58 protein-coding genes and 2 riboswitches (1 of these 60 running past the window's edge) are annotated in these 57193 nt (G+C 31.1%); of the genes, 12 read left to right on the plus strand and 46 right to left on the minus strand.

Annotation, left to right across the window (positions count from 1 at the left end; all coding sequences use genetic code 11):
• Positions 1 to 193 carry the 5' end (the start) of a 4Fe-4S dicluster domain-containing protein gene (locus EXD82_RS04965; RefSeq protein ID WP_142535812.1) on the minus strand. It extends 743 nt beyond the left edge of the window, so only the first 193 of its 936 coding nucleotides appear in the window; it begins with the start codon at positions 191 to 193; its stop codon lies beyond the left edge, outside the window.
• Positions 194 to 418: 225 nt separating this feature from the next.
• On the opposite strand from EXD82_RS04965, the gene EXD82_RS04970 reads away from it, so the two are divergent.
• Positions 419 to 1345 carry a LysR family transcriptional regulator gene (locus tag EXD82_RS04970; RefSeq protein WP_142535813.1) on the plus strand — a complete coding sequence of 309 codons (927 nt, stop codon included), beginning with the start codon at positions 419 to 421 and terminating at the stop codon, positions 1343 to 1345.
• 28 nt (positions 1346 to 1373) lie between these two features.
• Here EXD82_RS04970 and EXD82_RS04975 read toward each other — a convergent pair whose 3' ends face one another.
• From EXD82_RS04975 to accB, 5 genes are all read right to left on the minus strand, one after another.
• Complete coding sequence (locus EXD82_RS04975) at positions 1374 to 2204, minus strand: hypothetical protein (RefSeq protein ID WP_142535814.1); 831 nt, start codon at positions 2202 to 2204, stop codon at positions 1374 to 1376.
• A gap of 109 nt (positions 2205 to 2313) precedes the next feature.
• Positions 2314 to 3255: an acetyl-CoA carboxylase carboxyltransferase subunit alpha gene (locus EXD82_RS04980; RefSeq protein ID WP_142535815.1), complete on the minus strand. Its 942-nt coding sequence runs from the start codon at positions 3253 to 3255 to the stop codon at positions 2314 to 2316.
• A gap of 18 nt (positions 3256 to 3273) precedes the next feature.
• Positions 3274 to 4179 (minus strand): acetyl-CoA carboxylase, carboxyltransferase subunit beta, encoded by a 906-nt coding sequence (gene accD / locus EXD82_RS04985; RefSeq protein WP_142535816.1) that lies wholly within the window; start codon positions 4177 to 4179, stop codon positions 3274 to 3276.
• Positions 4180 to 4190: 11 nt separating this feature from the next.
• Complete coding sequence (accC, locus tag EXD82_RS04990) at positions 4191 to 5549, minus strand: acetyl-CoA carboxylase biotin carboxylase subunit (protein ID WP_142535817.1); 1359 nt, start codon at positions 5547 to 5549, stop codon at positions 4191 to 4193.
• Positions 5550 to 5560: 11 nt separating this feature from the next.
• A complete protein-coding gene (gene accB, locus EXD82_RS04995) occupies positions 5561 to 6037 on the minus strand; it encodes an acetyl-CoA carboxylase biotin carboxyl carrier protein (protein WP_142535818.1) in 477 nt (158 codons plus the stop codon).
• A gap of 196 nt (positions 6038 to 6233) precedes the next feature.
• Between accB and EXD82_RS05000 the strand changes: the two genes are divergently transcribed.
• A complete protein-coding gene (locus tag EXD82_RS05000) occupies positions 6234 to 6515 on the plus strand; it encodes a hypothetical protein (RefSeq protein WP_246082009.1) in 282 nt (93 codons plus the stop codon).
• Positions 6516 to 6583: 68 nt separating this feature from the next.
• On the opposite strand, the gene EXD82_RS05005 is transcribed toward EXD82_RS05000, so the two are convergent.
• The 3 genes from EXD82_RS05005 to EXD82_RS05015 are packed head-to-tail and all read right to left on the minus strand — an operon-like array spanning position 6584 to position 8601.
• Positions 6584 to 7078 carry a cyclophilin-like fold protein gene (locus EXD82_RS05005; protein WP_142535819.1) on the minus strand — a complete coding sequence of 165 codons (495 nt, stop codon included), beginning with the start codon at positions 7076 to 7078 and terminating at the stop codon, positions 6584 to 6586.
• Positions 7075 to 8046: an alpha/beta hydrolase gene (locus tag EXD82_RS05010; protein ID WP_142535820.1), complete on the minus strand. Its 972-nt coding sequence runs from the start codon at positions 8044 to 8046 to the stop codon at positions 7075 to 7077. Before EXD82_RS05010 ends, EXD82_RS05005 begins: the two co-directional genes overlap by 4 nt.
• A gap of 18 nt (positions 8047 to 8064) precedes the next feature.
• The gene (locus EXD82_RS05015; RefSeq protein ID WP_142535821.1) at positions 8065 to 8601 is read right to left on the minus strand and encodes a flavodoxin family protein; all 537 of its coding nucleotides are present in this window, start codon (positions 8599 to 8601) and stop codon (positions 8065 to 8067) included.
• Between the two features lie 113 nt (positions 8602 to 8714).
• On the opposite strand from EXD82_RS05015, the gene EXD82_RS05020 reads away from it, so the two are divergent.
• The gene (locus EXD82_RS05020) at positions 8715 to 9152 is read left to right on the plus strand and encodes a MerR family transcriptional regulator (RefSeq protein WP_142535822.1); all 438 of its coding nucleotides are present in this window, start codon (positions 8715 to 8717) and stop codon (positions 9150 to 9152) included.
• 65 nt (positions 9153 to 9217) lie between these two features.
• On the opposite strand, the gene EXD82_RS05025 is transcribed toward EXD82_RS05020, so the two are convergent.
• Entirely contained in the window at positions 9218 to 10078 is an 861-nt protein-coding gene (locus EXD82_RS05025; protein ID WP_142535823.1) for a YitT family protein, read from the minus strand.
• A gap of 535 nt (positions 10079 to 10613) precedes the next feature.
• Here EXD82_RS05025 and EXD82_RS10495 point away from each other — a divergent pair.
• The 3 genes from EXD82_RS10495 (at position 10614) to trmB (ending at position 11954) form a co-directional block, all read left to right on the plus strand.
• Complete coding sequence (locus tag EXD82_RS10495) at positions 10614 to 10748, plus strand: hypothetical protein (RefSeq protein ID WP_281282225.1); 135 nt, start codon at positions 10614 to 10616, stop codon at positions 10746 to 10748.
• A gap of 145 nt (positions 10749 to 10893) precedes the next feature.
• Entirely contained in the window at positions 10894 to 11217 is a 324-nt protein-coding gene (locus tag EXD82_RS05035; RefSeq protein WP_142535825.1) for an iron-sulfur cluster biosynthesis family protein, read from the plus strand.
• Between the two features lie 92 nt (positions 11218 to 11309).
• Positions 11310 to 11954: a tRNA (guanosine(46)-N7)-methyltransferase TrmB gene (trmB, locus tag EXD82_RS05040; RefSeq protein WP_142535826.1), complete on the plus strand. Its 645-nt coding sequence runs from the start codon at positions 11310 to 11312 to the stop codon at positions 11952 to 11954.
• Between the two features lie 75 nt (positions 11955 to 12029).
• On the opposite strand, the gene EXD82_RS05045 is transcribed toward trmB, so the two are convergent.
• The 5 genes from EXD82_RS05045 to EXD82_RS05065 all read right to left on the minus strand — a co-directional run bounded on the left by EXD82_RS05045 (position 12030) and on the right by EXD82_RS05065 (position 16465).
• Entirely contained in the window at positions 12030 to 12608 is a 579-nt protein-coding gene (locus EXD82_RS05045) for a YdcF family protein (protein ID WP_174919167.1), read from the minus strand.
• Between the two features lie 202 nt (positions 12609 to 12810).
• On the minus strand, positions 12811 to 13107 hold the full coding sequence (locus tag EXD82_RS05050) for a chorismate mutase (RefSeq protein ID WP_142535828.1): 297 nt from the start codon (positions 13105 to 13107) through the stop codon (positions 12811 to 12813).
• Entirely contained in the window at positions 13100 to 14212 is a 1113-nt protein-coding gene (aroC, locus tag EXD82_RS05055) for a chorismate synthase (RefSeq protein ID WP_142535829.1), read from the minus strand. The genes EXD82_RS05050 and aroC overlap by 8 nt, the downstream gene beginning before the upstream one ends.
• Complete coding sequence (gene aroA / locus EXD82_RS05060) at positions 14205 to 15503, minus strand: 3-phosphoshikimate 1-carboxyvinyltransferase (RefSeq protein WP_142535830.1); 1299 nt, start codon at positions 15501 to 15503, stop codon at positions 14205 to 14207. The genes aroC and aroA overlap by 8 nt, the downstream gene beginning before the upstream one ends.
• An 11-nt stretch (positions 15504 to 15514) precedes the next feature.
• A complete protein-coding gene (locus tag EXD82_RS05065) occupies positions 15515 to 16465 on the minus strand; it encodes a magnesium transporter CorA family protein (RefSeq protein ID WP_142535831.1) in 951 nt (316 codons plus the stop codon).
• Positions 16466 to 16611: 146 nt separating this feature from the next.
• Between EXD82_RS05065 and EXD82_RS05070 the strand changes: the two genes are divergently transcribed.
• Positions 16612 to 17391 (plus strand): hypothetical protein, encoded by a 780-nt coding sequence (locus EXD82_RS05070; protein WP_142535832.1) that lies wholly within the window; start codon positions 16612 to 16614, stop codon positions 17389 to 17391.
• Positions 17392 to 17436: 45 nt separating this feature from the next.
• Here EXD82_RS05070 and EXD82_RS05075 read toward each other — a convergent pair whose 3' ends face one another.
• The 8 genes from EXD82_RS05075 to EXD82_RS05110 form a co-directional block, all read right to left on the minus strand.
• Positions 17437 to 18318 (minus strand): fumarylacetoacetate hydrolase family protein, encoded by an 882-nt coding sequence (locus tag EXD82_RS05075; RefSeq protein ID WP_142535833.1) that lies wholly within the window; start codon positions 18316 to 18318, stop codon positions 17437 to 17439.
• Positions 18319 to 18462: 144 nt separating this feature from the next.
• Entirely contained in the window at positions 18463 to 18687 is a 225-nt protein-coding gene (locus tag EXD82_RS05080; RefSeq protein WP_142535834.1) for a YdbC family protein, read from the minus strand.
• 148 nt (positions 18688 to 18835) lie between these two features.
• Positions 18836 to 19660 carry a hypothetical protein gene (locus EXD82_RS05085; protein ID WP_142535835.1) on the minus strand — a complete coding sequence of 275 codons (825 nt, stop codon included), beginning with the start codon at positions 19658 to 19660 and terminating at the stop codon, positions 18836 to 18838.
• A gap of 146 nt (positions 19661 to 19806) precedes the next feature.
• Positions 19807 to 21054 carry a saccharopine dehydrogenase family protein gene (locus EXD82_RS05090; RefSeq protein ID WP_246082010.1) on the minus strand — a complete coding sequence of 416 codons (1248 nt, stop codon included), beginning with the start codon at positions 21052 to 21054 and terminating at the stop codon, positions 19807 to 19809.
• Positions 21055 to 21219: 165 nt separating this feature from the next.
• Positions 21220 to 21322, minus strand: a riboswitch (glycine riboswitch).
• Positions 21323 to 21432: 110 nt separating this feature from the next.
• Positions 21433 to 22659 carry a patatin-like phospholipase family protein gene (locus EXD82_RS05095; protein ID WP_142535836.1) on the minus strand — a complete coding sequence of 409 codons (1227 nt, stop codon included), beginning with the start codon at positions 22657 to 22659 and terminating at the stop codon, positions 21433 to 21435.
• A 97-nt stretch (positions 22660 to 22756) separates the two neighbouring features.
• A complete protein-coding gene (locus EXD82_RS05100; RefSeq protein WP_142535837.1) occupies positions 22757 to 23311 on the minus strand; it encodes a TerD family protein in 555 nt (184 codons plus the stop codon).
• A 52-nt stretch (positions 23312 to 23363) separates the two neighbouring features.
• Positions 23364 to 23996 (minus strand): TVP38/TMEM64 family protein, encoded by a 633-nt coding sequence (locus EXD82_RS05105; RefSeq protein WP_142535838.1) that lies wholly within the window; start codon positions 23994 to 23996, stop codon positions 23364 to 23366.
• A 201-nt stretch (positions 23997 to 24197) separates the two neighbouring features.
• Positions 24198 to 25136: a DMT family transporter gene (locus EXD82_RS05110; RefSeq protein ID WP_142535839.1), complete on the minus strand. Its 939-nt coding sequence runs from the start codon at positions 25134 to 25136 to the stop codon at positions 24198 to 24200.
• Positions 25137 to 25534: 398 nt separating this feature from the next.
• Here EXD82_RS05110 and EXD82_RS05115 point away from each other — a divergent pair, with 398 nt between their 5' ends.
• Positions 25535 to 26119 (plus strand): zinc dependent phospholipase C family protein, encoded by a 585-nt coding sequence (locus tag EXD82_RS05115; protein WP_142535840.1) that lies wholly within the window; start codon positions 25535 to 25537, stop codon positions 26117 to 26119.
• Positions 26120 to 26368: 249 nt separating this feature from the next.
• Positions 26369 to 26878: a helix-turn-helix domain-containing protein gene (locus EXD82_RS05120; RefSeq protein WP_142535841.1), complete on the plus strand. Its 510-nt coding sequence runs from the start codon at positions 26369 to 26371 to the stop codon at positions 26876 to 26878.
• Between the two features lie 91 nt (positions 26879 to 26969).
• Here the strand turns inward: EXD82_RS05120 and ilvB are convergent, their stop codons facing one another.
• The 11 genes from ilvB to EXD82_RS05175 all read right to left on the minus strand — a co-directional run bounded on the left by ilvB (position 26970) and on the right by EXD82_RS05175 (position 38741).
• Positions 26970 to 28655, minus strand: a complete 1686-nt coding sequence (gene ilvB / locus EXD82_RS05125; protein ID WP_142535842.1) for a biosynthetic-type acetolactate synthase large subunit — start codon at positions 28653 to 28655, stop codon at positions 26970 to 26972.
• Between the two features lie 17 nt (positions 28656 to 28672).
• Positions 28673 to 30337, minus strand: a complete 1665-nt coding sequence (ilvD, locus tag EXD82_RS05130) for a dihydroxy-acid dehydratase (protein ID WP_142535843.1) — start codon at positions 30335 to 30337, stop codon at positions 28673 to 28675.
• Positions 30338 to 30346: 9 nt separating this feature from the next.
• Positions 30347 to 31429, minus strand: coding sequence for a 3-isopropylmalate dehydrogenase (gene leuB / locus EXD82_RS05135; protein WP_142535844.1), 1083 nt, complete (start codon positions 31427 to 31429; stop codon positions 30347 to 30349).
• Between the two features lie 6 nt (positions 31430 to 31435).
• Positions 31436 to 31930, minus strand: a complete 495-nt coding sequence (gene leuD, locus EXD82_RS05140; RefSeq protein WP_142535845.1) for a 3-isopropylmalate dehydratase small subunit — start codon at positions 31928 to 31930, stop codon at positions 31436 to 31438.
• 1 nt (position 31931) lies between these two features.
• Positions 31932 to 33203 (minus strand): 3-isopropylmalate dehydratase large subunit, encoded by a 1272-nt coding sequence (gene leuC, locus EXD82_RS05145; RefSeq protein WP_142535846.1) that lies wholly within the window; start codon positions 33201 to 33203, stop codon positions 31932 to 31934.
• A 69-nt stretch (positions 33204 to 33272) separates the two neighbouring features.
• On the minus strand, positions 33273 to 34289 hold the full coding sequence (gene ilvC / locus EXD82_RS05150) for a ketol-acid reductoisomerase (protein WP_142535847.1): 1017 nt from the start codon (positions 34287 to 34289) through the stop codon (positions 33273 to 33275).
• Positions 34290 to 34330: 41 nt separating this feature from the next.
• Entirely contained in the window at positions 34331 to 34816 is a 486-nt protein-coding gene (ilvN, locus tag EXD82_RS05155; protein WP_142535848.1) for an acetolactate synthase small subunit, read from the minus strand.
• 3 nt (positions 34817 to 34819) lie between these two features.
• The gene (leuA, locus tag EXD82_RS05160; RefSeq protein WP_142535849.1) at positions 34820 to 36505 is read right to left on the minus strand and encodes a 2-isopropylmalate synthase; all 1686 of its coding nucleotides are present in this window, start codon (positions 36503 to 36505) and stop codon (positions 34820 to 34822) included.
• Between the two features lie 383 nt (positions 36506 to 36888).
• Entirely contained in the window at positions 36889 to 37659 is a 771-nt protein-coding gene (locus tag EXD82_RS05165; protein ID WP_246082011.1) for an ABC transporter permease, read from the minus strand.
• On the minus strand, positions 37631 to 37921 hold the full coding sequence (locus EXD82_RS05170) for an MTH1187 family thiamine-binding protein (protein WP_142535851.1): 291 nt from the start codon (positions 37919 to 37921) through the stop codon (positions 37631 to 37633). Before EXD82_RS05170 ends, EXD82_RS05165 begins: the two co-directional genes overlap by 29 nt.
• Positions 37922 to 37964: 43 nt before the next feature.
• A complete protein-coding gene (locus EXD82_RS05175; protein WP_142535852.1) occupies positions 37965 to 38741 on the minus strand; it encodes an HAD family hydrolase in 777 nt (258 codons plus the stop codon).
• Between the two features lie 154 nt (positions 38742 to 38895).
• Between EXD82_RS05175 and EXD82_RS05180 the strand changes: the two genes are divergently transcribed.
• Positions 38896 to 39510, plus strand: coding sequence for an NUDIX hydrolase (locus EXD82_RS05180; protein ID WP_142535853.1), 615 nt, complete (start codon positions 38896 to 38898; stop codon positions 39508 to 39510).
• 276 nt (positions 39511 to 39786) lie between these two features.
• On the opposite strand, the gene EXD82_RS05185 is transcribed toward EXD82_RS05180, so the two are convergent.
• The 8 genes from EXD82_RS05185 to EXD82_RS05220 all read right to left on the minus strand — a co-directional run bounded on the left by EXD82_RS05185 (position 39787) and on the right by EXD82_RS05220 (position 49074).
• A complete protein-coding gene (locus tag EXD82_RS05185; RefSeq protein WP_142535854.1) occupies positions 39787 to 40686 on the minus strand; it encodes a DMT family transporter in 900 nt (299 codons plus the stop codon).
• A gap of 147 nt (positions 40687 to 40833) precedes the next feature.
• Positions 40834 to 42450, minus strand: coding sequence for an ABC-F family ATP-binding cassette domain-containing protein (locus tag EXD82_RS05190; protein WP_142535855.1), 1617 nt, complete (start codon positions 42448 to 42450; stop codon positions 40834 to 40836).
• Between the two features lie 103 nt (positions 42451 to 42553).
• On the minus strand, positions 42554 to 43570 hold the full coding sequence (locus EXD82_RS05195) for a molybdopterin-binding protein (RefSeq protein WP_142535856.1): 1017 nt from the start codon (positions 43568 to 43570) through the stop codon (positions 42554 to 42556).
• A gap of 12 nt (positions 43571 to 43582) precedes the next feature.
• Entirely contained in the window at positions 43583 to 44284 is a 702-nt protein-coding gene (locus EXD82_RS05200; RefSeq protein WP_142535857.1) for a hypothetical protein, read from the minus strand.
• A 64-nt stretch (positions 44285 to 44348) separates the two neighbouring features.
• A complete protein-coding gene (locus tag EXD82_RS05205; RefSeq protein ID WP_142535858.1) occupies positions 44349 to 45704 on the minus strand; it encodes a DUF6179 domain-containing protein in 1356 nt (451 codons plus the stop codon).
• Positions 45676 to 46191, minus strand: a complete 516-nt coding sequence (locus EXD82_RS05210; protein ID WP_142535859.1) for a hypothetical protein — start codon at positions 46189 to 46191, stop codon at positions 45676 to 45678. Before EXD82_RS05210 ends, EXD82_RS05205 begins: the two co-directional genes overlap by 29 nt.
• 155 nt (positions 46192 to 46346) lie before the next feature.
• Entirely contained in the window at positions 46347 to 47438 is a 1092-nt protein-coding gene (locus tag EXD82_RS05215) for a lysylphosphatidylglycerol synthase transmembrane domain-containing protein (protein ID WP_142535860.1), read from the minus strand.
• A 259-nt stretch (positions 47439 to 47697) separates the two neighbouring features.
• On the minus strand, positions 47698 to 49074 hold the full coding sequence (locus tag EXD82_RS05220) for an NCS2 family permease (protein ID WP_142535861.1): 1377 nt from the start codon (positions 49072 to 49074) through the stop codon (positions 47698 to 47700).
• A 61-nt stretch (positions 49075 to 49135) separates the two neighbouring features.
• Positions 49136 to 49236, minus strand: a riboswitch (purine riboswitch).
• A 333-nt stretch (positions 49237 to 49569) separates the two neighbouring features.
• Between EXD82_RS05220 and EXD82_RS05225 the strand changes: the two genes are divergently transcribed.
• Positions 49570 to 51360 carry an aminopeptidase P family N-terminal domain-containing protein gene (locus EXD82_RS05225; RefSeq protein ID WP_142535862.1) on the plus strand — a complete coding sequence of 597 codons (1791 nt, stop codon included), beginning with the start codon at positions 49570 to 49572 and terminating at the stop codon, positions 51358 to 51360.
• Positions 51361 to 51459: 99 nt separating this feature from the next.
• On the opposite strand, the gene EXD82_RS05230 is transcribed toward EXD82_RS05225, so the two are convergent.
• Entirely contained in the window at positions 51460 to 52062 is a 603-nt protein-coding gene (locus tag EXD82_RS05230; protein ID WP_142535863.1) for a TIGR04100 family radical SAM protein, read from the minus strand.
• A 194-nt stretch (positions 52063 to 52256) separates the two neighbouring features.
• Here EXD82_RS05230 and EXD82_RS05235 point away from each other — a divergent pair, with 194 nt between their 5' ends.
• Positions 52257 to 53444, plus strand: a complete 1188-nt coding sequence (locus EXD82_RS05235; RefSeq protein ID WP_142535864.1) for a hypothetical protein — start codon at positions 52257 to 52259, stop codon at positions 53442 to 53444.
• Between the two features lie 49 nt (positions 53445 to 53493).
• On the opposite strand, the gene EXD82_RS05240 is transcribed toward EXD82_RS05235, so the two are convergent.
• The 3 genes from EXD82_RS05240 to EXD82_RS05250 all read right to left on the minus strand — a co-directional run bounded on the left by EXD82_RS05240 (position 53494) and on the right by EXD82_RS05250 (position 56569).
• Entirely contained in the window at positions 53494 to 54051 is a 558-nt protein-coding gene (locus tag EXD82_RS05240) for a hypothetical protein (protein WP_142535865.1), read from the minus strand.
• Between the two features lie 15 nt (positions 54052 to 54066).
• Complete coding sequence (gene miaB / locus EXD82_RS05245) at positions 54067 to 55521, minus strand: tRNA (N6-isopentenyl adenosine(37)-C2)-methylthiotransferase MiaB (RefSeq protein WP_142535866.1); 1455 nt, start codon at positions 55519 to 55521, stop codon at positions 54067 to 54069.
• 583 nt (positions 55522 to 56104) lie between these two features.
• Positions 56105 to 56569, minus strand: coding sequence for a hypothetical protein (locus EXD82_RS05250; protein WP_142535867.1), 465 nt, complete (start codon positions 56567 to 56569; stop codon positions 56105 to 56107).
• Positions 56570 to 57193 lie beyond the last annotated feature (624 nt).

Genomic DNA, 57193 nt, shown 5'->3' on the forward strand with positions numbered 1-57193 from the left:
GTCTTGTTGTCATAAGTACATTTCCATTTCCATATCTTTCTGCCGCTTCAGCAACTCTTTTTAGCTGCTCAGAATTAACTTTACCGTTTACAGTTATTACTCTTCCTGAAAATTCATCTGTTCCTTTATTGCTGAAAAAACCAAGGCCTTTTACTCTAGTTTCGTCAGCTTTGCTTATTGTTAATGTCGCCATAGTATTCCTCCAATAAATAGTTTTTAAAATAACACATATGTATAATATACCACTTTAGTGAAATAAATTAAAGTTTATATAGATTATAATAAATATAACTAATACTTATATATTATAGTATATGTCATCTATATTTTAAATATAAAATAGATATATTGAAAGGTTTATGATTATGATTTATCATTAATATATAATATCTATATTCAAATTCAGGAGGAAAATATAATGACTATTAGACACCTTAAAATATTTATAACTGTTGCTGAAACAGGAAAAATGAGTGCTGCAGCTTCAAAATTCTATATTTCACAGCCAGCTGTAAGTCAGGCTATAAAAGAAATGGAAAATTATTATGGACTTCTCCTGTTTGAAAGAGTTTCTAAAAAACTTTATATAACTGAATCCGGCAAAAAGCTATTAAAATATGCCAAAAGAGTTATCTCTGAGTTTGATGCACTTGAGGAAGAAATGATTGCTGAAAAACAGATAAAAAGGATAAAAATCGGTGTTACTATAACTGTAGGAACAAATTTCATATCCGATGTTATTGATAAAATAAATAAATATGATCCAGAAATAGAAACAGTTATATATATGAATAATACAAAAAATATAGAAGAAATGCTTCTATCATCAGAAATAGATATTGCCGTTGTTGAAGGTAATATAAAAAATAAAGATCTTATTGTTATACCTGAGGTCGATGATTTTCTGGTTCTAGCATGTTCACCATCTCATACTTTTGCAAATAAGGATATTATTAAATACAGTGAACTTGAAGATGCCTATTTTGTTATGAGAGAAAAAGGCAGTGGTACAAGAGAACTTTTTGAAAATTTCATGGAAAAAAACAATCTTAAAATTAAAACTTCATGGGAGGTTAACTGCCCAAGTGCAATAAAGAATATTATCCTTAGAAATAATTGTGTTGCTGTTGTTTCTGCCAGAATTCTCGAAAAGGAGATAAAAGAAGGAAGCCTGTATGTAATAAAAAATTCTTCTAATGAATGGAAAAGAGATTTTTCTGTAGTATATCATAAAAATAAACGTCTTAATAAATCAGCAAAAAAACTAATTGAAATCGTAAAATCAAACAGTGAAATGAATATTCTAGATAATATAAAAACCGGAAAACTAATACCAGATAAATAAAAAGAGGCCTAAAAGCCTCTTTTTGTAATTAAAATATTCTTCTTATTGCACTTCCAATATACGAAATAATTATCGAAACAGCAGTAAAAGGAATACATATTACTATACACATTGTCATAATCATAAAAAGATATGTTACTGATTTTGTAAATATCTCTCCAAAGTTAAATCCAAAGTACCCCAGTACTACAGTCAGAATAATTATTATTAAAGCAACTATAAAAGATGCATTTATACTGTTTTCAATATCTTTTTTACTTAAAGAAAGATGTATCGATATAGAATATACTGAAAAAAGAATCAGTATTCCCTGTATACTTTTTAATGATGGTGATTTTAGGATAAGAAACATTGTGTCTATGCCAGCTGTCAAAATATGTAGAATAAATTTTACAATTTCTCTGCTTTCTATCATATTTATACTCTTATCTATGTTGACAATCATATCAAAAATCTCAGCTTCACTTCCAAGATACAGCCTTATAAGGCTATATATTATAATACTTCCTATTATCACAGGAGCTGTCCCTATAAAAAAGTCCCCTATCATTTTATAAATATTGCCTTTTTCTCTAGAGTGTACAACTCTTCCTAATACTCCATCGTTTTTCAATGCAGATGGCCTAAATAATTCGACTGATTCAACTTTATGCAGAAATATTCTGCATGTAATATAGTGGCTTAATTCATGTACTGGAACACCTATAATTCCTGTTATAAGAAGACCCTTTTTCCCGGTACCCTGTTGCAGATAATATATATTTTTATCTTCAATAAGATTAAGTATAAGACCTAAAATAAATATACCGACTATAAAATAAATAGAATTAAACAGTCCTTCAAAAAAAAGATTTACCATATGTACCTCCTTTCTGATAAGCAATTCATTTGACTATATGATTATAACACTTGGATAAGTATTTTTTCAATCTTATGAATCATCAGCTTACAGCACATATGGTAATTTACTAGAAATACATTCCTATCTTTCTGAACTTATTATATCTATGAGCAGCAAGTTCATCTCCACTCATTTTGCTATATATTTCAAGTTTATCCAATATATATTTTTTGATTTTTTCGGCAACTGAATCTACATCCATTTGAGCACCACCAACAGGCTCTTTTATTATCTGATCTATTATACCAAGTGTATATAAATCTCCGGCTGTCATCTTCATAACATCACATGCCTCTTTTGATTTTGATGAATCTTTGAATAATATACTTGAAAGTCCTTCAGGTGATATTACAGAGTAAACTGAGTTTTCAAGCATGCATACATCATTTCCTACACCTATTCCAAGAGCTCCTCCACTGCCACCTTCTCCTGTGACTATACATATAACAGGAACTTTTAATGTACTCATTTCCATAAGGTTCCTTGCGATTGCTTCCCCCTGACCTCTTTCTTCAGCTCCAAGTCCACAATATGCTCCAGAAGTATCTATGAATGTTACTATAGGTCTTTTAAACTTTTCCGCCTGTTTCATCAATCTAAGAGCTTTTCTATATCCTTCAGGATTTGCCATACCAAAATTTCTTTTTATATTTTCCTTTACGTCATTTCCTTTCTGGTGACCGATAAAAGTTACATTGTACTTTCCAATTTGAGCAAGGCCCCCTACAAGGGCAGGATCATCGCCAAACAATCTATCTCCATGAAGTTCCATAAAAAATGATGATATTCTCTTTATATAATCAAGAGTTCCAGGTCTTTTTATATCTCTACTTATACTTACTCTATCGTATGGAGTTATATTTTCAATCCGTTCTTTTTTTACTACTTCAAGCTTTTGTCTAAGTGTATCTATTTTATCCGATAAATCTATATTGTTTGACTCTGATATTTCTATAAGCTTATCAATATCACGTTTTATATCTTCTATTTTTTTATCCAAATCAGACATATACTTCCTCCTTCGCATCTAATTATCTACTTTATGCATAGAAAGTATTCTGTAAAGAACTTCTTTCATATTTTTTCTTTCAACAATCATATCCAAAAATCCATGTTCAAGCATGAATTCTGCAGACTGGAAACCTTCAGGTAATTTCTGTTTTATTGTCTGCTCTATTACTCTCTTTCCTGCAAATCCTATAAGAGTTCCAGGTTCAGATATTATTATATCTCCAAGCATAGCAAAACTTGCTGTAACACCACCTGTTGTAGGATCAGTAAGCACAGCAATATATGGAAGACCTTTTTCCGAAAGTTTTGCTGCAGCCCGCGAAGTTTTTGCCATTTGCATAAGAGAAACAAGCCCTTCCTGCATTCTAGCTCCTCCAGATGCAGTACATATTATAACAGGCATATTATGTTCTGCTGCAAATTCCATAGCAAAAGTAATTTTATCACCAGTCACTGAACCCATACTTCCCATCATAAATTCAGGATTCATAACACAAAGTACTGTTCTTATCCCATTTATTCTTCCGGCTCCTGTTATAACCGATTCATCTTCTTTTGAAGATTCTCTGTATTTTTCTATCTTTTCCTTATATCCAGGGAATTTTAATGGATCCTTAAATTCTGATTTACTATTTATTTCTATAAAACTTCCTTTATCTATTATAAGATCTATTCTTTTTCTTGCTTTTAGTCTATGATGCTTACCACATTCCGGACATACGTAAAGATTTTCTTTGAAATTTTTTCTGAAAATTCTTTTCCCACAACCTTCACATACAATCCAAAATTGATCATCGACACTATTCTGAGCAAAGTTATCATTTATAAAATTATCATGGTCTTCCAAATTCTTTTCAGCCATTTTTTTCACAGTAGTGTATTTATCTTCTTTTGCAGTCGAAGATAGAAATTTTTTCAGCATTACTTACACCTCTATTCTGCACTGAAATACTTTAAAAATTCATTTTCTATATACTTTGTATGGTGTGTATCATTAACAAATCCGTCACTGTTTATAAGTGCACTCTGAAAATCTATATTTGTTTTAATACCTTCTATTATTATTTCGTCCAACGCTCTGTCCATTCTTCTTATACAGTCTTCTCTTGTATCAGCCCAGCAAATAAGTTTTCCTATCATTGAATCATAGATAGGTGGAATTGTATATCCGGAATAAACAAATGTGTCAAATCTCACTCCAAATCCACCAGGCACGTTTATTTCATCAATTGTTCCTGGACAAGGAGCAAAATTAAGCCGTGCATTTTCAGCATTTATTCTGCATTCGATTGCATGTCCTCTGAATATAATATCCTCCTGTTTTATAGGCATTTTTTCGCCGGAAGCAATCTGTATCTGAAGTTTTATCAAATCAAGTCCTGTAACCATTTCTGTGACAGGATGCTCAACCTGTATTCTAGTGTTCATTTCTATAAAATAAAAATTTTTATTTTTATCTACTATAAATTCTACTGTACCTGCTCCTGCATATCCCACGCCTTTTACAGCATTAACCGCTGTTTTATAAAGTTTATCTCTCTCCACTTTGTTTAAATAAGGACTAGGAGATTCCTCTATAACCTTCTGATTTCTTCTCTGCATAGAACAGTCTCTATCTCCTAGATGAATTGCTTCTCCATACTTATCTCCAAACACCTGAACTTCTATATGTCTTGGATTCTCTATGAATTTTTCCATATATAAATCGCCATTTCCAAATGCAGAAAGAGCTTCTGATGATGCCATATCAAATGCGTTATCTATTTCTGATTCAGATGAAACAATTCTCATTCCTTTTCCGCCGCCACCGGCTGAGGCTTTTATAATAACAGGATATCCTATTCTATCAGCTTCATTTCTGGCCTCTTCTTTTGATTTAATTACAGAGTCAGAACCTGGTACTACTGGAACCCCTATTTTTACCATAGTTTCTCTTGCCTTTGCTTTATCTCCCATAAGTAGCATCTGTTCTTTTGTTGGCCCTATAAAAATTATCCCGCTTTCCTCACATTTTTCAGCGAACTCAGGATTTTCTGATAAAAATCCAAATCCGGGATGTATAGCATCACATTTAAGTTTTTGTGCAAGATATATTATATTATCTATGTTGTTATAACTTTTATTTATATTATTTGGACCTATGCAGATAGATTCATCCGCTATAAATCTATGAAAGCAATCCTTATCTATTTCTGAATATATAGCAACAGTTTTTATTCCCATTTCTTTGCAGGTTCTGATTATTCTTACTGCTATATCTCCTCTATTTGCAATTAATATTTTTTTAATCAAAGTTATACCTCCTATTTTGACGTTCTTATTTTAAAAAGTGGCCGATTATATTCAACCAGAGATTCATTTTCTACAAGAATATCAATTATTTCTCCATCTACATCACTTTTAATTTCATTCATAAGCTTCATTGCTTCAAGTATACATAATGAATCACCTGTTTTTACATGATCTCCTATCTTTACAAAAGGCTGTGCATCAGGCCCTGGCGAAGTATAGAATGTTCCCATAAGAGGAGATAATACTGTAAATATATTATCATCATTTTCATATACATCTATTTCTTTTTCAGCACTAGGTATATATTCTGATTCTTTCTCTATATATTCATTATTTTCTACTTTTGATGATTTATTATTATCTGATACAGAAGAAATCATCCCTTCTTTTGATACTTCTATTTTCATTTCATTATTTTCTATTTTTACATATTTCAAGTCTGTAGAATCTATAACTCTAAGCAGATCCTTTATTTCACTAAAATTCATATTTTTCCTCCTTAGTATTATTACCTGGTTATAATATTATATCATATATTCAGGTATGATAAAAGATTTATCTAATTCTGTCAATACTATAAATTAATATTATCTCCATCACATAATCTTATTTATGTAATACTTGTATATTTTTATTTAATCTAGTATACTTTCTAATAACGCAATTATTTTTCAGGAGGTGTCTATGTTGGCAGCTACAATAGAATTTATCATGAGAATAATATTTGTTATTCTTATTTTTATATGGGCAGGTAAAATACTAATTTTCAGGACAGATAAACAGGTTGTTGTAAATCCAGTACTACTTGTTATATCAGCTATTCTTGCTATACTTCCATCTGCTGGTATTGGAGCAACTTTCTTTGGAATATCAGTTATACACTTAAGAATTATTCTTTATTCCATATCTTCAATAATAATCGTTCGGGCACTTTACTCTATGAGAAAAAGAAATGCTATATTTTAGCCTTACAATATAAATAAAAATGCGACATCACTTTTTAATGATGTCGCATTTTTATTTATATGTGGTATTTATTCAAAATAAATTTCTATTATTTTTTCATCATCATCTAATAAATCTGTTAATTCTTTATTAGAAAAGCCTGAAATTTTACCTAATTTTGTATAACTCCATGAATTGTTACCGAAAAAAAGTACCAATTGATTTCCTGAATACAAAACAATATCTCCAGGACTGGCTTTCATATGTTTATCATCACTGTTAAAGGTTTTTGGTAGTTTGCCTACTTGTTCGAAATTATCATACTTTGAAGTTTTTATTTTTATTCTTTTGCTTTTAGCATACATAGCTATCTCTTTAACAGTTTTATTATTTTCCCATAATATATCCACTTTTTTTCCATCAATAAGCATATGAAGGTTATCTATATAATCCATCTCTTTTCCTCCATCTGATATTATTTTTGAATTAGTTTTTTCAATATCTGAATTATCCTCTAAATTTTTACATCCCGAAAATAGAATCATAAATAAAATTAGTATTGAACTTATAATTATACTCTTCATTTTAAATACTCATCAAAGAAAGACTTCATTTTGTCAAATGGTATAATTTCCTTTTGATCATATAAATCTACATGATTAGCTCCAGGTATAATCAATAATTCCTTATTATCACCTTTGAGTTTTTTAAATACATCCTTGCTGAAATAACAAGAATGAGCCTCTTCTCCATGAATAAGTAATACTGCTGAACGTATTTCATCACAGTATTGTAGTATTGGCATATTTATAAATGAAAGAGACGATGTAATGTTCCATCCATTATTTGAGTTAAGAGAACGTATATGATAACCTCGTTCAGTTTTATAATAATCATAATAATCTTTTAAAAATTGTGGCGCATTTTCAGGAAGAGGGTCAACAACTCCACCCGCAAGAGCATAACTTCCTTTTTTATAATCTTCTGTTCTTTGCTCATTCATAAATTTTTTCTTCTGATATCTTTGTTCTTCACTATCTTCACTATCAAAATATCCTTTTGCATTTACACGGGACATATCATACATTGTGGATGCTACAGTGGCTTTTATACGCGTATCAATTGCTGCCGCATTTATTGCCATTCCACCCCATCCACATATTCCTATAATTCCTATACGTTCTGGATCAACATCAGGATATGTAGATAAAAAATCAACCGCAGCACAAAAGTCCTCTGTATTTATATCCGGAGAAGCTACATATCTTGGATTTCCACCACTTTCTCCTGTGAAAGATGGATCAAACGCTATAGTTAAAAAACCTTTTTCTGCCATTGTCTGTGCGTATATCCCTGATGATTGTTCTTTTACAGCACCAAAAGGTCCACTTATTGCTATTGCTGGAAGTTTTTCAGTAATATCTTTTGGTATATACATATCAGCAGTAAGTGTAATTCCATATCTGTTATGAAATTGTACTTTTTTATGATTTACTTTTTCCGATTTTTCAAATGTCTTATCCCAATCTTTTGTTATATTAATATTTTCCATTTTTATACCTCCTCAGTTTTATACTGTTTTTCCTAGCTCATATGCCTGTTTAAGAATTTCATTACCTTTGATGTCGTTTATATCGTTTACACCCCCTGCAAATACAGTTCCTGATATTTTTGCTCTTTCAAAACAATCTACCCATCCCTGAATAGCTTTTTCTACGCCATCAAAGGTTCCTGTTCCATTTTCAGCTGCTGTTGCTAAAATATATATATCATTAAATTTATAATCTGTTCCAAATAAAGGATTTGCTCTATCAAGCATCGTTTTTAACTGTCCTGAAACACTATAATAATAAACTGGTGTTGCAAAAACAATAATATCCGAATCGTGCATTTTTGATGCGATTTCTACTGCATCATCATCTATCACACAATGTTTGATCTTTTGACATGCAAGACATCCTCTACAGAATGAATACTGTTTTTCTCTTAAATATATTGTTTCCACTTGGTTACCTTTTTCTAATGCTCCATTTGCAAATTCTTTTACAAGAAGCTCTGAATTGCCATTTTTTCTTGGTGATGAAGAAATTATTAATATTTTTTTCATTGTCAAATACTTCCCTTCTATTGATTTGTTTTTTCTTTTCTGATATATTAACGATAAGACATAAAGCTGACTTTAGGTCAATACTTTTCAACAAATTTATTAGGAGGTTTTTCATGTATACTATCGGTCAGATTTCAGAAATGTTTAATATTCCAATCTCTACACTTAGATATTATGATAAACAGGGGTTATTTCCACACATGGAGAGAGAATCCGGTATTAGAAAATTTACAGAAAATGAAATAGAAGCTATCAGAGTAATAAATTGTCTTAAAAAATCGGGGCTGGAGATAAAAGATATAAAAAAATTTATGGATTTATGTCTTGAGGGTCCAAAGAGTTATTCGAAACGTCTTGAATTATTTAAAAATCAAAAGGAAATAGTTGAAGAAGAAATAAAACATATGAATAAAGTTTTGGATATGATTAAATTTAAATGCTGGTATTACGAACAAGCTATTCGTTTTGGAAACGAAGAAGATGTTGTTGATATGATACCCGAAAAACTTCCTTCTGAAATTAAGGATTCATACAAGAATTCTCATGAATAAATACTGATTATTTAATATTACAAACAAAGGCATAGTTAATAACTATGCCTTTTGTCTAAAAATATTTATTGGATTTCTTTGAATCCATTTCCAAGAACTTCGTGAACATCTGTGACTATTAAAAATGCGGTAGAATCTACCTGTTTCACTAATCTTTTAAGTGCTGTTTCCTGTCTTTTCTGATTTAATACAACAAGAAAAACGTCTTTGTCATTATTTGTATATCCGCCTCTTGCATTAAATATAGTAAGACCTCTATTAAGATCAGCTGTTATACGAGCTCTAAGCTCTTCAGGTTTTTCGCTGATTATAAAATATGCTTTAGAACTTTCAAATCCTTCCATGACAATATCAGCAATTTTTACAATAACAAGAAGAGCAACTCCAGAATAAAGAGCTGTTTCTATACTATGATTTACTATCCCAGAAGATATAACTACTAAACCATCCAAACAACTCATAAACTGTGTCGGTTTTAAGTTAGGAAATTTCTTACTAAGAACAAGTGCTATAAGATCTGTTCCTCCAGTAGAAGCATCCGCCTTGAACATTATTCCAAGAGCAAGCCCAACAAGCACCCCACCTGCAAGAGCTGAAAGTAATACATCATTTGCAAGATTCATTCTTGAAAGTCCATCTGTAAGCTGTAGTATAATTGAGAAAACAACTGTACCGAACAATGTTTTCATTGAGGTTTTCATTCCCATTATTTTTATTGTACAAAGTATAAGTGGAACACATATTACAAGCATAATTACAGAAACATTTACACCTGTTACCTTATTAAGAACTACTGATAGTCCACTAAGTCCACCTGGAGCTATTGTATGAGGCTTTAGAAATGCATTTATTCCAACACTCATTGAAATACATCCAAGTATAAGACCTAAAGTCTCAAATATAACTGTTTTCTTATTTTCAAACATGTATAATCCTCCTATATTCTATTATCATTATAATCTAATACTATTATATCATAAAAGATAGCAGGTGTATTCCTTTGTTACAAAAGTTTTATATATATTTTTTTGTATTTATTAATAATAAATCAAGATATAATTAATTTTTAAAATATTTAAAAATCAGAAAAGTCTGCTTATACCGTAAATATTAATAGTTTTTTTCTTATTATCTCAATTTGTTTATTATTTTTTTCTATACTGTGATATAATAAGTTAGTACATGATGTTTAGAGTTATCCATCGTGGGTATCTATACATTATAACAATCATATAGATATTTAATATAATAAATCGAAAGGAGATAACATAGATGAAAGTAACAGTACCAGAAACAGCAGTGGAAACACTAAAATCTATACTAGAAGAAAATCAGGATAAACCAAATAACATAAGAGTATTTTTCCAGGGAATGGGTTGAGCCGGTCCATCTTTTGGTCTAGCTTTAGATCAGTTAGAAGAATCAGACCTAACTCACGAGGTTGATGGACTTAACTTCATAATGAGTCAGGAAGAATTTGATGCTTATGGAGATATAGTTATACAGGATACTGGATTTGGATTTAAAGTTGTTCCTGAATCAATGGTTGGAGAGTCTTGTGACTGTAACAGCGGTTGCTCAGGATGCTGCAGCTAATATAAAAATTATGAACCGGATTTACCGGTTCTTTTTTTATGGTTTTAATTGTTTTTTGTTATATACATATAGATATTGACTATTTCTTTATTTATGTCCCTTGATGATATAATTTATATATAATAAATATTTGGGAGGATATAAAATGAAAGTAACAATTCCAGAAACAGCTATAGAGACTTTAAAATCCATACTAGAAGAAAATCAGGATAAACCATCTAATATAAGAATTTTTTTCCAGGGTGTTGCATGTAGTGGACCATCATTTGGCTTAGCTTTGGATGAAATAGAAGATGGTGATATATCTTTTGAAACAGATGGACTTAAATTTATTATGAGCAACAAAGAATATGAAGTCTATGGAGATATTCTTATAGAAGATACTGGATTTGGATTCAGAGTTATACCTGAATCAATGGCAGGTCAGTCTTGCGATTGTAATGGTGGTTGTTCAGGCTGCTGTAGTTAAATTTGATTCTATGACCGGATTTTCCGGTCTTTTTTATTGTCTTTATTCGTGGTAATATAATTAGTGAAAATAAATCAGAACAGGAGAAATTTATGAGAAGAAGAAAGAAAAAAGGAGCAGATTTAAAGCTTCTTAGTTATACCGATTATGTTTTTAGAGACAATATAGAAGCTATGTCTGGTAAATGGCATGAAAAGTTTAAAAATGATAATCCTATATATATAGAAGTTGGTACTGGTAAGGGACAATTTATAACAACACTAGCCAAGAACAACCCTAATATAAATTTTATTGCAATGGAAATAAAGGAGGAGGTTCTTCTTCACGCTGTAAGAAAGGCCGTTGAAAATAATCTTACAAATATATTTTTTATATGGGGAGATGTTCAGAAGCTTACTGACTATTTTGCTGAGGGTGAACTTTCAAGAATATATATTAATTTCTGTGATCCATGGCCAAAAAACAGATGGGCAAAAAGAAGACTTACACATTCAGGTTTTCTTGAAAGATATAGAAAATGCCTGGACAGTAATGGAGAAATACACTTTAAAACAGATAATGAGAAACTCTTTGAATTCAGCCTAAACGAAATTTCTCAGAATGGATGGATGCTTAAAAATATATCTCTTAATCTTGCAGAAAGTGATTTCGAGGGAAATGTTACTACAGAATACGAGGATAAATTTATGTCCATGGGAATGAAAATATATAGATTAGAAGCTAAATCAATAAGATAAAATAAAAATTCTGAAATAAAATAGTCCATCATTACTTATATCTAAATAATGATGGACTATTTTTATAAGCTTATTTTAAATTGCAGCAATTGTATATGCTTTTATAACTGCAAAAAATTCTCTGGTATACATTACAGGGATAAGTATTTTTTCAGAACTCCGAGTAAAAAATGAAATTTCTTTATATCCTGCTCTTTTTGCATATAATGAACTTCTAAATGTATGAAAATCTGTAGTGACAGCAGTTACTTTTATATTTGATATGCTTTTATTGGAATCATTCTCTATTTTATCCTTCGAAAATAAAAAATTCTGTTGTGTATTTACTGATTTATCTTCCTTTATAATTCTATTTTCATCTATTCCCTTGGATACAAGATATCTCTTCATTGCTTCCGCTTCAGATATTCTCTCTCCGTCTCCTTTGCCCCCGGAAACTACTATTTTGCATTTGTTATTATATTTTGTTGCATATTCACATGCCCGTTCAAGTCTTCCCTTTAATGTAAGCCCTGGCTCCTTACCTACAACTCTCGCTCCTAGAACAATAATATAATCTGATTTAGTTGTAGTTTCTTTCGGGTAGGATACTATTTTAAATTCTACAAAAGAAAACATGATAAGAAATACTGATATAATAATATTTATAAGCATTTTTATACCCTTCTTTCCGTCAATCAACTTAAACAGATAGTAGTATACCATTAAGAGAGTACCCAATATAAAGAAGAAAAAGCTGAAAGCTACTCTATTCATGACAAAATAAGTTAATATAAAATATAAATATGATATACATGATATATAAACAGGTATTTTTTTTATTTTTTCTCTCATGATATGTTCCTTAGTTAAATTATTATTTTATTTTGTCCTTTTGTACTTCTTTACTTATATTCATGAGTAGATTCATGAGTTCTTTCGCATATTCTGAATACTCCATATTTTTTAATTCCGATAAGGCTTTTTTTATAACTTCCTCTTCTCTTTTCCCTTGAAGTATATTCATTTTATTTTCTTTTTTATATTCTGCAACCTTTACTGCAACTTCAATTCTTTGTTCAAAAAGATTTATAATCTGTGAATCAATCAAATCTATTTCTTCTCTATATTTATCAAGAGATGTTTCAATATTTATTTTATTGGGGTTACACATAATTCATTCCTCCCTTTATTTTTTCTGCTTCAAGAAGCATATCAAGAACGGCTATTGCAGCTGCTGACTCCACAACGGGTATTGCCCTTTGGACAATACATGGATCATGTCTTCCCTTTATAGATATTTCTTCATTATCCATAGTTTCTATATTTACACTTTTCTGTACTTTTGATATGGAAGGAGTTGGTTTTACAGCTACTGTAAATAAAATAGGCATTCCATTTGTAATTCCTCCATTGATTCCACCGTTTCGATTTGTAAGAAGTTTTATTTCCCCATTCTCATCTGCATAAATAGCATCATTACATTCAGAACCATATTTTTCACTCATCATAAATCCTTCTCCAAACTCTATTCCCTTTACTGCAGGTATAGAAAACATTATGTGTGAGATTACAGATTCCACTGATTCAAACATAGGATCTCCTATTCCTGCAGAAATTCCTGTAACAATACATTCTATTTTTCCGCCTACAGAGTCACCCTCTTCTCTTGCTTTATATATTATCTCTTTCATACCTGATTCTACACTCTGATCTATAACTGGAAATTCTGAATTTATAAGCCTATCCATTCGATTACAGTCTATCTCTTCCTGTAAAAATGATTTATCATTTATATTCTTTATCGATTTTATATGTGACGATATTTTTATTCCGTACTGATTTAGAATATGTCTGCATACAGTACCTGCAAATACTATAGGAGCAGTTAATCTTCCAGAAAAATGTCCACCACCTCTATAATCGTTAAATCCTCTATATCTTACATATCCAGTATAATCCGCATGCCCAGGCCTGAATATATTTTTCGTTCTCCGATAATCCCCTGACTTTTTATCTGAATTTTTTATTATAGCACATAAAGGTGTTCCTGTCGTTCTTCCTTCAAATAAGCCACTTATTATATTTACTGAATCACTTTCATTTCTTGATGTAGACATTCTGTTTTTTCCAGGACGTCTTCTTTCCATCTGTTTATTAATATAATCCATATCAAGTTTAATTCCTGGTAAAATTCCATCTATAGTTACTCCTATTGCTGGACCATGTGATTCTCCAAAAACAGATATTTTTATATTTCTTCCCCATATACTACTCATAGATAATACCTCCCAGTTTTTTGAAATCATCAAAAAAGTTTGGATAAGATTTTGAAATACATTCAACATCTCTGATATATATTTTTTCTTCACATAAAGTTGCTGCTATTGCCAGCATCATGCAGATTCTATGATCTTTATGACTCCATACTTCACATCCACCTTTAAGAGAGTTTACACCAGTTATAATTATACTATTTTCCTTTTCTGTAATATCAGCTCCAAGTTTTGATAGTTCAGAACATACCGCATGTAGTCTATCACATTCTTTAATTCTTAATCTTCCAGCATTTATTATTTCTGTTTTTCCATTTGCAACAGATGCACATACAGATAAGATAGGTATAATATCCGGACAATCCGATGCATCTATTATAGTGGATTTAAGTTCTGAATTAGTATACATATTTATACCTTCTCTATCTATATTTATTGATGCACCCATATTTTTAAGTATGTCTATTACTATTCTATCTCCTTGAATAGATTCTTCCTTCAAACCCTCAACAGATATACTATTACCGATTGCTCCAGCACAAAGGAAAAATGCTCCCTGTGAAAAATCCCCTTCGACACTGTATCTATCTTTTGAATATCTCTGATTTCCCTTTATTATAAATTTCTTAAAATCTATATTTTCAATTTCTATACCAAAATCTTTTAAAACTTCAAGTGTTATAGATATATAACTTTTTGATTCTATAGTTCCTGTTACATTCAATATAGAATCTCCATCTAAAAGAGGTAGCGTAAAAAGAAGACCTGTTATAAACTGAGAGCTTATATTTCCTGGTATAGTGTATTCTCCAGGCTTTATAAATCCATCTGTGACAAGTGTATCCTCTCCATATTCATTCTTTTCATATTTATATTTTATATTACTTTTTTCAAATACATCAAAGTATACATCTAGCGGTCTTTTCCCCAAATTCCCTCTCATTATAAAACAATTTCTTTTGTTTACTACAGAAGCTGCAGGAATCATAAATCTAAGTGTTGAACCTGACTCGTTACAATCTATTATATTCAGTTTGTCCTTAGATAAATTATCTTTTATCTTATTCAAAAATAGACCTTTTATTTTTATATAATGATCAAATATATCTACCTCTGCTCCAAGAGACTTTACAGCCTCAATAGTTGCTTTTATATCATCAGATATAGATACATTATCTATAATACACTCGTTTTCTGAAAAAGCCGCGCACATTATCGATCTATGAGCAAAACTTTTTGATGACGGTATTTTTACACATCCATTTAAAACTCCTGGTTTTATATATAAATTCACAAATCTACCTCCTATAACATTCTATTTTTTCTAAGTATATGTATGGCTATAATAGCAATAATTATCATTACACATAATGACATAGGATAACCATATAACCATCTGAGTTCCGGCATATATCTGAAATTCATTCCATAAATGCCCGTAATTATAGTAATTGGTGCACATATAGCTGTAAGAGCTGTAAGTTTGGTAATCATAGAATTTGTTTTTTCATTTACCTTAGACGAATATATATCCAAAAGCCTATCTGCCATTTCTCTTGTACTTAACGAAAACTCATATAATTTATCCACACTGAAATCTATACTATTTATTTCAAATATATTCCCAGATTCATTTCCTCGATTCATTTTCAGATATCTCATATTTTCACTGTTCTCACTATCTGCTATATATATAAGAGGTCTTGTTATTTTTACCGCGCTTCTTGCTATATTTCTTAATTCATTTATTTGTTCAATATGACAATGAAATACTTCCTCCATCATTTCATCCTCTAAATCCAGTATCATTTCCTCAAGTTTTTCAACAAATTCAAATTCTTTTGTAATAAATAACCTTATTATATACTGGTTCATTAAGCATAACGATATGTTTGAATCATTCTCTAAGAGAATTTTATTATTCATCGCTTTTAAAATGGATTTATACATAAAATTATCTTCATCTGTGACTATCACTATATATTTATCTGATACATACAATTCTATTATTTCTGTCGTAACTTTATTTTCTCTAAATATTAGCATAGAAAGTTTTATTGTATCATAATATTTCCCATTATTCACATATTCAGTAAAACTAAATTTATCTATATCCGAACTAATATTTATACCTATATTTCCACTTATATGGTCAAATTCATTTGGATTACATAACATTATATATTCATTATTTTTTAAATCTATGCCTTCAATATATTCTGTAATTCTATTATCAGATAACATCAAAATATGCAAAATAATTCCCCCTCTATTATAAATACCAATTTTTTAAGCAATAAAAATTTTTACTCTTATTTTAAAATTATAACATATCATATACTCGTATTTATAGTATAATGAGTTATACGATTCTTACAGAATATATATGGAGGTGTATAAATATGAAACAAAAATTAAAAGAACTGTTACTTTTTATGAAACCATATGCAATTGAAGATAGAAAAATACTTTTAAAAGACGATGTATTTGATGAAAAAATAAAAAATATGAGTCTTGAAGAAATAAAAAACGGACTTATCGCACTTGATGAAGGCGGATATATAAAAATAAAAATATTCCTTAATGACACTGTAATGGTCATGGAGGTACTTCCAAAAGGACTTGAATTAATGGACTGTAATTTTTCAGAAGAAGAGGAAGAAGCTGAATTTATTCTTCCATGGAAAAGAAAGGATTTTAAAGCTCCGGACAATTTTACTTCTAACAATACAAATCAGATATTAAACAAAGATATATCTGCTACTGGTACTGAAGTTTCTTCAGCTGAAAAAAATGAAAACAATTCAACATCAGAATATAGTAATATAAAAAGAGATTGCTCGTCTGATAAAACTTCTCCAGCTGATTACAATAATAAGCATACTAAAAATACCGGTAATAATTTTTCCGAAAAATACGATTCTTCTATGGACATATCTTCTTATTATATAAATCGAAAAACGGACTACCTTGATGTGAAAAAGATGATTTTTTCAGATGATAGAATTTCAGAGGACGATCAGAAAACTCTTTTATCTCTTATAGTTCTTATTGAAACTATGACTGAAAATAATGTTCCTCTTCCAAAAGGAGCGTTTTCAAAATATGAAGATGTTATAACAAAATATAAATGGATATCTGATGTTATAGGAAGGGTTCTTGTAAACATGTATTTCATTTAAATACTAAAAGGTGTATAAAATATATACACCTTTTTATATTTTCAATTATTTAATTATATTTTTTATACTTCCGATTCCCTCTATTTCGCATTCTATAATATCTCCGGATTTTAGAAATTTTGGAGGAACAAATCCCATACCTACACCTGCAGGAGTACCCATTGAGATTATTGTTCCTGCTTTTAATGTCATTCCCTGTGATAGTTCATTTACTACATGTGCTATATCAAATATAAAAAGATCCGTAGAACTATCCTGTCTTATTTCTCCATTTACCTTTGAAGATATTTTAAGCTCTGGAGGGTTTACAAACTCATCAGTTGTTACAATCCATGGTCCCATAGGAGTAAATCCATCAAGGCTCTTTCCAAAGTACCATTGTTTATGCTGCGTCTGAAGATTTCTGGCACTTATATCATTTAGAATAGTATACCCTAGAATATACTCAAATATATCTTCTTTTTTTACATTTTTCGCATCTTTTCCTATTATAACTGCAAGTTCTACCTCATAATCAAGACTATCAACTATATCAAAATGTCCATCTATGTATTCTCCATCAGCAACCGCCTCATTTACTCTCTTTGAAAAATATACCGCAAAAGGTCTTTCTCCACCAAAAGCCTGCTCTTTATATCTCGCAGACTCCTCGGCATGTGCCATATAATTTATGCCTAAACAGATTACATCCTGGTTTGGATATGGTATTGGAGCACATAATTTTACATCACTTAATGGTATACTATCCTTAGAATCCAACCGATACTTTCTTATTTTTTCTATTGAAATATCTTTTAAAGATGATAACATATAGCCAATGTCCTCATATTCTTTTCCCTCTATATTTATTTTTATAACGTTTTTCCCATCTTCTGACAACACACCTGCACTTCTTTTTCCATTATATTCAAACGTTAATAGTTTCATGTTTACGTCCTCCTTTTTGAATTTTCAGAATTATAAATGTATTATATCATTTTTTATAAATATGTCCAATTATACAATAATATTTTATAATATAAATTTTATTTTAGAAAAGTAAAAAGCATCTGCTACAAGCAGATGCCGTAATTATTTTAAATCTATATTATTTAGAAGTTCTTTCAGTTCAATAAGTTCTTCTTTTGTAAAAGTAAGACCTTTACCCATTTTCTGATATTCAGGATCCCATTCTCTTATATCAAATTTTGGCTCTCTTTCATTCCAGCTGACAAGATTCAGCTCTTTTTTCCAACCCGATTTTGATGTAGATATTGTTCCGAAATGTTTTACTATATCATATTTTATACCAGCCATTTAAATCCTCCTAGTTAATTATATTTAATATATCATCTATATTATTCCTTATTATATATTAAATTATACTATAAAAATACTTTTTAATATTTTATTTATTCATACTATTTATCAAGGTAAATTAGTATTTAATTTTTTACTGTTTTTATTATTTATCCCCGCACATTCTCTTTAGAGCATCTATAAAATCGGTTATAAATTTCTCTCTGGTATTTTCATCTACTTCAAGTATTGATAAATATGGATTTAAATCTTCCAGCTCTACAAGAAGTAATTCCCCCGATTTCGTTCTACATGCATCAATTCTTTGTATTCCATTTTTTATATCATTCCATTCGATAAATTTCATAGCAAATTCCAAATCTTTATCAGATGCATTATACATTTCAAGTTTCCATCTTTTTTCTTTATCCGGGGCATACATAGCATATTCAAATTTATTATTGATAAAATAAAAAGATACTTCGTATTCAAAATCAATCATTGGCTGTATAAGCGTTTCTTTATCTTTTATATCGCGATTTAAAAGTTCCTCTTTTGTAATGAATTCAAGACCTATTGAATCAGCTCCATCTATAGGTTTTATAACGTAGATATCTGCTTCTAGGAGTTTATTCAAATCATTTTTACTGTCTATAGTAGGTATTACAGGATAATTATATTCAGTCAAATCTATTAAATATTGTTTTCCTTTCATATCACCTTTCCCAACAAATTCATTGAATGTATTAAGTTTGTTTTTATGTACTCTTTCAACGAATTTTTCATATGCCTCTTTAAATCCTTTTACTCCACCTGTATTTCTAAACACTATAAGATCCACATCATTTTCAAAGGAATGAGAATCCCTGGGATTACATATAGCTATATCAAAATATCTTCTGAGTATGCCTGTTATATATAAATCCTCCTCATAATATTTTCTTCCATTTGCATTATAATATAAATCTGTCATATATAATATTTTTTTCATATACTCCATCTCCTTTTTCAGAATATTTTATACTTATAGTATCATATTTTTTTATCATTTGATAGAAGTTATTATAATTTATAAATGATGGATTTATTTTCATAAAAAACAGATTCTAAAAAAGAATCTGTTTTTTTATATATTTATTAAATATTTTTTACTTTATAATTAAAACCTGACTCCTCCATTATTTCAAGATACGGAATAGGGTTGAAATATTCAGGTGAAAATACGCCATAATCCTTCCAGATACCTTTGGCAATAAGTTCTATTGATATAGCTGCTCCAAAACCTGTCTGAGCAACTACAGCCTGCATACCCCAGTCTCTTATTGACTTTTGATTATCAAAAGTCTGATAAATAATTATTTCTTTATTTTTTCCGTCCTTAATACCTTTACAATGTATTCCAACACACATCATTCCTGTCATTTCATTTCCTATGTCTTTTGGCTGTGGTGCACAAGCTGCAACAACATCCCTCGGTATAATGCTTAATCCTGATACTTGTATTGGTTTTGTTGACCTTAGTCCCAACTTATTTATTACCTTTAAAGCATTTATAAGATTATCATCTAATGCTATTTTATATGTAACTCTCTCAAGTCCAAACTTTTCCAAATATCGAGGCATTGTTACTGTTTCTTCATGCTCTATTTTTATAAGAGTATTTTCGCCTACTTCAGGCATCATAAACTTTTCTTCACCTGCAAATGCATCTTCTACAATAAATCCACCTTTACTTTTGTCCCATTCAACATTTGGATTCATACACTCATCAATAACCGTCCATACATTAAAGCCAAATACAATATCATCTGCAGCTGCTCCTGGTACAGTAAGATTTCCCCCATCTTTTACATGAATTTCCTTTATCTCATCAAAAATATACTCAGCAGCATATCTTGCAAAAACATTTACAACTCCTGGGTCTATTCCCATGCATATACAGGCCATCTGCTTGTTTTCCTTCCATTTTTCATGCTGGTCAAAGTTATATTTTGTCATAGGCTCAATATAACTATTTTCTATTCCAAGTCCAAACTTTGGATCGTCCTTTGGTACAGACCATGTGCCCATATTTCCATAATTCACACCGGATTCAAATGCAGCATCAAATATAAAGTTACTTAAAAATGGAGATGTTGCATCCATAACAAAATCTATATTATATTTTTTTATAAGTATTTTCATATTTTCTTTTGATTTTGCATCTACAAATTCTGGTATAAATCTGTTATCATCATTTAAATTTTTACAAACTTCTTTTGCTCTTTTCTCATCAAAATCTGATACAACAGCAAACTCCAGCCATTCTCTCTTTTCATCTCTTTTTTTCAATATCCTAAGTATTGATTCCCCAACTGCTCCAGCTCCTACAATAAGCATTCTCATAAGATTCTCTCCTTTTAAATATAAATTTTTCATCTTACCAAATATGCCTTTTTCTGTATCAAAAAAGAGATACAGGTACACTAAAAAATGCATCTGTATCTCTGTCCTTTTGCCAGTTGGTTATATCCTCGTAGGCGACGAATTAAATCGTTCTCTCCAAAGTATCGTCAGACTGCCTTCCTTTTGCCTGTCAGTTTCCATATGGACAAGATGAATTCCATACTTTGCTTCTTCGGCGCTTTAAAAAAGTCTCTAAGGCTGTCCTCATCCGAACATATTCGCTTTTAAGGTAATTAATACCTTCTATTTAATTAGGATTATAACTTTATATATAATATATGTCAATGTATTTTACATAATCTTGACAAGTTTTATATTTTATTCATCATATGATATTTCTGAAAGAATTTCTTTTTCAAACTCCTTAAGAATAGTTTTTCTAGATGATATCTTTGATTCTATAGGCTTCATCAGTTTCATAGCAACTGATAAGAAATCCTTGTTTTTTTCATCTTCTTCAGGTGGTTCTATTTCCTTTATTTCATTTACAAATTCATCTAATGTGTATATCTTAAACTTTTTAAGTTTTCTTTCTTCAGCAAGAATTTCCATAAGTCCAATGAAAATATCCTGATATGATTCAGATTCATCGGATTTAACAAGGCTAGCCACTTTAGGTATTATTTTTTCAAAAAGCATTCTCTTTGGATCCATTTCTGAAATATTAAGTTTTTCACCAAACTGTATTATGTTTTTTTCTGGATAATTTATAATTCTTTCAAAAAATTCATCATCTGATATCGGCTCTATATAATATTTCTTACCCTTTAAACCTTCAAAGTATTTTATAGCATCGAAATATCCCCTAAGCATATTTTTTCTTATTGTATTATTACTGAAAACCAATGCTCGTCCTAATTGCTGCGCCGGCTTTATTTCTACAAGTTTAGTATTGGGATTCAAAGGTTTCCTTATTTTTCGATCCGGGAAAAGTCTGATTGCTATTATATCATCATAACCTTTTCTTTCAAGCAACTGTATTGGACAATTATCATAAAAACCTCCGTCTATATACCGTTCCTCGCGACCTTCTTCTTTTTTGAATACTGGAAGATTTGCACTTGCCATTATATAATCTTTAAGCTCTCCATATGGTATTTCCTCTTTAAAAATTTCCACAGGTACAGGCTTTACTCCATCAAATTTCACTGTAACAAGTCCAAAATCTATGTCTGAAGCTCTAAGCTTATCCTCATCTACATACTTATCCAGAATTTTTCTTAGTCCTGCTGTATCAATTCCCCTATTTACAATTATTTTTTTTGCCTCTGATGAAAGATACTCTCTTGTTTCTTTATCAATTTTTCCTTTTTCAATTTTTTCCATATGATTTCTATCTACATCAAACAATGTATCAGGCTGAATATCCTTCCACATATTGTAGCAGACTTCGAAATCTCCCTGGGCAACCATGGCAGCATTAAATGCTCCTATGGATGTTCCTGTAATTCCATCTATTTTATATCCTTTTTCATACAGTGCTCTCAAAACTCCCATATGATATGCGCCTCTTGATGCGCCACCTTCAAGTGCTATTCCTTTCATAAAATACACTTCCTCTCTTTATTTATAGAGATATTTTTTATATACAATAAAACTGCCTATTCAGGCAGTTTTATTTCTCCTATTATATATTTTCCCTTTATATACCAAGCCCAAACATTTTTCCAAGGTTTAAAAGTCCACCTTCTGTATACTCAGTGTTTGAGTTGAACTTCCATTCTCCATTATGTCTATACATTTCACCAAATATAATTTCTGTATTCTGTCCTGTTTTTTCATTTGGTATATATGTGTACATAACATCTTCTCTATCTAAATCTATTATTCTCATAGATATATAGTCAAATCTGTCATAAAATCTTAAAATATCACTTTTTTCAGAAAGACTGATTGCAAAGAAAATCTTTCTAATCTTTTGTGGTATTTTGGATATTGTTATATAAACCTTATCCTCTCTATCATTGATTCTCACACATCCAGATGAATGGCTTTTGTTATCTTTATATAAGAAATCTTCATAACTTGTTATAGATCCACTGTTATCCGTAAGAAAAACAGCAGTTGAAATATCAAATTCTCCTTCTTTATACATATACTGATTAACCTTATAATCAAACTCAACAAGAATATTTTCAAGTTCAGGTCTTTCAGAAGTAAGAGGATATCTATTTCCTTTTATTATTTCTTTATTCATGCTCTGTACTTCCTTTCAATATTACATATCTATAATAATTATATACGTTATCCTATTTTTTTTCATCTGTTTTTTTTGAATCATCTTTCATTTCTTTTTTCTTTTTCTCTATTTCAAGTTCATGTTTTTCTAAATTTACATTTGCCTTTTTACCTACAAACCATGATAGTGCCACGAGTGCTATAAGTACTATTATTTTTAATGGGCTATGGATAAAACCACTTATATCCTCCGCTACATAACTTACAACAATAAACATTACAAATTTTCCTGCAAGCATCGGTGGTGCAAAATCTATAAACTTCTTTTTACAGAATGCAGATGCCACAGTTGCAAGAGAACTAGGCATAAAAGTACATGCATATGCTATAAAAAGCATAGAAAATCCTTTTTTATCCAACCATCTCACACCAGCTTCAACTTTTTCAGTCCTCATTTTTCTGAATATTTTATTGTTGTTAAATCTACTTAGAATCAGAAAAAGTGACAATGTACCAAGACCTGATCCTATCCATGATATAAGTAAACCTATAAACATTCCATGAATGGCTGCATTCGCACCTACAATAGCTACTATTGGAAGTGCTGGAATAAAACTTTCAATAAATGCACTCAGAATTCCCGCAATCAGAGAAAGAAGCATATTATCCTGAGCTATATATAAAAACTGTTGTATATAATCCATAGCAAATATCCTTTCTGGTATATTTATAATATTATAACCTTATTTTCTGAATTTTTCAACTTTATACCAATATTGATTCTATACACAAGGAATTATATAACACAATTCTTAATTTTAATTTAACTATTTATATAATAATACTAAAATAATTCCTTCTAATTAATAAAGGATGCATCCAAATCTGTATGCATCCTTTATTAATTATATTCTTTCATCAACATATTCAAATGTTTTTTCGTATTCACTACTATTTTCTTCCTGATTTCCTGTCTGAAGTGCCATTGTAGCTGACATAAACATCATAAATACACCAAGAAGTTTTCCAATTGTAAATACTTCACCTATTATAATCCATCCTATGAAAGATGCTATTATAAGTTCTATTGAAGCAACAACACCGACAACTGATAGCTCTGTATTTGAGGCAATGCCTTTCGCATAAAATATATATGCAATCGCAGCTGGAAATATTCCCAGAAGCATCATAAATATAAATGTCATTGGATCAGAAGCAAGAGACAACATTTCTACAGGCTTTGCTGAAGGAATCATGAAAAAAGCTCCAAATAAAAAACCGTATATCAAAATTGTTTCACTTGAAAAATCTTCAAGTGCTTTTCTACTTATAATTCCCATAAGTGCATATGTTACAGCAGCCATTATTCCCATTATAATTCCATATGAACTAAGTCCCTGAAAATCAAGTTTACCTCCTGTTACAGCCATAAATGCACCCGCAAAACATACCATCAAAGAAACCACTTTTAGTTTTGTTATTTTCTCTTTATATATTATTCCCGAAAATACAGCCAGAAATAATGGAGATGTATATAATAAAACTGCTGCAGCAGACACACCTGCCTTCTCTACTGCTTTAAAATAACACATATTAAATATTCCCTGACATATTATTCCTATTGCTGCACAATATATAATTCCTTTAAGATTAAGTTTCAGAAGATTTCTATTTTTTACTCCTGTATATGCAAAAAGCACTATAAAACCTATAAACAACCTTGTAAAAGCCACCTGTTCTGAACTTAGTCCTCTCTCCATGAGAACTGTTCCAAATAATCCTAATGTAGACCATATTGTTCCTGCAAGCGCTATATAGATATAGCCTTTTTTACTTTTTTCCATATCAATACCCCCTTCACACTATATCTTTAAAGCAATTTATATGCCATCTTTTTATAGGCAAAGAACAGTAATTTCATTCTCACACACTTATTATCAAAGTCTAAAATGACTCGCACGCTATATTGTAAGTTTCAAATGACTTATATGCCATTTACTGAGTTATATATGAATTATAAGAACTTATACTAAATTAACATATAAAATCTAATTAGACTGTATAATATCTTGTCTCAGTTTATGGGTGTAAACCTTGAATTTTTCTGTATATTTTGATATTATTATTTTAAGGAAAGCTATTTCATAATTGCTTTTCATACAATCAATCCATATTTTATTTATGGTTTGTTTTATTGGACGTCTGACGTCAAATATTTTATCATGAGGTGTATGAAAATAATATGTTAATGAACACTCACTTTCAGATTGCTAAATCAGTACTTGAAAATATGGATGACAATAAGTCATTGCTATTAAGTGAAAAGAACTTCGTGTACGGCAACATAAAGCCTGATGCGTTATCTAAATATAAACTTAACAGACATTATATGGAAGAATCTTTTGCTATGATAGCAGAAAAGATAGAACAGCTTTGCAGATTATCTTTAGACTCATTATCAAGAATGTTTTCTTCAAGCAGATTCAGTCAGGAATTAGGTGTTATTTGTCATTTCCTTTGCGATTTCTTCTGTGTTGCACACAGTGAACGCTGGGAATTCAAGCACAGTTTTAACAGACATGTTGTTTATGAAAGAGAACTTGCTTCTGCTGCGAAAGATGCTGATTTAACAAGAATCAAAGGGGACTGTATCTGTGGTGGAAAATTCATCGAATTTTTCAACACTCTTTATGAGCAGTACAAAAACAATGGAAACTACATTGAAAACGACCTTATGTTTTCTACATATATCTGTAATAGTGTGACAGATTATATATTAGGCAGAATTATTTCAAATACAAATGATGTGATGATAAAAACAGCTTAGTATTGCTATTATAGATTTCAAACAGATATTTTCTGTAAGTAGATACAATGGTACCGGTTATCCGGTACCATTTTTTTATAGATAAGTAATTGCTGGCTTATTACATTTTATAGATACGTGATTGCTCCCTATTACAGACATCAATAAAATATAATTTTACCTCAAAACCAATATGTTAATATACGTTGCTTGTTGCAACGGCTCATTCTCTGTACAATTTTATTAGAAAATAAATTAGGGGGATTCTATATGTTAAATGAAAATATTAGAACAATAAGAAAATCAAAAGGACTATCTCAGCAGGATCTTGCAATAAGGCTAAATGTTGTCAGACAAACTGTTTCAAAATGGGAAAAAGGTCTATCTGTTCCTGACTCTGAGATGTTAATTCTTATATCAGATGTTCTAGAGACTCCAGTAAGTATATTAATAGGTGAAAATATTTCCGAATATCCCACTGAGAATTTAAAATCCATATCAGAAAAACTTGAGGCAATAAATCTGCAACTTGCAAACAATAAAATCAGAAAAAGAAAGTTTCTTCAGGCGTTACTTATTATTCTATGTTTTATTATTCTGATAATATTTTTATTTTTAATCCGATTAAAAAGTCCCTATCTAAACTGGAGTTATAACAATCCTGAAATAACTGTCTTAAGGGTTAATTTCCATATACTTGAATGGTTATTTGTAAGAATAGCACCAATTATTATGATTTTTTCAATAATAGGGATTATATTAATCAGAAAGAAATTTTAAATCTTTTATAAAAAAATACACCCTATCCATTTGGATTCGGGTGTATTTTTTGAATTATAATAAATATTATTTCTGTTAAAAATAATTGAATTTAGATATCATCCTGATCAAATGTATCATCAAGACTTTTTCCTGGAGCTACCATAGGAAATACCTTATCATCCTCCTGTATCATACACTCTATAACAAAAGGACCATTGTATGAAGCAGCTTCTAAAAGAGCTTTTTCCACTTCATCTTTTTTTGTAACTCTTACGGCTTTACATCCAAGACCTTCTGCCACTTTACAGAAATCAACCTGGTCATCAAGAACTGTATCAGAATATCTTCCATTATAGAAAAATGTTTGCCACTGTCTCACCATACCAAGTACCTTGTTGTTTAAAACTACCTGTATTATAGGAATATTGTATCTTGAAGCCGTTGCAAGTTCATTCATATTCATTCTGAAACATCCGTCTCCAGCTATATTTATAACTCTAGATTTTGGATTGCCGTACTTCGCACCAATAGATGCTCCAAGTCCATATCCCATTGTTCCAAGACCTCCACTGGTTATAAACTGTTTAGGATTTTTATAATGAAAATATTGGGCTGCCCACATCTGATGCTGTCCAACTTCTGTACATATTATAGTGTCATGACCAAAGCATTCTTCAATTTTCTCTATCACATATGGTCCTGTCAGAACATCTTTATTATACTTCATTGGATATTTATTTTTAAGACATTCTATTTCTTCCATCCAATCCGAATGACTCTGTTTTTTCAGCATAAGATTAAGCTTTCCAAGTATATACTTTGCATCGCCTGTTATTCCAAGATCTGCATATACATTTTTATTTATCTCAGCTTCATCTATATCTATATGTATTATATTGGCTTTAGATGCAAAAGTGGACGCATTTCCTATTACTCTATCGCTGAACCTTGTTCCGATTGCCACAAGAAGATCACATCTTGATACCCCAAGATTGCTGGCTTTCGTTCCATGCATTCCAAGCATTCCCGTATATCTTTTGTTATTTCCATCAAATCCACCTTTTCCCATCAGAGAATCTGCAACAGGAGCATCTATAAGCTCTGCAAATATTCTAAGTTCATCCGATGCATCTGATGCCTTTATTCCACCACCTGCAAATATAAATGGTCTTTCGCTCTTTTCTATAAGTTTAACTGCTTTTTCGAGACTTTCCCGATATTTTTCCGCATCATCCAAACTAAGTGGCTTATTGGGATTCAGATTTATCTCTTCTCTCTCATATTCCCCATAACCTACTGTTACATCCTTTGTTATATCTACAAGTACAGGTCCAGGTCTTCCCTCTCTCGCTATTTTAAAGGCCTTTCTTATTGAAGGAGCAAGATCTTCTATTTTCTTTACTATAAAGTTGTGCTTTGTTATTGGCATTGTTATTCCCGCGATGTCTATTTCCTGAAAACTGTCTTTCCCAAGAAGAGGAAGTGCAACATTTGCAGTTATTGCAACTACAGGAACTGAATCCATTTGTGCAGTTGCAATTCCTGTTACAAGATTGGTTGCACCCGGTCCGCTTGTGGCCATGCATACACCTACTTTTCCAGTTGATTTTGCATATCCGTCAGCGGCATGTGATGCTCCCTGCTCATGTGATGTAAGTATTGACTGTATTTTATCCCTATATTTATATAAACTGTCATATATTTCAAGTATCGTACCTCCAGGATATCCAAATACTGTGTCAACTCCCTGTTCTAAGAGGCATTCCATTACCATATCTGCTCCTTTAAGCCTCATATATTTCACCGTCCTTTTTATTTCACTTTAAGGACTGCACCAGTGTTTGCCGAAGTAACCATTGAAGCATATTTCTTCAGATAACCACTTACATTCGGAACTTTTGGCACAAAATCCTTTCTTCTTTCTTCAAGCTCCTCATCTGAAACAAGAAGCTGTATACTATTATTCTCTATATCAATATCTATCATATCTCCATCTTTTACAAAAGCTATCGTTCCTCCCAAAGCTGCTTCTGGAGATACATGACCTATAGATGCACCCCTTGTAGCACCAGAAAATCTTCCATCTGTTATAAGTGCTACATCCTTATCAAGTCCCATACCAGCTATTTCTGATGTAGGAGATAACATTTCTCTCATTCCTGGCCCTCCTTTAGGCCCTTCATATCTTATTACAACAACATCTCCAGCTTTTATTTCACCTGCTCTTATAGCTTTTATTGCATTTTCTTCCCCATCAAATACTCTGGCAGGTCCTTTGTGTTTCATCATTTCAGGTGCAACAGCGGATTTTTTTACAACACAGCTGTCAGGTGCAAGATTTCCTTTTAATACAGCTATTCCACCTGTTTTGCTATAAGGATTTTCAACAGGTCTTATTATATCTGTATCCAGGTTTTCACATCCTTTTATGTTTTCTCCCACTGTAAGCCCTGTAACTGTCATGCAATTTTTATCAATAACTCCAAGCTTGTCGAGTTCATTCATTACTGCATATACTCCACCAGCTTCATTTAAATCCTCCATAAATGTATCCCCTGCAGGTGCCAGATGACAAAGGTTTGGAGTTTTCCGGCTTATCTCGTTTGCTATCTCAAGGTTAAGATCCACTCCAGCTTCGTATGCTATTGCAGGAAGATGAAGCATTGAGTTCGTAGAGCAACCAAGTGCCATATCTACAGTCATTGCATTTCTAAATGCATTTTCTGTCATTATATCTGAAGGTTTTATATTATTTTCTACAAGTTTCATTATTTGCATACCGGCATGTTTTGCAAGCCTGATTCTTTCACTGTATACTGCAGGAATAGTTCCATTTCCTTTAAGCCCCATTCCTAATGCTTCTGTAAGACAGTTCATAGAGTTTGCTGTATACATACCTGAACATGATCCACATGTAGGACAAGCTTTTTCCTCAAATTCTTTAAGCTTATCTAAACTCATTTTTCCCGCATTATATTCGCCTACTGCTTCAAAAAGAGTTGACAGACAAGTTTTTTTCCCATCTAACTTTCTTCCGGCAAGCATAGGACCACCACTTACAAATATTGTAGGTATATCAAGTCTTGCAGCTGCCATAAGAAGTCCCGGTACATTTTTGTCACAGTTTGGTATCATTACAAGTCCGTCAAACTGATGTGCCCTTGCAAGACATTCAGTACTGTCACATACAAGTTCTCTTGTAACAAGAGAGTATCTCATCCCTGTGTGATTCATAGCTATACCATCACATACTGCTATTGCAGGGACTTCAACCGGTGTTCCTCCTGCCATATAAACTCCTTTTTTGACAGCCTCTGCTATTTTATCAAGGTTCATATGGCCTGGAACTATTTCATTATATGAATTGACTATGCCTATTATAGGTCTGTCAAGTTCTTCCTCCGTCATACCAAGAGCGTTAAAAAGAGATCTATGAGGAGCTCTTTCCACTCCCTTTTTTACATTATTGCTTTTCATATTTTCCTCCTATATTCTGTCAGCTATAAGTTCACTCATTTCTGAACATGATACTCTTTTTTTACCATCTGACATTATATCCACGGTTCTATATCCATCTTTAAGAACTTTTTCAACAGCATTTTCAATCGAATCTGCTTCATCTTCCATATCAAATGAATATCTCAGCATCATAGCTGCTGAAAGTATTGTTGCTATAGGATTTGCCATATCTTTTCCAGCTATATCAGGTGCACTTCCATGACTTGGCTCATACATTCCAAAACTATCATCTCTAAGCGATGCACTTGAAAGCATTCCTATTGATCCTGTTATCATACTTGCTTCATCACTTAAAATATCGCCAAACATATTTTCTGTAAGTATGACATCAAACTGTTTAGGATTTTTTATAAGCTGCATAGCACAGTTATCTACAAGCATATGTTCAAGTTCAACTTCCGGATAATCCTTCGAAACCTCCTCTACAACTTTTCTCCATAATCTTGATGTGTCTATAACATTTGCCTTATCTACACTTGTAACTTTTTTATTTCTTTTAATTGCTATATCAAAGGCTCTTTTTGCAATTCTTCTTATCTCTGATTCACTATATACAAGATTGTCATGCGCTACATATTCTCCATCTTTTAACACTGTTTCTCTGTCTCCAAAATAAAGACCGCCTGTAAGTTCTCTCATTATAACCATATCAAATCCGCCATCTATTATTTCCTCTTTTAGAGGACAGGCATCTTTAAGCTCGTCATAAAGAAATGATGGTCTCAGATTAGCAAAAAGATTCAGACTTTTTCTAAGCTTTAAAAGACCAGCTTCAGGTCTAAGAGACGGTTCCAGCTTGTACCATGGAGATACAGTCGCATCTCCACCTATAGCTCCAAGAAGTATTGCATCACAATTTGAAGCTTTTTTAAGAGATTCATCTGTAAGTGGTTCTCCATGTAAATCTATAGAAGCACCCCCCATAAGAATCTCTTCATATATAAATTTATGTCCGTATTTTTCTGAAATGGCATTCATGACTTTTAGTGCTCCGTTTACTATTTCCGGTCCTATACCATCTCCTTTGATAACAGCAATCTTCCTTTCCATAATATCTTATCCTTCCTTTTTGTTGTTCACATAATTTACAAGTCCGTTTTCCTTTATCATTTTCTGAAGAAATTCTGGAAACGGCTGTGCCTGATAAAATTTATCTTTTGTTATATTGTGTATAATTCCTTTATCAAAATCTATTTCAACTTTATTCCCTTCATCAATATCCTTTGCTGCTTCTTCACATTCAAGTATTGCAAATCCTATATTTATTGAATTTCTATAAAATATTCTCGCAAATGATTCCGCTATTACACAGGATACTCCAGAAGTCTTAAGAGCTAGAGGTGCATGTTCTCTTGATGAACCACATCCAAAGTTTTTTCCTGCTACCATTATATCCCCTTTTTCTACTCTATCGACAAATGTGGGATCTATATCAGCCATTGCATGTTTTGCAAGTTCCTGTGCATCAAATGAATTAAGATATCTGGCAGGTATTATTACATCTGTATCAACATTGTCTCCGTATTTTAAAACTTTTCCATTTGCTTTCATTTTATTCTGCCACCTTTCTCGGATCTGCTATATATCCGCATATTGCACTTGCTGCAGCAACTTCAGGAGAAGCCAGATATATAAGTGATTCTGTATCTCCCATTCTTCCTACAAAGTTTCTATTTGTTGTAGATACACATTTCTCACCTTTTGCCATAACTCCCATATGACCTCCCATACAAGGACCACAGCTAGGTGTATTAAATGCACATCCTGCATCTATGAATATATCTGCTATTCCTTCTTTCATACATTCTTTGAATATTTTCTGTGTAGCTGGAACAACCATTACTCTGACGTGATTTGCTACAGTTTTTCCCTTCATTATTTCAGCCGCTTTTCTAAGGTCACTTAATCTTCCATTTGTACAAGATCCTATTACAACCTGATCTATCATTATTTTTTCATTTTCATTTATTTCATCTATAGTATGAGCATTTCCTGGAAGATGTGGAAATGCCACTGTAGGAACTATATCAGAAAGATCTATTTCTATAACCTCATCATACTCAGCGTCGTCATCTGCACTGAATTCTTTATATTTTTTCTGTGTGTGACTGTCAAGATATTCTCTTGTCTTTTCATCTACAGGGAATATTCCGTTTTTTGCACCCGCTTCTATAGCCATATTGCATATTGTAAATCTATCATCCATAGTAAGTTCTGAAACCCCATCTCCAGTAAACTCCATTGACTTGTAAAGAGCTCCATCTACTCCGATTTTTCCTATTATATGAAGTATTACATCTTTTCCACCTACATATGGATTAAGTTTTCCTTTAAGAACAAATTTTATAGCTGATGGAACTTTAAACCATAGTTTTCCTGTTGCCATTGCTGTTGCTATATCTGTTGTTCCAACTCCAGTAGAAAATGCACCTAATGCTCCATATGTACATGTATGTGAATCGGCACCTACTATACATTCACCTGCTGCTACTATTCCTTTTTCAGGAAGTATAGCATGTTCAACACCACATTTTCCCTGTTCCATATGGTATGTAAGGCACTGAGATAGAGAAAATTCCCTTATTGCTTTTGAATTTTCTGCTGATTTTATATCTTTGTTTGGAGTAAAGTGATCTGGTACAAGAACTACTTTATCCTTATTAAATACTTTTTCTGCCATCTGTTTGAATATAGGAAGAGCCATTGGCCCTGTTATATCATTTGCCATAACCACATCAAGTTCCGCTTCTATAAGCTGACCTGCTTTTACTTCATTTAATCCTGCGTGTTCTGCAAGTATCTTCTGAGTCATTGTCATCGACATTTTATTTTCCTCCTTTTATAACATTCCGGCAAACCTGATTACATGTCTGCCGGAATGTATATAATCTGATTAGTTATTTATTAATTTGTCCTCATTTGACCAGCTGTATAATTTTCTTATTTCTTTTCCAACCTTTTCAGAACCGTGCTCTAAAGCAAGTTTTCTCATAGCTTTGAAATGAGCCTGTCCTCCTGCCTCTGACATTTCAAGAAGGAATTCTCTTGCAAAACTTCCATCCTGTATATCTTTTAATATCTTCTTCATAGAAGCCTTTGTTTCATCTGTTATTATCTTAGGACCTGTTACATAATCTCCATATTCTGCTGTATTAGACACTGAATATCTCATACCTTCAAATCCTGACTGATATATAAGGTCTACTATTAATTTCATCTCGTGTACACATTCAAAATATGCATTTTCAGGATCATATCCTGCCTCTACTAAAGTGTCGTATCCTGCCTGCATTAATGCACATATTCCTCCACATAATACAGCCTGCTCACCGAATAAATCTGTTTCTGTTTCTGTTTTGAAAGTTGTCTCAAGAAGTCCTGCTCTTGCTCCACCTATAGCTGCTCCATATGCAAGTGCTATGTCTTTTGCATTTCCTGTTGCATCCTGCTCAACAGCTACAAGGCAAGGAGTTCCTTTTCCTGCACAGTATTCACTTCTTACAGTATGTCCTGGAGCCTTTGGTGCTATCATAGCCACGTCTACACCTTCTGGAGGAACTATCTGTCCAAAATGTATATTAAATCCATGGGCAAACATAAGCATATTTCCTTCTTCAAGATTTGGTTTTATTTCGTTTTTGTAAAGTTTAGCCTGTAATTCATCGTTTATAAGTATCATTACTATATCAGCTTTCTTTGCAGCTTCAGCAGAAGTATATACCTCAAATCCCTGAGCTTCGGCTTTTTTCCATGATTTTGATCCCTCATAAAGACCTACTATTACTTTTACTCCACTATCTCTAAGATTTAATGCATGTGCATGCCCCTGTGAACCATATCCTATTATTGCTACTGTTTTTCCATCTAATAATTTCTGATTACATTCATCACTATAGTATATTTTTGCCATTTTATTTGTCTCCTTTTTTTAATTTTTATTTATTATTGCTTCTAACCTTTGTATCCTCTTTTCATTGCTGAAAGACCGGTTCTAACTATTTCTATAATTTCAAAGTCTGTAAGAAGTTCTATAAATCCATCTACTTTTGTACTATCACCAGTAATTTCTATAATCATAGAATCCTTTGATACATCCACTATCTTTGCTCTGAATATATCTGATACAGCTGAAACAGCCTGTCTCTTACTCCGATCAGCTTTCACTTTTATCATTACAAGTTCCCTGAAAACTGATTTTTCAGGATCCAGAATATCTATTTCTATAATATCTTCAAGCTTTTTAACCTGTTTCTCTATCTGTTCAAGAATCTGTGGTTCTCCCTGTGCTACAACGGTAAGCCTTGATAATCCTTTTTTTTCAGCAGGACCAGCAGATATACTCAATATACTGTAACCTCTTCTTGCGAACAGACCACTTACTCTTGTCAGAATACCTGCTCCGTCTTTTACAAGTATAGATAAAACGAGTTTTCTCATATCCTATCCTTCTTTCACTGTTGTTTTGTATATTCTATTCATTGCAGAAACCATAGCCATTACTGTAGCTGTTGTTATATTTGGATGTACACCTACACCATATTCATAGCTTTCATTTTCAAGAGATTTAAGTTTTATATAAGCTGCTGCTTTTGCTGATGATCCTGATGTAAGAGCATGTTCACTGTAGTCAAGAAGTTTTGTATCTATAAAATCGTCACTCTTATTGAATGCATTTTTAACAGCATCTATAGGTCCGTTTCCATAACCTACTATATTTTTAACTTCTCCATTAACTTCTACACTAACTTCAGCTTTTCTCTCGAATTCACTGTTTTCATCACTTATATCAAATATCTTATGTTTTATAAGTTTATAAGGTGTTTCTATATTTATATATTCATTGTCAAAGCAGCTGAATATTTTTTCTGAAGATACTTCTCCTTCTTTTTCGCTGATTTTCTGAATAACTTTTGAAAAATCAACCCGTAACTGTTTTGGAAGATTGTATCCATATACTGTATCCAGTACAAAGGATACACCACCTTTCCCAGATTGAGAGTTTATTCTTACAATAGGTTCATACTGTCTATTTAAATCTGCAGGGTCTATAGGAAGGTATGGTACTTCCCATATATCAGATTTTCTTTCTTTGTATGCGTGCATTCCTTTGTTTATAGCATCCTGATGGCTTCCAGAGAAAGCAGTAAATACTAACTGACCTCCATAAGGATGTCTAGGAGGAACCTCCATTTTTGTACATTTTTCATAAACTTCCTTTATTTGATTCATCTGAGAAAGTTCAAGTTTTGGATCTATTCCATGAGAGAAAAGATTAAGTGCAAGAGTTATTACATCTACATTTCCGGTTCTTTCCCCATTACCAAATAAAGTTGCTTCCACTCTATCAGCACCTGCAAGCAATGCCAATTCAGTAGAAGCAACTCCGCATCCTCTGTCATTATGTGGGTGAACACTCACTATGACTCTATCTCTATTTGTGAAGTTTCTGCACATCCATTCAATTTGATCCGCATAAACATTAGGCGTATCCATTTCAACGGTCGAAGGCAGATTTATTATAACCTTATTATTTTCATCTGCTCCCCATGTATCCATGACAGCCTCACATACATCAAGTGCATAATCGACTTCAGTACCTGTAAAACTTTCCGGCGAATACTCAAGTATCACTTTTCCACTGAATTCCTCCGACAGAGTTTTAACAAGTTTAGTCCCCTCTACTGCTATTTTTTTTATTTCATCTTTACTTTTGTTGAAAACAACATCTCTCTGAAGTATTGATGTTGAATTGTATATATGAACTATAGCCTTATCCAGACCCTCAAGCGCATCAAAAGTTCTTCTTATGAGATGCTCTCTAGCCTGTGTAAGAACCTGAACTGTTACATCATCCGGTATGAGATTATCCTCTATAAGCAGTCTTAAAAAGTCATATTCTATCTGTGAAGAAGAAGGAAAACCAACTTCAATTTCTTTGAATCCAAGATTTACCAGCAGCTGAAACATTTCTACCTTTTCATCTATATTCATAGGCGTTATCAGTGCCTGGTTTCCATCGCGCAGATCAACAGAACACCACACTGGTGCTTTGATTATCTCGTTGTCTGGCCAAGTACGATCTTTTAATTTTATTGTCTCAAATTTTTTGTACTTGTGATGATTCATTATTTGTACCTCCTTTTTCTGATATTAAAATTATTATTTATTATTTAAAGTGCGGTAACTATAATAAATAATAATCGCCGATATAAATTAACCATTATTCATATTTCAGTTTTATATACAGTATACATATATTCAAAATAAAGTATATAAGCATTGATTTCATCGGCTTTGTTTTGTCTTGTTTCATATGATATACTTTTTTGAAAATTTAGTCAATAGTTTTTTCTGTAAAATTTTAATTTTCTGATAAATTTGCATCTTATGTGTTATGAAATAAATTAAGTATAAAAAAACATCTTCCTTATAGGAAGACGTTTTTTTATTATAGTAAGTTTTAATTTTTATAATAATTCTTTTGTTTTACAAGATAAAAAACAGTTTATTTATTTGTTATATTTTTTTAATACACTTTTTCTTACAAGATGTACTATACCTACAAATATAAGACTCAAAATTACTATCAAAATTGTAGATGCAAAAACTTTATCAAGTGCATATGCTTTTTTTGATCTAAGCATATATACACCAAGACCTTCTGTTCCACCTAACCACTCAGCAACTGTAGCAGCCATAACTGCGTATGTGGCAGAAATCTTAAGCCCTGAAAAGAATTTTTCCATAGACATAGGAAATTTTAGATGTCTGAATGTATCAATCTTTCCGGCTTTCATAGTTTTAAAAAGATTAAGATAATCTTTATCTATATTTTCAAGACCATCTACAAAACTTATAAGTATAGGGAAAAAACACGTCAAAGTTACCATAAGTACTTTTGGCAGCATTCCAAATCCAAACCATATAACAAGAAGCGGTGCTATTGTTATAGTTGGAATCATCTGTGTTGTAAGCATAAGAGGATATAAACTCTTTCTTACTATAGGTATAAAATCCATTACAATACCTATCAATATCGAAATCACAACTGCTATGAAAAATCCTGTGACGGCTTCATAAGTAGTAATCCATGCATGTTTCATAAGATTTTCTGTATCAGTAAAAAATACAGATACAATATCTGATGGAGCAGGCAAAAGATATCCAGGTATATCCATACATACCACTATAGCCTGCCAAATGATTATAATTGCTACAAATACAGCTATAGGGTATATTATGTCCTTATATCTATCTCTGATTTCTAAGTTTGTTCTCAATAGATAATCCTCCAGCCTTCTCATCAACTCTTGCAACTGTTATTACTCTTTCGCAGTTTAACTCAAAAGGCATTTTGTGCATTTTTTTAATAAGTTCAAAAACTTCATCGAATTCGCCCTCAAAAGTAGTACTCATTGCTCCTATTTCATAATTCATTCCACTTTCTTTTACAAGTTCTATACATGCGTCTACAACTTTATACATCTGATCTTCATTTGCATAAGGTCTTAGAGGCATTACTGCAACATCTGCTATTACCATTTAAAATTCCTCCATTTCTTATATCTATATATAATTATAAAAATTATATCAACTTAAAGTGAACACAGGCATTAAATATTCCATCATCCATTACAGAATCAGTTATATAATCAGCTGCTTCTTTTGCTTCATCATTGGCATTTCCCATTGCAATACCAACACTCGACTCTTTGAACATTCCTATATCATTCAGGCTATCTCCGAATGAATAAGTTTCATCTGCGTCAAAATATTTTTTTATATATTTTATTCCGTTTCCTTTATCAAAACCTTTTGCAACTATATCCGCATATCGGCATCTACCTGGAATAACATCTATTCCATCTATCTTTTGATATTCGCTGTAATCATAATTTTCATCGCCGAATATGATAAACATGACTATATTGTCCCCATTGTATTTTCTTTTTTGAGGAATATCATCCTGAAAAAAAGTATATGCAGCATTCATATTATCATCAGGGAATTCCCACAGATACGGAGTTCCATCTATGCTGTAAACATACGGCGAATTTCTTTTGTGACATAATTCCATGCATTTTTCTGCAGACTCTTTATCTATATATTTTGAATAAATCACTTCTCTGTTCTCATTATAAATCATCTGTCCATTATTGCATATATATCCATCCCACTTTATGATATCTGAAAATCCACACTGTACAATAGAAAACATTCCTCTACCTGTTGAAATTACTACCTTATGGCCATTATCTTTAAGTCTTTTCAAAGCTTCAATCGTTGATTTTGGAACTTTATGTTCATATGAATCCATAAGAGTTCCATCTATATCAAAAAATAAGACTTTTTTTCTGTTCATATTTTCCTCCTTAGAAAATGCTCTATTTATATTTTGCCACTATATTTAAATTTTGTCACCCCTTTTAATATATTACATCATTTTTCATAAAATCTATTTAATGTATATCTGTTTTGTAATATAATTATATTAAAATACTTTTGGGAGGAACTAAATGTTTGATAAGCAAAAAGTACTGAACAAACTTAAAGACTATTCCCCATATATAAATGGGTATGAATATATGAAAAGAGCATCTGTTCTTATTCCTATAGTAAGAAAAGAAGGAGAATCGCACATACTTTTTGAAGTAAGATCCGCAAAACTTAAACATCGGCCTTGTGAGATATCTTTTCCCGGCGGTGGCATAGAAGAGAACGAAACAGCTGTAAATGCTGCAATCAGAGAAACCTGCGAAGAAATCGGTGTAAGTGGAAATGATATTGAAATTATAGGTTCTCTTGACCTTCTTGTAACTCCGGTTAATTATATAATACATCCCTTTGCCGGATATCTTAACAATGCCTCGTCTCTGAGGCTTAATAGTGATGAGGTCGACCATGTATTTACAGTTCCTTTGAAGGTACTTCTTGAAATGAAACCTGAGGAATACAAAAATACTGTAAATGTAGAACCGGATAATAATCTTCCTTTCGATATAATTCCAGGTAAAAGAAATTATCGATTTGAAAAAGGAACATCCCCCGTATTTTTCTACAGATATAATGGATATGTAATCTGGGGTATAACTGCAAAAATACTTTATAATTTTTTAGAATTTTTCAGATAAAAAATAAAGATGTTGTCATATGACAGCATCTTTTATTAATTATATAAAAAAATTTCCGACATATGTGCGTCTATGCCGGAACAGGAAAATTTGTTTTACTCGTATTTTATACTTTCAACAAGAGAACTATTATGAGTGTACTAACTATTTTTTAAGAATGTTTAACTGTTAATTATATTGTACCCCCTTGTTACAAATCCGTCCAATTGTTTAAATCTATTCATAAAAATGCAGCTATAGATAAATATCTATAACTGCATTTTTACATCTATAATTCTATTTTGATTTTTCAGGCATATTGGATATAAGTACACCTGCTATTATACAGCCCGCTGCTATTACTTTTACTATAACTATAGGCTCTCCTAATAGTATATATGCAAGAATCATGGAAAATACGGGATTAAGGTTTATATACATATTTGTCTTTGCAGGTCCTATGTTTTTTATTGATATCTGCTGTATAAGATATCCACAAACAGATGCAAAGCAAGACATATAAAGTACAGACATCCATCCATTTATACTTACTTCAGGTATAAATTCCATAGGATTTTCCATAAATGTAAATGGAAATATAATTACGGCACAAAATAAAAATGCATATGCCGTAATTTTTATAGGACTATATTTTCCTGCAACTTTTTTTGACATTACACTATAGGCAGACCAGCAGACCACCGCTATCATCATTATAAGATCACCTTTGTTGAATGTAAACTCTTTAAGAGTAGATAAATGACCTCCTGTCACTATAAGAACTACTCCAACAAATGAAAGAAGAAGAGATAGTATATGTTTTGACTTGAATCTTTCCTTTAAAAATATACCTGCAAATATAGTTGTCACAATAGGATTGGTTGCTCCTATTATAGATGAGTTTGTCGCTGTTGTATATTTTAGACATTCAAAGAAAAATACATGATAACCTATCATACCTACTACTCCAAGTGCAAGAAATACCGGAATATCCTCCTTTGTTATCTTCCAGTTTTTCTCTGTTTTTATCATAATAGGGAATATTATTGCTGTTGCAAAAAGAAATCTAAAAAATACCAATGATAGTACAGGAAACTCTGCCACTGAATATTTTCCAGCTATAAATGCGCCAGACCAGAACAGTGTAGCCAGTATCATTATATAATTATTCCGTTTAAAGCTTTTAGAATCTGACATATTTACCTCCTAAAAAATAAAATCATTTGATATTATATCATATTTTTCAGAAAATTGAAATAAATTTTATTTTAATATATAATTTATTTATATGAAAAATAAAACAAGACCGCATAATATCAAATTATACGGTCTGTTATTTATATATTAGCTGTACATTTCTTTTAATTTAGCCTGTATATCTTTGTTTTCAATATACTCATCGAAATCCATTTTTCTATCCATAATTCCTTTTGGAGTTATTTCTATTATTCTATTTGCAAGAGTTTCTATCATCTGATGGTCATGAGAAGTAAATAATATTACTCCCGGGAATTTTTCAAGTCCCTGGTTTACAGATGTTATAGATTCAAGGTCAAGATGGTTTGTAGGATCGTCAAGAACAAGTACATTTGCATTTGAAAGCATCATTTTTGAGAACATACATCTAACTTTTTCTCCTCCAGAAAGTACCTTTGCTTCTTTTAAAGCCTCATCTCCTGAGAAAAGCATTCTTCCAAGAAAACCTCTTATAAAACTTTCACTTTTTTCTTCTGAGAACTGTCTTAACCAGTCTACCAGAGAATATTCACATCCATCAAAGAATTTATTGTGGTTTTTAGGAAGATAATCCTGAGTAGTTGTAACTCCCCATTTATATGAACCGCTGTCTGGCTCCATTTCTCCCATTATTATATTAAATAATGTAGTTGTTGCTATCTCGTCACCCATAAACACTATTTTTTCATCATTTTCAAGTCTGAATGATACATCATCAAGAACTTTCACACCATCTATTGTTTTTGTAATATTGTGAACTTCCAGTACTTCATTTCCGATTTCTCTTGCAGGAGTAAACCCTACATACGGATATCTTCTGCTTGAAGGTTTTATATCTTCAACCTGAAGTTTTTCAAGCTGTTTCTTTCTAGATGTAGCCTGTTTTGCTTTAGATGCATTTGAACTGAATCTCGCTATGAACTCTTTTAACTGAGCTATTTTTTCTTCAGTCTTTTTATTCTGGTCTTTTGCAAGCTGAAGAGCAAGCTGGCTTGACTCGTACCAGAAATCGTAGTTTCCTACATACATCTGTATTTTACCGAAGTCGACATCCACTATATTTGTACATATCTGGTTAAGGAAATGTCTATCATGTGATACAACTATTACTATAGAGTTTTCAAGATCCATTATAAAGTTGTTTAACCAGCTTATAGACTGGAAATCAAGGTGGTTTGTAGGCTCGTCAAGAAGAAGTATTTCCGGCTCTCCAAATAATGCCTGAGCAAGAAGTACTTTTACTTTCTCAGCACCAGTAAGTTCTTTCATAAGCTTGTGGTGCATATCTTTTTCTATACTAAGACCCATAAGTATTTTTTCTGCATTTGTTTCTGCATCCCATCCGTTAAGTTCTGCAAACTCAGCCTCAAGATCTGCAGCTTTTATACCATCTTCCTCTGTAAAATCCTCTTTCATATAAAGAGCATCTTTTTCCTGCATTATATTCCAAAGTCTCTCATGTCCTCTTATAACAACATTAAGAACTTCCTCTTCCTCATATTCGAAATGGTCCTGTTTAAGGACAGACATTCTTTCTTTTTCTGTTATAGATACACTTCCTGTATTTGGCTCTATTTCTCCAGAAAGTATTTTTAGAAACGTAGATTTTCCAGCACCGTTAGCACCGATTATCCCGTAACAGTTTCCTTTTGTAAATTTAAGATTTACGTCTTTATAAAGTTCCTTATCTCCGAATCTAAGTCCGACATTTGTAACCTGTAGCATTTATTACTTCCTTTCTATATATAAATTTTTTTATTCGTCTAAATTGCAGTCCTTTCCATAATATAATACTTTTGTTATATAGTCAATCGCTCTTTTTATATTATTATTTGCCGAATCCACAGTTTGGATATCTACATTCGTCACAACCTCTACAGAATCCACCATCACCATATTCAGCTATATCCCTTAGAGACAGTTTTTCTCCTGCAACAGTTCTTGAAAAAATCATATCAAACACAGTTATTCTGTTATACATAGCACAACCAGGTATTCCCATTATAGTTTTATTTTCTTTATATGCAAGCATAAACATTGCACCTGGAAGCACCGGTGCACCATACGTTATAATATCAGCATTTGTACGTTTTATTGCTGCCGGTGTCAAATCATCAGGATCAACACTCATCCCTCCAGTGCAACATACAATATCTGCTCCCTGTTTAAGAAACATTTCTATAGCGTTGTATATTTCCTCTGTATCATCAGGACATATCTTTTGTCCAATCACTTCACATCCATACTCAGATACCTTTTTTTCAATTACAGGACCAAACCGATCTTTTATTATTCCATTGTATACTTCGTTACCTGATGTAACTATCCCTATCTTCTTTTTCTTATATGGAATGACTTGTACTATACTTCTATTTTTAAGTATCTCTTTTGCATGATTAAGTTTTTCTCTTTCTATTATCAGAGGGATTATTCTTGTTCCAGCCACCCTTTCACCTGCTTTTACTGGAACATTATTAGAAAGAGTCGCCATCATCATTTCTCCAAGCATATTAAATTCTAACAGACTTTCTCTGTTTACTTTAAGAATTCCATCACATTCCGATATAAATTCTATCTTGCCCTCCTTTATTTCTCCTGACTTCAGGTTATTTCCCATTACTATATCTCTTATAAATTCAGCTGCTTCATTTTCATGCACCATATTCTCTTTCATTTCCCATATATACAAATGATTTTTCCCAAGAGATTTCAGCACTGGTATATCCTCTTTTTTTACAATATGTCCTTTTTTAAATGCTCTTCCTTTAAATTTTCCCGGTATTATCTGTGTTATGTCGTGACATAATACATGACCTTCCGCGTCCTCTGTTTTTATAAGTCTCATAAAAGCACTCCTTTAATTATAAAGAACTGTTATTCTTGTTTCTTCAACGTCATTTTTTTCTATAGTTGCAAAAATAGCACTTCCTCTGTCACTGCAATCTTTTTCCAACTCTTCCATAAGCTGCGATATTTTTGAAAGATCCATGCTATCTTCACCTTCAATTATTGCGATACATTTTCTTCCAAGAAACTCATCTCCAACATTTTTCATATTATCTTTTATAGCTGATATTGATTCTGATATGTCTGATATACCATCTGTATATGAGTATTTCATTCCTTTTTCTGTTATAAATATATCTCTTAAATCAGTTATATCTATATTTATCATTACTTCATCTGAGATAGATTCAGATATCATATCAAACATTGCAATCATATTTTTTATATCTTTTGATTCAATATTGATATTTCTATCTATTTCTTCTATTTTATCCTCTTTTGCTGAATCTACATCTATTCCTATGCACAGTACCTTTCTTTCAGAAGCCATAAATCCAATAGCTTTCACGGTTTCAACTGCTCTTTTCTCTTCTGATGAATATAAAAGATAAATTATTTCTGTATCGTCAAGAAGTGTTCTAACGTAATCTTTATCAACATCCATTTTTTCGTTTATCTTTTCTATATTTATAGCATTTAATTTCTCAACATCTATTGATTCGACAAGAGAAATTCCTTTTTCACATATTCCAATAAGTTTAGAATTCTTCATTTTCTGAACCTCCATGTAATTTTATTATCTTCACTATTATATCATAATTAATTATATATATATGTTAGCCTATTTTTATATTTATCCTTTGTATTAATTTTTCTATATTCTTTGTATCTCTTTTCGCAATTACTGAACTTAAAAGTATTCTCTCCCAGTCTTTTGATAAATTACTAATATTTATATCATTTAATTCTATACTTTTATTAAATACAAAGTCTTCTGAAAAAGATATTTTTAGAAGAGATGCTATTTCTATATCCGAAAGTGAATTATAATATAGTCTTATCTCTTCTTCAGAAAAGATATAACTTTCTAATATATCGATTATATCTAACATTCCTAGATTTTGCGATTTAATAAATCTAATCTTTTCTTTACTACCATTGATATTTCTCAATAGTTCTATTATTTTTCTTAAATTGCTACTATCTATCGAAAATGATTCTATATCTATAATATTTCCTTCATTTATGATGTCAAAGTTTAAGATAAAATCTATTCTTTCTTTACTTAATTTAAAAAAGTTTTCAACTATAATATTTTTCTTTATATTAAAATAATTTTTTAAACCATCATCATTTATATAATAACAAATAGTATTTATGGAATCATTTAATTTTAAATAAATATTTTCATATCTTACTATTTTATTTAATTGTTTAATATCATCTGTATAAAGATATATCTCTGGTTTATTAAAAATCAAAGCACCTGCTATAAGCTGATTTATTACTAATTCAAAAAAATTGATACTAATATACTCTATACTTATCTGGTTCATATATTCATATGTCTTTACAATATTATCTATACAATTTCTAAAGTAATTTAAAAACTTTACTTCTTCAAACAAACTATTTATGTAGTAAAGTACCAATTCAGTTCCGTCTAATCCATACATATTATTATATAGAGGTAATCCATCAACCAAAGGATAATCCAAATCGTATTTACATATAGACATATTTATATACTGATTATCTTCTTGAGCTTCTGATATAAACTTTGGAATCTGATTTTTAATAACGTCTATATATCGTTCATTATTTATATTTAAAGATATTTTTTCTATTTTTTCATATACACTTATTATTTCTTCTAATTCTTTTTTAGACTCCTCTTCTCCTATTTTGATAAAATAATTTATATTTAATGTTGAAAGCATCTTATAACCATCAGGAAAACATCTAAAACCTTTAACAAACATATAGTTGATTGATTTTTCTATTTTTCTAAAACTATCTTTTGACAAAGATGTGCTCATTCCATGATTAAATTGATTTATTTTTTCATCAAATATTGTAGATATTTCAGAAAACAGTTCATTTCTTCTTGATAAGGATATATTCCCTTCTCTGTATGCTCTTTCTATTGTTGAATAAATATTTTTATCTGAAATCAATGAAATACTCTTCATTTCTAATATTACCCCCTTCTAGAATCAGCTTGGTTTTTACTTTATCTATAATTAATTCCATGTTTTCATCACTATTTAATCCGTAACACACGTACACTGCCATTTCAAAAGTTAACTCTCCTGTATCAACATGAGTAAAAATATACCTAGATATATAAGATATAAATACATCAAATAGAATTTCATCAATTCTAGAATCAGATACACTATAATCAAATTCCTTTCTGATTCTATAGTACAAATAAATTATTTTTTTCATAATATGTATAAAGTTATTTCCAAATAAATATGCAACCTCAAAATACAATTTTATAATATTATTAATTCTTTCCACATCAGTTTCTACCCAATCCAATTCATTGAGAATTTTTACCATTTCTTCAAACAGAGCATATACTTCTTTTTCTGATACATAAACATTGTTTACAGCAAATTTTTCTTCTACTGATTTTATAATTTCATTTGATCCATCTTTAAGTAGTTTCAATATATTACCTCCCTTTGATTTTATAGTATAATAGTTATACTATAAAGTGTCCTATCTTTCAACACTTGAAATTTCAACGATTTTATGGTAATATATATACATAAAGAGGCAGATTATTTATAAATAATCTGCCTCTTTATGTATATATATTATTTTTAATTTGTTAAAAATTGTTCGTGCTTATTTTCCCGCTTCCTATCCTTTCTTTTTTTCTCAATATTTCTATCCATCATATAATGAGAGATCCATGTACATACTCCACAGAATAAAAGTATAAAATAATATACAAAGAAGCTATACATTATAACAGCATAACCTACATACTGTTTTGGGAATAAACCATTAAATATATTAAAGAAAGTTATTTCATTTGCACCAACATTACCAGGAGTTGGAATAGGAGATATTGTCATATATAAAAGTACCTGACACGAAAATATCCTGAAAAATCCGGCACCAGATAGTTTAGACGCTTTATATATAAGAAATGCTATACTAAAATACAGAAATAACTGAATAAATGTAAGCATTACTGTGGCTATAAGAGATTTCCAATCAGAAATATACATAAGTATTGATTTATTAAAATCATCTATATAGTGGTGAACTCTTTCATTTTTGCCATTCAGAAATCTAAACATTCTAAGTTTCCCAAGTCTATATATTATAAAGTCAGCAACTTTTTTCATAAATTCCGGATTTAATACTATCATTATTCCTACAATTATAGATACTATATTCATAGCCATACCAGCTGTAAGAAGCGGAATTATAGAGCTGTGTCTTTCCATTATCATTTCCTGATTAAAAAGTATAACTCCTCCACATATTACTGTAACCACACTTTGAAAAAGCATTGTCTTGTTTGTTACAATAGCCACTGCTCTACTAAGACTTATTCCATATTTATTCATAAGATATATCTGCATTGGTTGGCTTCCTGATGCAAAAGGTGTTACAAGATTGTAATAAAGACCTATTGTACCCATCTGTATACCTATGCTTCTCTTTTGTTTGTTTTTTTCAATGGAATTTATAATCCACTGGAATATTATAGTTTCAAGAAGTATGTATAGCAGTATAACCATTACCCCTGCTAAAAGATATCTCTTATCAGCAAATGCTATAACATCCGGTATACGTCTGTAATCTATTGTTTTTGAAATAATTATACCTGTTACCAATATAAGAAAAACCAGAAAGGCATACTGTATAATATTTTTTTCCTTTTTACTAAACTTTCTCATAATAATTCTCCTCTATTTTATAGTCATGATTTATGACAATATATCAAATTTCTATCAACTATCTTAACTATATTATACAGCATGATTCTTAAAAATTTCTGTACTTTAAATAAAGTTTATTTTATTTTCTTACTATTTTGTGTGTTTTTCATCCTATTTTAGACCGTATATATAAATTTATATTAATATTTCTTTATAAATAGCCGCTTTCAAAAAAATAAATAACCGAGAGATAATATATATCCCTCGGTTTATTTGATTACATAAATATAAGTTTAAGTGAGAATAGAATTGCCAGAAGTACCATTACTATAGATACTTTCTTTCTATCTTCTTTCTTAGCAATTAAATTGTATAATAGGTTAAGTACAACATAAGAAAGTACTCCTAATGTTAATCCATCACCTATACTATATGTAAGTGGCATACCTGCTATTGTCATGAATGCAGGAACACCTTCTGTTATATCAGAGAATTCTATTCCTGTAACAGCTGAAAGCATTAAGTATCCAACATATATAAGTGCTGGAGCAGTTGCGCATCCTGGTATAGCAACAAATATTGGTGAGAAGAACATAGCTACTATGAAAAGACATCCTACTGTAACAGCAGTCCATCCAGTTCTACCACCTTCTATAACTCCTGTTGAAGATTCAACAAAAGTAGTAACTGTAGATACACCCATAACAGCACCTGCTGTAGTAGCTAATGCGTCTGCAAGAAGTGCTCTACCTACGTTTGGAACTTTACCCTCTTCATCAAGCATATCTGCCTTAGAACAAACACCAACAAGTGTTCCTACTGTATCAAAGAAGTCAACGAAAAGGAATGTACACACAACCCCTATGAAAACTTTAAGATTTGTAGGATCCGCTATATATCCGAAATCTATCTTTCCAGCTATAGGTGCCATGCTTTCAAACTTGAATACACCTGATGGTAAATATATTCCTAATTCCTGTGCATGAGCAGGATTTACTACTGCATATCCCCATGCAAGAAGTGAACTTACTACTATTCCTATAAGTATAGCTCCTTTTACACCTCTTTTGTCAAGAACTGCTATTATTGCAAGACCAACAAGTGCTATAACAACAGCTGGAGTCATTTCTCCAAGTGCTATAAGAGTAGATTCATCACCAACTATAAGTCCACATCCTATAAATCCAACAAGTGCTATAAATATACCTATACCACCTGTAACTGCAAGTTTAAGGTTTACAGGTATAGAGTTTACTACAGCTTCTCTTACTTTGAACAGTGTTAATAATATAAATATGATACCTTCTGCAAAAACAGCTGTAAGAGCTATTTCCCATGGAACTCCCATTCCTAAAACCACTGTAAAAGCAAAGAATGCATTAAGCCCCATTCCTGATGCAAGACCAAATGGAAGGTCTGCAATAAATCCCATTAAGAAACATCCTAATGCTGCGGCAAGACATGTAGCTGTAACAAGTGCACCTGCAGGCATTCCTGTAGCTGATAATATACTTGGGTTTACAGCAATTATGTAGGCCATTGTAAGGAAAGTTGTAACACCTGCTAAAATTTCCTTCTTCATGTCAAACGGTCTATTGCTGAAAATTGGAAATATCTTTGTCAGAGCGTTATTTCCGTTTTCTGTTGTTTTCATTATATAACAACACCTCCTATTAAATTTTAAAACGGCATAGATTCTATGCCGTCATATAGTCTGGAGTAATTTACCGTATTCATAGTCAGCCATTTACGGTGGCTGGTAGAGACTTATGACCCATATTGTCAAAATTATATGATACATATTCGTTTATACTCTCGATTATATTATTTTATTGTATATTACAAAATTTGTCAATATAAATAATATATTCTATACTTTTTTATTATTATGCACAAAAAATTTTTTCTATAAATTGTTAATTTGAATAATTATTATAGATATTATTTTTATTATATATTTTTATTATTTTACTAAAATATCGCTTAGGCTCTATTTTTCAAAGCTATTTGGAATAAACGATTTCTTAATCTACGAAAGAAAGTTTTTATCGATGAATATATTTTAAAAATAATCTAAAAATTTGGTTGTACTTTGTTTATGATATGATATAATTTTAATCAGAGGAATAAATTTAAGGAGGTTTCAACTATGAATCCAGTAGTAAAAAGAATAGAAGAACTTAGAGTTCTTATGAAAGAAAAAAATATTAATTCTTACGTTGTTCCTACAGCTGATTTTCATCAGAGTGAATACGTTGGAGAACATTTCAAAGCAAGAAAATTTATAACAGGATTTTCTGGAAGTGCAGGTACTGCAGTAATATCTGAAAATGAAGCCAATTTATGGGTAGATGGAAGATATTTCATACAGGCAGCAGCACAGCTTGAAGGATCTGGTGTTACAATGATGAAAATGGGCGAACCAGGTGTACCTACTCTAGAAGAATACCTAGAAGAAAATCTTCCAGAAAATGGAGTTTTAGGATTTGATGGTAGAGTTGTTTCTATGGGTGAAGGTTCTGCCTATGAAGCTATAGTAAAAGAAAAGAATGGCTCAATAGTATACGAATACGATTTAATAGATAAAATATGGTCAGATAGACCTGAACTTTCTAAAAAACCTGTATTTGAATTAGGTGTTGAATATGCAGGTGAAACTGTAGCATCTAAACTTGAAAGAATAAGAGAAGCTATGAAGAAAAATCACGCTACAGTTCATATATTAACTACTTTAGATGATATATGCTGGACTTTAAATATGCGTGGAGACGATATAGACTTCTTCCCTATGGTATTATCTTATGCTGTTATAACTCTTGATAAAGTTATATTATACATAGATGAAACTAAGGTTTCTGATGAAATAAAAGCAAACTTTGCAAAAGATGGTGTTGAATTAAGACCATACAATGATATATATGAAGATGTTAAATCTATAGATGAAAAAGAAGTTATATTAATAGACCCTGCAAAATTAAACTATTCATTATATAACAACCTTCCTGCAGGAGCAAAAAAAGTTGAAAAAGTAAACCCAGAAATATTATTCAAAGCTATGAAAAATGATGTTGAAATAGAAAACATCAAAAAGGCTCAGATAAAAGACTCTGTAGCTCATGTAAGATTTATGAAATGGGTTAAAGAAAACTATGATAAAGAAGTTATAACAGAAATGAGTGCTTCTGACAAACTTGATGAATTCAGAAAAGAAATGGGTGGATTTATAAGACCAAGTTTTGAACCAATAAGTTCTTATGGACCTCACGCTGCTATGTGTCACTACACTTCTTCTCCAGAAACTGATGTTCAGTTAAAAGGAGGAAATGTATTCCTTACTGATACAGGTGGTGGATACTATGAAGGATCAACTGATATAACTAGAACTTATGCTTTAGGTGAACTTCCTCAGAACATAAAAGAAGGATTTACCCTAGTTGCTATAAGTAACTTAAGCCTTGGAGCTGCAAAATTCCTTCACGGAACAACTGGTATGGTTCTTGATATACTTGCAAGAAAACCATTCTGGGATAGAGATCTTAACTTCAACCATGGTACTGGACACGGTGTAGGTTACCTACTTAATATACATGAAGGTCCTACAGGATTCAGATGGACTTATAGAGCACATGAAGCTCATCCATTTGAAGATGGTATGATAATAACTGATGAACCAGGTATATATATAGAAGGTGAATACGGTGTAAGACTTGAAAACGAGCTTCTTTGCCGTAAAGGAACTTTAAACGAGTATGGTCAGTTCATGTACTTTGAAACAATAACATTTGTTCCATTTGACCTTGATGCTATAGTACCTGAAATAATGACAGATGCTGAAAGAGCTATGCTTAACAATTATCACAAAGAAGTATTTGAAAAAATATCTCCATTCCTAAATGATGAAGAAAAAGAATGGTTAGCTCATTATACTAGAGAAATATAATGATAATAAATATAAAAGAAGCTGTTTATATTAAACAGCTTCTTTTTCTTATTTAGAATAATCATAGTTTACATAACAACGATATTGTAATATTAGTTATTAACTATTTTTATATCTGACTCTCAGTTTTATCCCTATAGATTCTGCTACATCTCTTGATTTTTCTATCTCCTCTTCTGTTATCTCGTCCACTACTGAAAATACAGTTTCTATACCTTCATCTTTGCATCTTTTAGCAAATTTTAAAATTGCGTCGTAAGATTTTTCTCCAAACGATGGTCTACTTATTCTTATGTATGAGTCCTTATCTGGTGCATTAAGACTTACAGAAACAGAATCAATAACATCCTTTATACAATCTGCAACATCAGTATTATTTATAAGATCTCCTAATCCATTTGTATTTACTCTTGTTTTTATATCAGCTATACTTTTTATATATTCAGCAGTTTTTATAAGAGTTTCCAATCTCATCATAGGTTCTCCAAATCCGCAGAAAACAACTTCTTTATATTCGTTTAAATCAAAATTTTTCAGTTCTTCTTTTATCTCATCTAAAGAAGGATCATGGTCAAGCCAAAGATTATCATTTTCTCCTACAGTTTCTTTTATATCTCTTATGCAAAATACACATTTACATGGGCATTTATTAGTTATATTTACATATAATCCGTCTCCTATCGGATAAAATATTGTCATCATTTTTATCAACTCCTATTATTATCTTATATCTATATTATATCTCTATAGATTCCCATTTTCATCTGATTAATAAAATATATCGCATATTAATCTATTGTATCCGTACAATCCATTCATTTTAGAAAGTTTTCTTCTTTACTTTTATATTGTCATAATATACAATTAAGTTAGAAAACGTTTTTAGGAGTGGTTATATGAAATTTAACAGATTTGACGCCAATCAGATAAGAGAAATAAACAAGGGTATAAAGTCAGGAGTGGACGTTTCGTCTTATGAAAAAGAATGTTTTGATAGTTCTCAGATGAGAGAAATCAGACTTGGTCTTGAAAAAAATCTGGATGTTTCAGTGTATTCAAAGCCGGAATACAATAGTAAAGATATGCAGATGATAAGAGAAACGCTTGAATATGGAGCTGATTTATCGGGATATATCGGTGTAGGTTTTGATGATCAGCAATTATATTGGATTTCCAAAGGACTTAGAGATGGATTAAATGTTTCAATCTATGCAAATCCATCTTTCAGCAACTATATGATGGCTGAAATATACGCTGCCTTGAAGGCAAAACTTCCAATTGAAAAGTATGATATAAGTAGATTTTCAAAATATCAGTTTCAGCAGATTGTATTAGGTCTTAAGTCAGGACTTGACGTTTCTTTATACGACGACTATGACAATGAGAATATGTTTGAAGATAGAGTAAGATTAGTTAAGGAATGTGTCGGTACTGCTTTATCTCAGGGTGAAAATGTTACTCTTCAACAGCTTAGTAAAATATGTTACTACAAAAACGAGGGAATCGATACAAGCAGCTGGGAGAATTACAGATTTGATAGAGATAAGCTTGATCAGATAATAAGAGGACTTGATAATAATGTTGATGTAGATTTCTTCGCAAAACCTAAATTTTCAAAAGAACAGATGTATGAAATAAGACACGGACTTATGGAAAACTGTGATGTTTCTATTTATGCTGATACAGATTATGATGCATCTCAGATGTGTGAGATAAGAAAAGGTCTTCGTATAGGTCTTGATGTTTCTCTTTATTCAAACCCAAAATTTGACAGCACTCAGATGTTTGAAATCAGACAGGCTATTAAAGAAGGTTCTGATGCATCTATACTTGCTAATGAAAATTTCAATTCAAGGCAAATGAGAGCTATAAGAAATGGACTTATAGAAAATCTTGACGTTTATATTTATGCAAATCCGGAGTTCTCTGCCGATAAAATGTATTATATTTACAAAGGTATGAGTGCTGGATTTGATATGAAAAAATATCTTGATTTTAATGATTCTCAACTTAAAAGTGTGCTTGAAGGTTTATTCGAAGCACTTGAAATATGTAAAAAAATGCTTGCTGAGGAAAATAAATAATGTATATCTAAATGTTAAAAGCTCTGCAGAAAATCTGCAGAGCTTTTAATTATTTGACTTCTGTTTCATATATTTTTAATATTTCTTCAAAAGAATTCTCTATACTTTGAGCCTCATCAGATGTTATTTTTCCATCCATTCCCATCCTTACATTTTTCTCTATTGTATCAAGAATCTCATTCATCCCTGCTATGTTTTTATCAACATTTTGGGCATCTTCATCCATTTCTTCCTTTAGTTTTTTGTCCTCAGCTTCTTTAGTAAGCTCACCATATTTATATTCAATATATGCTTTTACATCTTCACCTTTTATACCATTTACTTCTTCTCTCTTCTGAGATATAGCTTCAAGAATTGACTTTATTTCTTCCTGAGATACATTCCAATTCTGCTCTTTTATCGGATATATAAACTCATTGTACCATTCGTACTCTGCCTCAAATCTCATATCTGTAAAAAGGTCATTCTGTTCAGTTATTTCCTCTATTCTTTCCTCTGTCAATGCCTCTTCCTGACTTTCAGATGATTTTGAACATCCGGATATTGATATAGTCATTATAAGAGCCATAATAGCCAGCAGTTTTCTCTTTTTAGAACATATTTTCATAATATACCTCCATGCTTATCTGACTATTTCTCCATTTAATGAGAATGATTTAGGATCTGTTATTTTTACCATTACAAGCTGTCCTGTAAAATCTTCATCGCTATCGAAGTTTACAGTTTTATTCTGTCTTGTCTTACCTGTGTATCTATTTGAATCTTTGGCACTTTTTCCTTCTACAAGTACTTCTACAACTTTATCTCTATACTCTTCACTTATTTCTCCAGAAATTCTGTTTACATGTTCAAGAACCATATCAAATCTTCTGTGCTTCTCTTCTTCAGGAATCTGATTTTCCATTTTTGCAGCTGGAGTTCCTTCTCTTTTTGAGTATATAAATGTAAATGCTGAATCATATCTTACAGCTTCTATTACATCTATAGTATCCTGAACATCCTCCATAGTTTCCCCTGGGAATCCTATCATTATATCCGTAGAAAACGCCATATCAGGAACTTCTTTCTTGGCTTTTTCTATTATTTTTAAGTAATCTTCTTTTGAATAATGTCTATTCATCTTTTTAAGAAGAGATGTGCTTCCACACTGAACTGGAAGATGAAGGAATTCGCATAATTTGTCACAGTCTCTTATCGCATATATAACTTCATCAGATATATCCTTTGGATGAGATGTCATAAATCTAACTCTCTCAAGTCCCTCTATTTCATTTACCATTCTTAGAAGTTCTGCAAAAGTTACAGGGTTATCAAGAGTCTTTCCGTATGAGTTGACATTCTGTCCAAGTAAAGTTACTTCCTTTGTTCCTCTTGATACAAGTTCCTTGATTTCGTCTATTATGTCCTGTGGCTCTCTACTTCTCTCTCTTCCTCTTGTATAAGGAACTATACAGTATGTACAGAAGTTGTTGCATCCATACATTATATTTACAAATGCTTTCAGGTTGAATTTTCTGTTGCTGTGAAGTCCCTCTATTACTTCGCCGTCTACATCCCAGACTTCTACAACCATTTCATCTGTTGTTATCTGCTTATGAAGAAGTTCTGGAAATCTATATAAATTATGTGTCCCGAATAACAGATTTACATGTTTATGATGCTTCTTGATTTCTTCTACAACATGAGGCTGCTGTATCATACATCCACATATAGCTATTTTTAAATCCGGGTGACTTCTTTTTCTGAATTTAAGCTGTCCAAGGTTTCCATATACTTTTTTCTCCGCATTTTCTCTGACAGCACAAGTGTTGTATATTACAAGGTCCGCTTCGTTTACATCTTCTGTTTTGTCATATCCCATTCTTTCAAGCATATAGTCAAGCTCTTCTGAATCGTGTTCATTCATCTGACACCCGAACGTTACAATAACCACGACAGGTTTTCTCCCTTTTTCAGCTGCCCACTTCTCATTTATTTTTCTTACCTTGTCCATGTACTGCTCCTGAACTTCAAGCTTCATAGGATCAAGTGTTTTCTGTCTCTGTTTAGATTTTTTGTTTATATCAATAGTTTCCATATTTATTTCCTTTCTATACTTATTTATTTTATAGATATGTGATTACCCATATCTTATATATTTTATCACATGTAAGGCAGAAAAAAAATAGGAGTTATACTCCTATTTCACTTTACAATTATGGTACATCCTTCTTAATTCACAAAAAAATAAATTACTATAAATAATAATATAAGTTTTAATATTTTATAAAAATTTAACTCTTTCAAATCCAAAGAAGGATAGTTTATTGAATCGCTATTATTCTTTGAAATAGTATATGATAAAAATATAAATAACAATATTATCAATACTAATACCATAACGATATCTATATTTAATATGACAAATTCATACTTTCCAAAAGCAACTAAGTAAGAAAATATTATTATCGGAATCATTGAATATGATATGTACCTAAAAATTCTATAAACCTTTGCATTATTATTCATAATTTTGTCAAATAATGAATTTTTTTCATCACTCCATCCTTCTATGGTTAAATGAGTGTATACAGATGTTTTAGAAATTATTTTTTCTAACACATATTTTACTTTATATTTTGTATTTATAGTTGTTTTTCTTCCATTAGCATCTATTACTCTTATAAAAAATAAGTCATTTTTTTAAAGGAATATTCTATATGATTTAATAAATGTACTATTCTTGTAGCATTAATTATAATAAAAGTTGTCTTTCCTGGTTCTATTACTATTTTTTCTTCAAGTGAACTCCCTTCTTCAACACAAAATAGCAAATCATCTTGACAATTCAGAAGATTTTCAGAAAGTATTATATCTTTTTTGCCTATTCTTTTTCCGGAAATAAACTCCAAGTATTTTATAACTCTAATTTCTGAACTTGGATTTAACATAGCTACCTTTATAAATTTGCTACCATCCTCTATCAATATTAACTCTGGTTTTATCTTTTTCTTTGATGGATAAATTGATATAAATAATGCTATAAAAGATGCCACAGCAGAAGCAATAGCAGATATTAACGTCACAAAAGAATTGTGATCAGCAATTATTTGTTTGATATAATCATTAAATATTTTATAAAACATGATTTTTCTCCACCCTAATATCTTAATTAACATATAATACTTAGGTTAACAGTGCATTAATAATAAACTCTGATATATTTGTAAAAGAAGCAACTATACATTTATTAATATACAACAGTTTTTCTATCATACTATCATCTTCAATTATATTATTTAATACATATAAAAATTTAGTATTCAAATATTCTGTTAACCTTTGCACTGCAAACCTAAATATTATAAATATACGCAGGTTGGCATAGAGTCGAGCCCTGAAAAGTAGACCACTACCCAACCTACTTGCTAGCAACCCGCTTCGTCAACGTATGGCAAAAGCTTAATCCACTTATATTATATCAATTTTGCTGTTTATTTAAAAGTATACTATTTTGATTAATAATCCTAATAAGCTGGTTCAGTTTTCCAAACTGGTTTCCAAAACATTTCTCTTGAAATTTTAGCTACTGAATATATTAAATTATCTAATTTATAGTTTATAAAATTATCTTTCATGTACTAATTTCTCCTTTTATTCTTTTGAATATGCTTTTATATTTAAAATAATAAAGGGGCTGTCGCATTAATATTTTATTAGTGCGATAGCCCTTATTTTTTTGAAAAAATATAATAAAAAATCACCTTCTA

The sequence above is a fragment of the Peptacetobacter hominis genome (assembly GCF_006861675.1).
GTDB classification, from domain to species: domain Bacteria; phylum Bacillota; class Clostridia; order Peptostreptococcales; family Peptostreptococcaceae; genus Peptacetobacter; species Peptacetobacter hominis.

Excerpts from the sequence above, each read along its gene's own strand:
- EXD82_RS05205 (WP_142535858.1), bottom strand. The coding sequence starts at position 45,704 with ATGAAGAGTATTTCATTGATTTCAGATAAAAATATTTATTCAACAATA.
- leuB (WP_142535844.1), bottom strand. The coding sequence starts at position 31,429 with ATGGAAAGGAAGATTGCTGTTATCAAAGGAGATGGTATAGGACCGGAA.
- EXD82_RS05025 (WP_142535823.1), bottom strand. The coding sequence starts at position 10,078 with ATGTTTGAAAATAAGAAAACAGTTATATTTGAGACTTTAGGTCTTATA.
- EXD82_RS04980 (WP_142535815.1), bottom strand. The coding sequence starts at position 3,255 with ATGTCTGATTTGGATAAAAAAATAGAAGATATAAAACGTGATATTGAT.
- leuC (WP_142535846.1), bottom strand. The coding sequence starts at position 33,203 with ATGTCGATGACAATGACTCAGAAGATACTTGCAGAACACGCAGGATTA.
- miaB (WP_142535866.1), bottom strand. The coding sequence starts at position 55,521 with ATGGAAACTATTGATATAAACAAAAAATCTAAACAGAGACAGAAAACA.
- EXD82_RS05020 (WP_142535822.1), top strand. The coding sequence starts at position 8,715 with ATGTATACTATCGGTCAGATTTCAGAAATGTTTAATATTCCAATCTCT.
- aroC (WP_142535829.1), bottom strand. The coding sequence starts at position 14,212 with ATGAGTAGTATATGGGGAAGAAATATAAAAATATCTGTTTTTGGAGAA.
- EXD82_RS05225 (WP_142535862.1), top strand. The coding sequence starts at position 49,570 with ATGAATCCAGTAGTAAAAAGAATAGAAGAACTTAGAGTTCTTATGAAA.
- ilvC (WP_142535847.1), bottom strand. The coding sequence starts at position 34,289 with ATGGCAAAAATATACTATAGTGATGAATGTAATCAGAAATTATTAGAT.
- ilvD (WP_142535843.1), bottom strand. The coding sequence starts at position 30,337 with ATGAAAAGCAATAATGTAAAAAAGGGAGTGGAAAGAGCTCCTCATAGA.
- EXD82_RS05070 (WP_142535832.1), top strand. The coding sequence starts at position 16,612 with ATGAAACAAAAATTAAAAGAACTGTTACTTTTTATGAAACCATATGCA.
- EXD82_RS10495 (WP_281282225.1), top strand. The coding sequence starts at position 10,614 with ATGAGTCAGGAAGAATTTGATGCTTATGGAGATATAGTTATACAGGAT.
- EXD82_RS05075 (WP_142535833.1), bottom strand. The coding sequence starts at position 18,318 with ATGAAACTATTAACGTTTGAATATAATGGAAAAAGAAGTGCAGGTGTG.
- EXD82_RS05235 (WP_142535864.1), top strand. The coding sequence starts at position 52,257 with ATGAAATTTAACAGATTTGACGCCAATCAGATAAGAGAAATAAACAAG.
- EXD82_RS05230 (WP_142535863.1), bottom strand. The coding sequence starts at position 52,062 with ATGATGACAATATTTTATCCGATAGGAGACGGATTATATGTAAATATA.
- EXD82_RS05100 (WP_142535837.1), bottom strand. The coding sequence starts at position 23,311 with ATGAATAAAGAAATAATAAAAGGAAATAGATATCCTCTTACTTCTGAA.
- EXD82_RS05220 (WP_142535861.1), bottom strand. The coding sequence starts at position 49,074 with ATGAAAACAACAGAAAACGGAAATAACGCTCTGACAAAGATATTTCCA.
- EXD82_RS04975 (WP_142535814.1), bottom strand. The coding sequence starts at position 2,204 with ATGGTAAATCTTTTTTTTGAAGGACTGTTTAATTCTATTTATTTTATA.
- leuD (WP_142535845.1), bottom strand. The coding sequence starts at position 31,930 with ATGAAAGCAAATGGAAAAGTTTTAAAATACGGAGACAATGTTGATACA.
- EXD82_RS05195 (WP_142535856.1), bottom strand. The coding sequence starts at position 43,570 with ATGAGACTTATAAAAACAGAGGACGCGGAAGGTCATGTATTATGTCAC.
- EXD82_RS05080 (WP_142535834.1), bottom strand. The coding sequence starts at position 18,687 with ATGGCTGGTATAAAATATGATATAGTAAAACATTTCGGAACAATATCT.
- EXD82_RS05035 (WP_142535825.1), top strand. The coding sequence starts at position 10,894 with ATGAAAGTAACAATTCCAGAAACAGCTATAGAGACTTTAAAATCCATA.
- EXD82_RS05045 (WP_174919167.1), bottom strand. The coding sequence starts at position 12,608 with ATGCTTATAAATATTATTATATCAGTATTTCTTATCATGTTTTCTTTT.
- EXD82_RS05090 (WP_246082010.1), bottom strand. The coding sequence starts at position 21,054 with ATGAGAATGCTTATTGTAGGAGCTGGAGCAGTTGGGGAATCAATACTT.
- EXD82_RS05180 (WP_142535853.1), top strand. The coding sequence starts at position 38,896 with ATGTTTGATAAGCAAAAAGTACTGAACAAACTTAAAGACTATTCCCCA.
- ilvN (WP_142535848.1), bottom strand. The coding sequence starts at position 34,816 with ATGAGAAAACTCGTTTTATCTATACTTGTAAAAGACGGAGCAGGTATT.
- EXD82_RS05000 (WP_246082009.1), top strand. The coding sequence starts at position 6,234 with ATGTTGGCAGCTACAATAGAATTTATCATGAGAATAATATTTGTTATT.
- EXD82_RS05175 (WP_142535852.1), bottom strand. The coding sequence starts at position 38,741 with ATGAACAGAAAAAAAGTCTTATTTTTTGATATAGATGGAACTCTTATG.
- EXD82_RS05010 (WP_142535820.1), bottom strand. The coding sequence starts at position 8,046 with ATGGAAAATATTAATATAACAAAAGATTGGGATAAGACATTTGAAAAA.
- EXD82_RS05085 (WP_142535835.1), bottom strand. The coding sequence starts at position 19,660 with ATGAAAAAAATATTATATATGACAGATTTATATTATAATGCAAATGGA.
- EXD82_RS05120 (WP_142535841.1), top strand. The coding sequence starts at position 26,369 with ATGTTAAATGAAAATATTAGAACAATAAGAAAATCAAAAGGACTATCT.
- EXD82_RS05170 (WP_142535851.1), bottom strand. The coding sequence starts at position 37,921 with ATGGTAATAGCAGATGTTGCAGTAATGCCTCTAAGACCTTATGCAAAT.
- leuA (WP_142535849.1), bottom strand. The coding sequence starts at position 36,505 with ATGAATCATCACAAGTACAAAAAATTTGAGACAATAAAATTAAAAGAT.
- trmB (WP_142535826.1), top strand. The coding sequence starts at position 11,310 with ATGAGAAGAAGAAAGAAAAAAGGAGCAGATTTAAAGCTTCTTAGTTAT.
- EXD82_RS05250 (WP_142535867.1), bottom strand. The coding sequence starts at position 56,569 with ATGTTTTATAAAATATTTAATGATTATATCAAACAAATAATTGCTGAT.
- EXD82_RS05110 (WP_142535839.1), bottom strand. The coding sequence starts at position 25,136 with ATGGAAAAAAGTAAAAAAGGCTATATCTATATAGCGCTTGCAGGAACA.
- accD (WP_142535816.1), bottom strand. The coding sequence starts at position 4,179 with ATGCTGAAAAAATTTCTATCTTCGACTGCAAAAGAAGATAAATACACT.
- EXD82_RS05240 (WP_142535865.1), bottom strand. The coding sequence starts at position 54,051 with ATGAAAATATGTTCTAAAAAGAGAAAACTGCTGGCTATTATGGCTCTT.
- EXD82_RS05190 (WP_142535855.1), bottom strand. The coding sequence starts at position 42,450 with ATGCTACAGGTTACAAATGTCGGACTTAGATTCGGAGATAAGGAACTT.
- EXD82_RS05115 (WP_142535840.1), top strand. The coding sequence starts at position 25,535 with ATGTTAATGAACACTCACTTTCAGATTGCTAAATCAGTACTTGAAAAT.
- EXD82_RS05105 (WP_142535838.1), bottom strand. The coding sequence starts at position 23,996 with ATGGATTATATACAACAGTTTTTATATATAGCTCAGGATAATATGCTT.
- EXD82_RS05185 (WP_142535854.1), bottom strand. The coding sequence starts at position 40,686 with ATGTCAGATTCTAAAAGCTTTAAACGGAATAATTATATAATGATACTG.
- EXD82_RS05015 (WP_142535821.1), bottom strand. The coding sequence starts at position 8,601 with ATGAAAAAAATATTAATAATTTCTTCATCACCAAGAAAAAATGGCAAT.
- EXD82_RS05215 (WP_142535860.1), bottom strand. The coding sequence starts at position 47,438 with ATGAGAAAGTTTAGTAAAAAGGAAAAAAATATTATACAGTATGCCTTT.
- EXD82_RS05005 (WP_142535819.1), bottom strand. The coding sequence starts at position 7,078 with ATGAAGAGTATAATTATAAGTTCAATACTAATTTTATTTATGATTCTA.
- EXD82_RS05050 (WP_142535828.1), bottom strand. The coding sequence starts at position 13,107 with ATGTGTAACCCCAATAAAATAAATATTGAAACATCTCTTGATAAATAT.
- EXD82_RS05200 (WP_142535857.1), bottom strand. The coding sequence starts at position 44,284 with ATGAAGAATTCTAAACTTATTGGAATATGTGAAAAAGGAATTTCTCTT.
- accB (WP_142535818.1), bottom strand. The coding sequence starts at position 6,037 with ATGAATTTTAGTGAAATAAAGGATCTGCTTAGAGTTATAGATTCTACA.
- EXD82_RS05095 (WP_142535836.1), bottom strand. The coding sequence starts at position 22,659 with ATGAAAGGAATAGCACTTGAAGGTGGCGCATCAAGAGGCGCATATCAT.
- ilvB (WP_142535842.1), bottom strand. The coding sequence starts at position 28,655 with ATGAGGCTTAAAGGAGCAGATATGGTAATGGAATGCCTCTTAGAACAG.
- EXD82_RS04970 (WP_142535813.1), top strand. The coding sequence starts at position 419 with ATGACTATTAGACACCTTAAAATATTTATAACTGTTGCTGAAACAGGA.